The sequence below is a fragment of the Paenibacillus sinensis genome, from assembly GCF_019904155.1.
Taxonomy (GTDB): domain Bacteria; phylum Bacillota; class Bacilli; order Paenibacillales; family Paenibacillaceae; genus Paenibacillus_AQ; species Paenibacillus_AQ sinensis.
Genome location: NZ_JAHCMB010000172.1, coordinates 1 through 55469, shown reverse-complemented (window position 1 = coordinate 55469; position 55469 = coordinate 1). Strand labels below are relative to the sequence as shown.

Sequence of the window (55469 nt, the reverse complement as noted above, 5' to 3'; positions counted from 1 at the left end):
AGCCCTCCAGCGCCGATGGTACTTGGACCGAAGGGTCCTGGGAGAGTAGGAAGCTGCCAAGCACATGAACCACTGCTGATATACTCAGCAGTGGTTTTTTGTATGTGTTTAACGTTGTTGGACTTGCTTTTACTAGGGAAAAGGGAATAGATTTAGAAGGTATGCTCTCAAGCTTGGGAGGAAGCGGCGTATCCGCTAAATTACAAGAGAATGGAGCAAGGTCATGGAACAACCATCGAAAGCGGTTTGGAACGAATCGCATAAAGTATACGCCAGCGATACGGATGTTCATGGACAGGGCAAGCTGTCCTTTATCTTGGATATGCTTCAGCATGCAGCCGACTCGGCCGTGGAAGGCATGGGCGTCAGTCTGGGCGATCTGTTGCAGGCCGAAATGGGCTGGATGCTGATGACGCTGGATGTTCACATCGGACAGCTGCCACAGCAAGGAGACCGGCTGAATGTCCGAACCTGGAGCAAAGGTACGAAGGGGCCACTGTGGCAGCGGGATTACCGGATTTTTGATGAAGAGGACGGCGGGGAGATCATTTCGGCCCGTTCCACCTGGGCGCTGGTTGATATCGCTAAGCGGAAGATTTTGCGTCCAAACGCGCTCCGGGCTGACGTTCATCACTATACCGGCGACTCGGTGGGAGATATGCCGGACAAGGTGGCGATCCCAGGGGTGCTTCGATTAGAGGAATCTTATCGGTACCAGGTGAGATACAGCGGACTGGATAACTATGGTCATTTGAACAATGCGAAGTATGGGGATGTATGCTGCGATGCCATGCCATTGGAGATATTCCGCACCGGGAAGCTTTGGCGGTTCCGGATCACGTATTTGCAGGAAGCGGCTTACGGGGATGAGATAGCCGTTAACGTGGGCAGAGCCGATGACAGCGAGTTCTATCTGCGGGGAATGCAGGGGGACAAGATTTTTTTCGAAGCGCATATGGAATTGAAGCAGTAAGGGAACGGTATTTGAAAGGAGCGAGTCATGAAGGATTTGGTGTTGGCGGAGAAGCCGTCGGTCGCGCGTGAAATTGCGCGGGTGCTGGGCTGCCGCGAGAAGCAGAAGAGCTATATGGAAGGACCTAAGTATATTGTGACCTGGGCGCTGGGCCATCTGGTAGGACTGGCGGAGCCCGAGGATTATGATCATAAATACGCAACCTGGGCGCTGGAGGATCTGCCGATCTTGCCGGACCGGATGAAGCTGAAGGTGCTCCGGGAGACGGGTGGGCAGTTCAAAGCCGTGCAGCACCTGATGAAGCGTCAGGATGTCCGGGAGCTCATTATCGCCACGGATGCGGCGCGGGAAGGCGAGCTGCTGGCGCGATGGATTATACAAATGGCCCAATGGAAAAAGCCGTTCCGGCGCCTGTGGATCTCGTCGCAGACGGACAAGGCGATCAAGGAAGGCTTCGCATCACTGAAGCCGGGCCGGGAGTTCGACCGGCTGTACGAATCGGCCCGCTGCCGGGCCGAGGCCGACTGGATGGTCGGCCTCAATGTGACGCGCGCGCTGACAACGAAGTTCGGCGCGCCCCTGTCGGCGGGACGTGTGCAGACGCCGACGCTGGGCATGATCATGGACCGGGAAGGGGAGATTCTGAATTTCCGGTCCCAGGAGTTCGACACGCTGACGGCGGACTTCGGGAACTTCCAGGCCCAGTGGCGCGCTAAGAGCGGCGACGGGCGTATCTTCGACAAGACGCAGAGCGCGGCGCTGGCGAAGAAGCTGGATGGGCGAAACGGCACGCTGACCAAGGTGCAGAAAAGCGAGAAGAGCGAGCCGCATCCGCTCGCCTACGATTTGACGGAGCTGCAGCGCGACGCGAACCGGAAGTTCGGATTCTCCGCGAAGCAAACGTCCAGTGTGCTGCAGCGGCTGTACGAGCAGCATAAGCTCGTCACCTACCCGCGGACGGACAGCCGCTATTTGACGGCGGATATGACCGGCACGCTCAAGGAGCGGCTGGACAGTGTCGCGATCGGCCCTTATGCGTCTATGGCCCGTCCGCTGCTGCGCCGGCCGCTGAATATAACGAAGCGGATTGTGGACGACAGCAAGGTAAGCGATCATCATGCGATCATTCCGACGGAGCAGACGGTGCTGTTGAATGAACTGAACGCAGAGGAGCGGAAGCTGTACGATCTCATCGTGCGCCGGTTCATCAGCCTGTTCTATCCTCCTGCCCGCTATGATGCGGTGGCGGTGACGGTTACTGTGGACGGCGAGACATTCACGGCGAAGGGATCGACTGTCAAGGATGCCGGCTGGCGCGAGGTCTACGGCGGCGATCTGAGCCTGTCGGAGGAGGATGAAGCAGACGAGGGCGGAGAGGCCGCTGATGGACGGGGGATTACACTTCCCGAGCTTCGGCAGGGCGAGCAGGTGACGATCCGCCGCTGTCTGCTCAAAGGCGGCCGTACCCAGCCGCCGGGCCGCTATAACGAAGCCTCGCTGCTGACGCAGATGGAGAAGCACGGCCTTGGCACGCCTGCGACTCGGGCGGACATCATCGAGAAGCTCGTCTCGTCGGATACGATTGAGCGGCAGGGCAACCAGTTGCACCCGACCGGAAAAGGCAAGCAGCTGATCGAGCTGGTCTCCCCGCAGCTGCGCACGCCGGACCTGACGGCCCACTGGGAATCGGAGCTCGAGCGGATTGCCCGCGGCCAAGGGAAGCCGGAGCCTTTTCTCCAGGGAATCCGCGGGATGGCGAAGGAACTGGTCGCCGAAGTCAAGAACAGCGGTGCGGAGTACAAGCCGCATAATGTCTCGAACAGCCACTGTCCGCAATGCGGAACACGGATGCTGGAGAAGAAGTCGAAGCGCGGCAAGCTGCTGATCTGCCCGGCAGATGATTGCGGCTATACGCGGGCAGGCGAGAAACGGCTGTCCAACCGCCGCTGTCCGCAATGCCACAAGAAGATGGAGCTGAAGGAAGGCAAGGCGGGGATGTACGTGCAGTGTCTGGGCTGCGGCATAACAGAGACGATGGACAAGGACAACAAGCATATGAACAAGCGCGAGCAGCAGAAGCTCGTACAGCAGTACAGCAAGCCGGAGAGTCTCGGAACAAGTCTTGGCGATCTGCTGAAAGCGGCGATGGAGAAGCAGGGAGACAAGTAAAAGACCTGATAGAGCGTGAGATTGCGGGTGTAACCTCCTTGGAGATATCACCCCTAATTCCGTCTGGATGGTTGATATGAATCAAACGATACGAGCTGCATAAAGGCTGGGGGCATGGGAGTGACCAATGTCCTCGGCCTTTTTTTGGCTCAAGGCGTGCTATGCTGCGATGATTCTTTTTGAAAAAAAGAGACCGTCCGGCTACGAAAGCCCGGCGGTCTCTGTGCCAAATTATTATAATTTGGAGTTTGCCTATTTATCCTTCCATTTTGCGACTGTGATGCCGATCGCCTGATTGCCGCTTACTGTGGTGTACGTTCGATTGGTAACATCGCCTCCGCTGGATGTCGTTTCGACACTTGTCCACGCGCCGCGCGTGATTTTGTACTGAATCGAGGTTCCCGGCGCCAGGCTAAGCGTGATGCTATAGGTACCATCGACCGTGTTCTTGGTCAATTTATAAGCCGGGTCCGCCGCGTTCCAACTGTTGAGACTGCCGGCCAGGTAGACGGAATCCGAGTCGGTCGTTGTGGACGGAACTTTTACTTTAATGGTGACCTGATCCGCCGTTGTTGGCGCTCCGGGAATAATGACACCCGACCCGAAATACGTTGAAGTTCCGGGATTGAAGAAGTAGTTACTGCCGCCGTTGTTGTCCCAGGTGCCGCTTCCATTGTTAAATACGGCTTCCAGACGGCTGGCCGAACCGATGTTGACCGTTATTTTGTAATATCCGGATACTTCAGCCGCTGTCATCGCGACTCCCGGTGCAGTGGTCCAGGTTCCGCCCTCCGGACGATAATGGATATATGGCGTGCTGTATCCCGGTTTATAATAGACGGTTACGGAGTTGCCCGTTTCGACATCGGTCGTTACCGACACTTCATTGCTTGCAGGAGACAGGTTGCCCGCAGCGTCCTTGGCTTTGACCGTATATTTGTACAACGTGCTTCCCGTAAGGCCGCTGTCAGTGTAGGACAGTCCGGTGGCCGTTCCCACCAAAACGCCGTCGCGGTAAATGTTATATCCCGTCACGCCAACATTGTCTGTCGCTGCGGTCCAGGCCAGAGTTACCGAAGAACTCGTATGGGCGCTCGCTTGAAGCTCGGCCGGAGCAGTCGGCGCCGTTGAATCATCCGGATTCTGGGTATACCAGCTAGTGCCGTCGAACCAGCTTTCTTGCGTACGCAGTACACCGGCCTGATTGGCCGCCGGAGTCTGATGGCCTGAAGCGTCCTTGAAGATGACTCTTGCGCTGTCTACCGCCGGAATGGTGTATACATACCAGCTTCCGCTTTCAAGCGTCATCGCCGGGGATGTCGCCCAGGTTGGCCCGGTCGTGGTCGGTGTTGTTTCATAATAATACAACAGAGGATCACTCCAGGTGGACGGCTTCTTAAAGTGAATCGTCAGTCCAGCGGGAGGGTCCGCTTTGGTGAACGTATAAGAAGCCGCTGCGGTCTTGCCGTCTTTAACCGCCCAGAGCTTCAGCGTCACGGACTCGCCTACGGCAAGGCCCGAGCCTAACGTAATTATCGTTCCGTTGGTGTAAGTCTGACCATTTGTCGCGCTTGGCTCGCTGCCGTCTGTCGTATACGTCGAGGCGTCGGCATATGCGGTGCTCAGCGTTACCGAGACTTCGTCCGTCGTGAACTTACCGCCAGCGGGAGAAGCGGATACACTGGGATCGTATTGTATGGGACCTGCCGCTTCAATCAGGATAACTCCCTTGGAGCCTGCGGTGAATACGGCCTTGCCGCCGCTGACGGTTGTCGTTGCGCCCGTATAAGCGTCTCTGACCAGAGTTCCGTCGCCAAATACTCCGCTGACGGTTACGGATGTCGAGCCGGAGGCGCCAGTCGCAACCACTACTCTGTCGTCAATGCCTTTAGCGGCATTGGTATACATGCGGCTGAAGGTGTAAGGCGAGCTGGCCAGCATTTTATGGGTGCCCGCTCCAACAGCGGGATGATTATTGCGGAATTGGCCAAGTTTTTGCCAGTGCTGAAGCACATCGGTATTCATGCTGCTCCAGTTCATGTCCGAACGCGTGCCCTGTGTCGAGTCCGAACCGGTTGCCCCGAACAATCTGCCGCTTTCATCTCCGTAGTAAGTCTGAACGCCACCAGGAAGCAGCAGCAGCGCGGTTCCCGCCTGAATCAGCGAGTTCCGGTCGTACAGCTTCGTGTCATGTGACGAAATATAGCTCAACGCATTGAAGGATGAATCGCTGTCGCTGTTAAGCTGGCTGGCATAGCTGGAGAACAAGCCTTCCAGATCGTTCAGATTGGAATTCTGGAACGAGAAATTGATAAGGGAATCAAACCCGTTGCTGTAATACGAATCCTTGGAAATGCCATGACCCCAGACTTCGCCAGTCATCCAGAAATTGTCCGTCCAATTCGCGCCTGGTTTGGTCGGATTATTCGATCTCCAGGTTTGAAGAGCCGCATTCGCGGAATCCTTAAGCTGCTTCCATCTGTATTGCTCCACATGCTTGGCTGTATCGCAGCGGAAACCGTCGATGCCGAACTCCTGTACCCAGGAAGACAGCCATTTCACAATATAATCTGCCGGAGCGATCCCCAGGTCCTGACGGAGTCCGCTTGCCGCCGGAACGACCCATGCGTTGTTGGAGCTGCCTTCCTGCGCCCATTTCGTCTTGAGAAGCGGAGGAAGACCCTGGCTTGTCGTCACTTCGGTCTTGAAGTCTGGCAAACCTGAAAGCGTCTGCGTCAAATCGTCGCCGCCGCCGGCCGTATATCCGGCGATTCCCGCTCTGACCCAGCCCGCTCCCCACCATTTAGCCCAGCTTGTCGCATCGTTATAATCGATGTTGTCATTGAAGCTGTGCCAGGTTTGTCCGCTTCCCGGGACCCAGCTGCTGGTCATCCCGTTCAGCCGTGTGCCGTATCCGTATTGCTCCATATCCTTAATGGTCGAATAGCCGGCATGGTTCATCACGACATCCAGTACGACCCGGATGCCCAGGGAATGGGCTAAATCCACGAATTCACGCATTTCGTCGATGGTGCCCATATTTTTGTCCATCTCCGTGAAATCATTGGCGTAGTAACCGTGATAGGCATAATGGGCAAAATCGCCGCCGCTCCCGCCTCCCGTCCACCCATGCATCTGCTCATAAGGCGCGGTCAGCCAAATGACATTCGTTCCGAGATTCGTGAAATATCCTTCTTGCAGCTTTTTTGTCAGACCCTTGACATCGCCGCCGTGAAAAGTGCCGATGTTGCTGCCCTTAGCATCAACGGAAGGCCTGCCGTATGAATTGTTGTTTGATGAGTTACCATCATAAAAACGGTCTGTCATCACAAAGTAAACGTTTGCATTATCCCATGTAAAATTGGATGTGCTTGAGGCTGCGGCTGTCTGCTTCGGTGAAACGTATTGCAACAGTGAGAAAATCATGACAAGTGCCAAAAAAGATGAAGACCACTTTTTGACCGATTGCATTTTTTGCCTCCTTTTTAGTGTGGTGCTGAATGATTTTTACTTCAGTTTTCAAAGCATTGTGTCGAATTCTTAGAGGTTGTCGAAATTGCTGCCACCCCTCTCTCCCCCACGGCTTTGTAACGGTCTTTATGCTTTGCGCTGTCATCACATTCCCGAGAAGCCCGTGTTGTCTTTGAAACGCTGCAGGCATTCGGGTATTGACTGTTCGAAAAAGCGGGAGCGCATCTGGAAGTTCAAGCTTGCCGCCTCATAGACTTGTCTGATTGAAGACGATAAAGTCCTGCAAATCCATAAGCTCCTTCGTATCAAATGCCAGACTAATGAAAAGAGATGTTCTAATTCAAGCAAGCAAACGTTTGCGCAAAAGACAGCGGATAGCTCTTTGTTGGCAAATTCATTAAGACCGTAACTCCGCATTCAGTCGAATGATGCCGAGCATTGGTAGAATTGCCATGATGAAGTCTTTGCGCTTAAATGTAACCGCTTTATCGAATTGGAATCATCATATGGTCCTCCTTGTATTTTGTAAAATCGCTAATTTCATGGTAATTGGGTATATTCTTCAATTTGACTAGATAAGGAACAGATATACTTCAGATATCGAACTCAATCTCTCCAAAACTCGATATTCGCTAATAAAAGACATTATTTTCGCTTTTCCGCGTTCAATATTTTTTTTAAAAATTATGTGAAACTATGCAAGAAATACGAAGCGGTTGAATTAGAGTTGAAACTATACCGTCCAGACGGTATAGTAAATGGGTGAGGTGAACTTCCATATGAGTACAACAGGACGGCAATCCAAAAGAGAGCTGATTCTAAAAGCCGCAGCAGCTCTGGTTAAGGAAGAAGGGGTGGAACGGTTAACCCTTGAAGCCGTAGCGAAGAAAGCGGGCATCAGCAAGGGAGGACTGCTCTACCATTTTCCCAACAAGGAGAAGCTGATTATCAGCATGGTCGAAGAGCTGTCGGAGCAGTTTGTCCGGGATCTTAATGAGAGAGTGGAGAAGGATGAGCAGGACAGGGGCAAATGGAGCCGAGCCTATGCGGGAACTTCCTTCGAGGACTGTGAAAGCGAGCTGACTGCGGCGCTGTATGCAGCGCTTTTTACCAACCCGGAGATGCTGGCCAAGATGCGGGATGAGTACTCCGTCATTCAACAAAAGATGGAAAATGACGGCCTCGATCCGGTACTGGCCACGATTGTAAGGCTTGCGGCCGACGGCTTGTGGTATGCTGAAATATTCGGACTGGCTCCTCCTGGAGAGGAGCTAAGGAAGCGTGTGCTTGAAGAGTTGAAGAGATGGACGAAGGAGGGAAAATAATGGCCTATTTATTTCTTGCGATTTCCATTGCCAGCGAGCTTGTTGGAACTTCTATGCTCAAGGCCTCGGAAGGGTTCACGAAACTGTATCCGACTCTATTTACGATTGTGGCGTTCGTGTGCTCGTTCTTTTTTATTTCCTTGACGATGAAGACGATACCGTTAAATGTGACGTATGCGATATGGTCGGGCGTCGGGACGGTAGCAACGGTTCTCATTTCCGTTCTGGTGTGGAAAGAGAAAATCAGCATCGGCAGCGTGGTGGGCATTGCGCTGATCGTAATCGGCGTTGTCGTGCTGAATATGTTCGGTCCCGGACACGGGGGAACAGACAAGCTTGCGAATTGAATAGCAATCAAGAAAGTAGCGGCAGCCTGGGCATTCATTTGCTTAAAAGGGGCCGCTTTTTCCCTATATTAGGGGTGAAAATGGGATGTTTTGCAAATAAAAGTTGACGTTAACGTAAACATTAAATATAATTGGTGCAGGAAATGAAAATATAATGATGGATTGCAGAAAATTTTCATGAGTAGAAATCAAGGAGGCTAGCATGAACTGGTTGAAAATTGAACAAGTCGCTCAAGAGACAGGGCTGACTAAACGGACGATCCGCTATTACGAAGAAATCGGGCTGCTGGATTCGCCGCATCGGAGCGAGAAGGGGACGCGGCTGTATACAGCCGACGACATAACCAATCTGCGCCGGATTGTGGATGCCAAAGAGGTGCTCGGTATTTCGCTTCAGGATCTGCAGCAGTTCGTATCGTTCCGTCATTCGCTGGAGCATTATCGCCAGAATTACAAAGGCCGCGACGGGCAGGAGGGAAGGATCGAGAAGCTGACGGAGCTGGAGCAGAAGCTGAGCGATCAACTGGAACTGCTGGACCTCAAGCTGGAGAAGATGGTGAGCTTCCGTGACGAGCTTCGGAGCATGCACGAACGGGCGCAGACCGTACTGGAGGAACTGCAATCCGGAGAGGCCGGGAAGGAGACAGAAGTCCGCAAGTAAAAGGTTGCAGGCGGGGGAAGCCTCCCGCACAAGACAGAGAAGAACATTGATTTTTGGAGGGAAACCGAACATGAGTATGTCGAAGATGGAGTCTCTGCAATCCGAGACTCTGGAAAATGAACGAACGGGGCAGCCGCGGGCCGTCTGGGCCATTGCGTTTGCCTGTGTGATCTCTTTTATGGGCCTTGGGCTGGTTGACCCGATTCTACCGGCGATCAGCCATCAATTGAACGCTACCCCGAGCCAAACATCGCTGCTGTTCTCCAGCTATAATCTCGTAACCGGGCTCGCGATGCTGGTGACCGGCTTTATTTCCAGCCGGATGGGCGTCAAATGGACGATGATGACGGGGACGCTGTTCATCATCGCTTTCTCGCTCCTAGGCGGGATGTCCGGAAGCATTGGTCAGCTTGTCGGCTTCCGTGCCGGTTGGGGACTTGGCAACGCCTTGTTCATCGCAACGGCGCTGTCGGCCATCGTCGGCCTGTCGACCAAAGGCTCGGCCAAGGCGGTCATCCTCTATGAGGCGGCGCTTGGGCTGGGCATTTCAGTCGGTCCGCTGCTTGGCGGCGAGCTCGGCTCGATCTCCTGGCGCGGTCCGTTCATCGGTGTGAGCGCCTTGATGGCGATCGCCTTCATCTCGGTCGGCCTGCTTATGCCAAAGGTGCCCAAGCATCAAAACCGCTCGAAGCTGTCGGACCCCTTTAAAGCGCTGCGCTACCCGGGACTTCTGGTGTTGGCGATTACGGCTTTCCTGTACAACTTTGGCTTTTTCACCCTGATGGCGTACACGCCTTTTGTTATGAATCTGGATGAACACGGACTCGGCTATGTCTTCTTCGGCTGGGGCATCCTGCTGGCGATTACATCGGTATTCGTCGCTCCCCGTCTACAGAGACGTTTCGGCTCCATCCCGTCCATGTCGGTGGCGTTGCTGCTGTTCGCCCTGATGCTGCTCGTGATGGGCATCTGGACCTCGTCGCAGACTACTGTCATTGTGTCGGTTATTGTGGCAGGTGCGTTCCTTGGAACCAACAACACGCTGATCACCACGGCGGTTATGGAAGCCGCTCCGGTGGAACGTTCGACCGCTTCCGCGGCATACAGCTTCGTTCGCTTCATCGGCGGTGCGCTTGCACCTTGGCTGGCGGGCAAGCTGGCGGAATGGTATAACCCGCATGTTCCATTCTATGTCGGAGCCGCATTCGTTGTAGTGGCGGTGCTTGTCGTTCTCCTGGGCCGGGGCTTCCTGAGTCATGTCGACTCGGCGGCAGGACATTAATGATCCAGCGGCTTAACCCTTTATTGCGTTAATCTTAAACCCAAGGATTGATGCTGGTTATGTGTGTTTGTATCCCGGCAGTTGGGCCCACGATCCGGGGCTTCTGCTTCCGGGAGCTTCTGACTTAGACCAGGATCTTCTTAGAACCCTTCCAGCACGACCTTGCCGATTGTGCGTCCCGACTCGACGAGGGCATGGGCCTCGCGCAGCGTGGCTGCGTTGATCGGCGCCAGGCGGCGGGTCAGGGTGGTGCGGAGAATTCCGCGATCTACCAGCTCGGCCGTCTCATTCAGCAGCTCATGCTGCTTGATCATATCCGGCGTCTGGTAACGGGCGCGGGTGAACATGAGCTCCCAGTTGAAGGCGGCGCTTTTGCCCATAAGCAGGTTCAGATTGAGCGGGCCTTCCGTCTCGACGATTGAGCAGATCTGGCCTTGGGGCGCCACAGCCTCGGCCATGTTCTCCCAATGCTGATCTGTGCTGTTGAGGCAGAGAATAAAATCCGCATGAGGGATGCCTAGGGCTTTCAGCTGAGGCAGGAACGATTCATAATGGGTGATGATATGATCCGCACCAAGTCCTTTGGCCCAATCGGCGGATTCTTCGCGCGAAGCGGTTCCGATCACGGTCAGCCCGGCATGCTTCGCCAGTTGGATTGCAATGGAGCCTACACCACCCGCTGCGCCGATCACAAGCAAATGCTTGCCGGAGTTGTCTTCCGGAGACCGCGATATGCCCATACGATCGAACAATGCCTCCCAGGCGGTAAGCGTGGTCAGAGGCAGGGCGGCGGCTTCGGCGAAATTTAGCGTAGAGGGCTTTCTGCCGACGATGCGCTCATCCACGAGATGATATTCGCTGTTCCCGCCGGGACGCTCGATGCTGCCCGCATAGTATACTTCGTCTCCAGGCTGGAACAAGTTGCAGTCCGGACCAGCCGCTTCCACGACGCCCGCAACATCCCAGCCCAGCACCCGCGGCTGCTGCTCCGTCTTGGACTTGGGGCTTCTCACTTTGACATCGACGGGATTGACCGAAACGGCGTGTACGCGGACAAGCAGATCCCGCCCGGAGGGCTGCGGTCTCTCAAGCTCGACGTCGATCAGGCTCTCGGGGTTGGATATATCCAGGTATTGAAACAGGCCTACAGCTTTCATGGTTGGCGCATGACTCATTGTCTCCATCTCCTTCGTTGATCGGATAAGGACCGATTGGTTATTCGTTCTGTACTTATTGTAATCAATGGAGTATAAAATAATAGTACGCACATTAATGTGATGTAGTATTCAAAATGATACTAAGGGACGTGGAGCTCATGCGGGACCGAAAAAGCGGATACGGCGATTGCCCGAATGACCAGGGCTGTCCGGTTGAATATACGCTGGATGTCATCGGAGGCAAATGGAAGGGAGTTCTCCTGTACCATCTTATTTCCGGCACCAAGCGGTTCGGGGAATTCCGGAAAATCTGCCCGGCGATTACGCAGCGAATGCTGACTCTGCAGCTCAGAGAGCTGGAGGAGGACGGCATTATCCACCGGGAAGTGTTCCATCAGGTGCCGCCCAAGGTGGAGTATTCTCTGACCGAATTCGGCCGGACGCTCGTCCCGATTATTTTGTTGATGCGGGATTGGGGCGAACAATATAGGAACCTGCCGGCAACGAAAGGTAAAGACGATGCCTCACTGTCCGAACAACCGCAAATCTCCGGCGCTCCGGAATAGGCGGACCTAACCAAGATCAGGGGGATGTCATTGTCAGTGTCAGTAGAGTCCAAGTCGCCCTTACAGCATTCTTCCGGAGCACCGTCCGGGCAGAATACCGGCAGGTCAAGGCTGTTCTTTCTGTTTCTCGTCTTCTGGTTCTGGTTCTCTTCTTATATTTATGTACCGGTGCTCTCTCCCTATGTGGAGCATCTGGGAGCCTCCTACTTCATGGTCGGCATGGTTATCGGCGTGTACGGGCTGATGCAGATCATATTCCGGATGCCGATCGGCATCGGCTCGGATTATGCGGGCCGCCGCCGTCCTTTTATCTGGCTGGGGTTTGCGGCAAGCGGGATCAGCAGCCTGCTGTTTCTGGCGGGCGCGCAACCGGGCTGGGCGCTTGCGGGCAGAGCCGTCTCGGGCATTGCGGCCAGCGCCTGGGTCGTCTACAGCGTCATGTTCGCCGGTTATTTTCCGAAGGAGGATGCGGGCCGCGCGATGGGCATGCTGCAGTTCACGACGGTAATCGCCCAACTGACGAGCATGATGCTGAGCGGCTATCTCGTGGAACGCTGGGGCTGGAACACGCCCTTTGTGATCGGGGCGGCTTCCGCCACCGCCGCTCTGCTCGTCTCTCTCCGGCTGCCCGAGCAGAAGAGAGAGGGTGGCGGAGGCGCGGCCATCAAGCTGACCGATCTGGCGCCTGTCATGCGGGAGCCGCTCCTGGTGAAGGTGTCGCTGCTGTCGGTTATGGCTCACTGCGTGCTGTTCATTACGATGTTCGGCTATACGCCGAACCAGGCGCTGAACCTCGGCGCAAGCAAGGGAAGCCTCGCTTGGCTGACGCTGTCGTTCATGCTGCCGCATGCCGTCTCCACATTGTATGGCCGAAGACTCTTTCGAGGGAAGCTTGGCGACCGCGGCCTGCTTATGCTCGGTTTCGGCGGATCGGCAGTCTTTACGCTGCTCATTCCGGCTCTTCCCTCCTACACCGCCCTGTGCATTACCCAGATCGGCAACGGGTTCATGCAGGGCTTGATTTTTCCGCTGCTGCTCGGCAAATCGGTGGAGGGCATCCAGCAGGACAAGCGGGCTACGGCCATGGGGTTCTATCAGGCGGTGTATGCGCTCGGCATGTCGGGAGGTCCGTTCGTGGCCGGCTGGGTCAGCGAAATCTACGGACTCAGGGGCGGTTTCTGGCTGGGCGGAGCCGTCGCCGCCTGTGCGTCGCTCCTGGCCTATATCTGGCTTCGCGGGAAGGCAGAAAGCTCTCGGTTGAGCGACGCGGGTTAGGACGGCGGATGAGGCTGCGGCTGACCCGATGCTCTGCATTGGAGCGCGAATCAACCCGATGACTGGCGCAGGGAATTGTGGAAGTTCCACGCCGAGGGTTATTGGTTTTTTGGCTGGAAGGGTAATATAATAATAGGTATAGGACGGTCGGGAAGAGGGGTAGAATGATCAAGCTCGTGACGGTATGGTTTATCGTGATTAATCTGATCGGATACGTCGTCATGTCCGGAGACAAGGACAAGGCAAGGACGAGGCGGGAGCGGGTTCCGGAGAAGACGCTGTTTCTTCTGGCTGCGGCCGGCGGAGCGCTTGGCGTCCTGACGGCGATGTACCGCAGGCGTCACAAGACGAAGCATCCGTCGTTCGTCGTCGGTATTCCGCTGCTGGTCATCCTGAACGTCCTGATGTACAGCTATTTTTTGAAATAATTCTTCCACACGGCAGGACAAACTCGAAAAAGAGGTGGCGCACATGTTATTCTCAAAAATTTTACTTGCCTATGACGGCTCAAAAGCAGCCAACAAAGCGTTGGACCGCGCGATCGAGCTGGCCAAGGTAACACCAGGGTCCTCCCTGCATGTCGTACACGCATTTGAATTCCCTCGGTTCTTTATCGGGGAAGCTCTCGCACCTCTTCCGGCCTCGGTCAACAAGGATTATTACGACCTGGCCGTCAAGACGACCGAAGAAGTGAAGCAACGGCTGACGGATGAAGGGCTGAACGCCAAGGTTGAACTGCTGCAGGGTTCGCCGGCGGAGACGATTCTGAAATACGCCAAGGATAACGAAATCGACATCATCGTGATCGGCAGCCGTGGACTTGGCGGCATTCGCGAATTCGTGCTCGGAAGCGTAAGCCATAACGTCGTTCAGAGTGCGCGGATTCCGGTACTGGTCGTGAAATAAACCCGTAGTGACGGCTGTGAAGCCTCCGCTGCGAAGAGATAGCATAAGAAGAGGGGTGCCGGACCAGGTGCTCCTCTTCTTTTTGAAATATAAGAATGTATAAGCTGCGCGCTGATCCGAGGTACTGCAATCATCCATCCTTGGAAAAGAAAACGCTTCTTCTGGGGGCCAAAGCCTGCAAAAGCCGCGGTATCTTTATAAAATATTGCCAAAAGCGAACAATTTGTCATGGTTATTTGTCAATGTTCGGGTTTGAGTTGACATCCTGTGTAGGGGATTGTTAAACTGAAGACATTCATAGCTCGTATAAATCCGGGGATAGGGCCCGGAAGTTTCTACCCGGGAACCGTAAATTTCCGGACTACGGGGAAAGTGAAGACGCAAGGCGACATCGTGAAGCGGCAGGTGCCGGAACTCATGATGCTGTCCTTTTTCCTGTCTCTCCTTGATTAAGGTGCGATGGAAGACGTCTCGCTTACCGCCGTTAGTCCGAGTTCCCCGCGTAATTTGTCAGGGGATCGGGCTTTTTTTCATGCTTGGGATGGAAAACTATAGCGAAATGGGTCAAGATAGAAACAGGAGCTGATTCACATTCATATGAACGGAAGGCAGGTTGAGACATGTCGGTTCAGGTAGGTGTCATCATGGGCAGCAAATCGGACTGGGAGACAATGCGGCACGCTTGCGAGGTGCTGGAGGAACTGGAGATCCCTTATGAGAAAAAGGTTGTCTCCGCACACCGCACGCCGGATCTCATGTTCCGCTACGCGGAAGAGGCTGCGGGACGCGGACTCCGGGTAATCATAGCGGGAGCCGGAGGAGCGGCGCATCTGCCGGGAATGGTCGCCGCGAAGACGATGCTTCCCGTGATCGGGGTGCCGGTCCAGTCCAAGGCGCTGAACGGCCTGGATTCGCTGCTCTCGATCGTGCAGATGCCGGGCGGCATTCCGGTCGCCACGGTGGCGATCGGCAAGGCGGGGTCGGTCAATGCCGGGCTGCTGGCTGCGCAGATAATCGGCGCCTTCGATCCCGAGACAGCGAAGCGGGCGCAGCGCCGCCGGGACGCCATCCGCGATGAAGTGCTGGAAAGCAGCAGTGAATTATGAGAGACGCTTACGGAATGCTGGAGCCGCAGCGGATGCTGAAGCCGGACAAAGGAGCTTCCGGGGCCAGCAATGCGGAGAAGCAACGCGGCGGGCAGACGCAGGAAGCAGGAACGCAAGGCAGCAGTGCCGTGGCCGAATCGGCGGAGCGCGAGACCCGGAGTGAGGCTGCGGCGACGAAGGTCGGGAAGCCGTCCTTTGACCGTGTGATTGCGCCGGGGGCGACCGTCGGCGTGCTGGGCGGCGGCCAGCTCGGGCGCATGATGGCGCTCGCCGGCAGCGCCATGGGCTACCGCTTCGTGTCGCTGGACCCGACGCAGGACGCGCCCTGCGGGCAGGTCTCGCCGCAGATTGTGGCGGCGTATGACGACATCGAGGCCGCCCGCGAGCTGGCGCAGCGGGCTGACGTGATCACGTACGAGTTCGAGAACGTCGACGCTGGCGTGGCCGCGCTGCTGGAAGAGGAATCGTACGTGCCGCAGGGCAGCGCGCTGCTGTACACGACGCAGCATCGGCTGCGCGAGAAGGCCGCCATAGAAGCCGCAGGCGTCCCTGTGGCCCCCTACCGCAAGGTGGCGAGCCTTGCGGACCTGAAGGCGGCGGCCGCGGAGCTCGGCCTGCCGGCGGTGCTCAAGACCGTCACCGGCGGGTATGACGGTAAGGGCCAGGCCGTCCTGCGGAGCGAGGACGGCCTGGAGGATGCGTTCCGGCGACTTGTGCCGGAACATGCCGGCGCCGCTGCCGACGGCGGCGCAGTTCCCGGAGCGGGCGCCGGAGAGGCCCGCTCCTCCGAAGATGCGCCGCTCGTGCTGGAGAAATTCGTACCGTTCCGGTGCGAAATTTCCGTCATTGCGGCGCGAAGCCCGCGCGGCGAGGTCAAGAGCTTCCCGCCGGCGGAGAACATCCATGTGAACAACATCCTGCACTTGTCCATCGTGCCGGCCCGCATCGCTGAAGACATTCAGCGGAGAGCGCAGGAGCTGGCGGAGAAGCTGGTCGCCGGACTGAACGCCGTCGGCCTGCTGGCTGTGGAAATGTTCGTGACGGAAGACGGGGAGCTGTTCGTCAACGAACTGGCGCCCCGGCCGCATAACTCCGGCCATTACACGATGGACGCCTGCGCCACCTCGCAGTTCGAGCAGCATGTCCGGGCGGTGTGCAATCTGCCGCTCGGCGAGACAGAGCTGCTGACGCCGGTGGTCATGGTGAACGTGCTGGGCCAGCATCTGGAAGGTGCGGCGGCGCGTTTTTGCGGGGATGATGAAGAAGCAAATCGGCTTGGGGTTATCCCGAAGCTTCATATATATGGCAAGACCGAGAGCAAGACGGGCCGCAAAATGGGCCACATCAACCTGCTCTGCAAGGACCCGGCGGCTGCGCTGGCCTGGGTGGAGCACACTAACCTTTGGAGGAACTGAAATCACATGATCGAACGTTACAGCAGACCGGAAATGCGGGCTATCTGGACCGAGGAGAATAAATTCAAGGCATGGCTGGAAGTGGAGCTGTGCGCCTGTGAAGCGTGGGCGGAGCTTGGCGTCATTCCGAAGGAAGATACGGTAGAGCTGCGGAAGAACGCGAAATTCGATATCGAACGCATCTATGAAATCGAGCTGGAGACGCGCCATGACGTTATCGCCTTCACCCGCGCGGTGTCCGAGAGCCTCGGAGCGGAACGCAAATGGGTACACTACGGACTGACCTCAACCGATGTCGTGGACACGGCGCTCGGCTATTTGCTGCGCCAGGCCAATGAAATTCTGGAGAAGGACCTTCTGAACTTCATCGATATTCTGAAGGACAAAGCGATTGCCTACAAGGATACGCCGATGATGGGCCGTACCCACGGCGTACATGCCGAGCCGACGACCTTCGGCCTCAAAATGGCGCTGTGGCACGAGGAAATGAAACGGAACCTGGAGCGGTTCCGCCATGCGGCGAACGGCGTCCAGTTCGGCAAAATCTCCGGCGCGGTCGGCACCTACGCCAACATCGACCCGTTCGTGGAAGAGTTCGTCTGCAAGAAGCTGGGCACAAGCCCGGCGCCGATTTCGACGCAGACGCTGCAGCGTGACCGCCATGCCGAGTACATGGCGACACTGGCGCTGATCGCGACCTCAATGGACAAGTTCGCGACGGAAATTCGCGCGCTGCAGAAGAGCGAGGTTCGTGAGGTCGAGGAAGCTTTTGCCAAGGGTCAAAAAGGCTCCTCGGCCATGCCGCACAAGCGCAACCCGATCGGCTGCGAGAACATCTCCGGCCTGTCCCGCGTCATTCGCGGACATATGATGACAGCTTACGAGAATGTGCCGCTCTGGCATGAGCGCGACATCTCGCATTCCTCGGTGGAACGGATCATTCTCCCGGATGCGACGATGCTGCTCAACTACATGCTGAACCGCTTCGGCAACATCGTGAAGAACCTGACCGTGTTCCCGGAGAACATGAAGCGCAACATGGAGCGCACGTACGGCGTGCCGTTCTCCGGCCGCGTCTTGACGAAGCTCATCGACAAGGGCTTCAGCCGCGAGCAGGCGTACGATACCGTGCAGCCCCGCGCCATGCAGGCCTGGGAGACACAGCGCCAGTTCCGCGACATTATCGAGGAGACACCGGAAATTACGGAAGTGCTGAGTCCGGAGGAAATCGCGGACGCGTTCAATCCGTCCTGGCATCTCAAGAATGTGAATACGATCTTCCGCAGATTGGGCCTAATTTAGATTGATAGAGAAAGATGGGGAGGAACAGCCATGACACAAGCGACCGTCTCGACCGCGGTTGATCTGATCGATGCTCCGCTGCTGTACAAAGGCAAGGTGCGCGAGCTGTATGATTTGGGTGAGCATATGCTGATCGTCGTGACCGACCGGATCTCGGCATTCGATTACGTGCTGGAGCCGGCCGTGCCGGACAAGGGCAATGTGCTGAACCGGCTGAGCGCGTTCTGGTTCGGCCAGACGAAGAACCTGCTGGAGAACCATGTCGTGCATATCGATGTGAATCGTCTGGAAGGCATCGTCAAGGAAGAGAACCGGGAGCTGCTGAAGAACCGGATCATGGTGGTGCGCAAGGCAGAGCGTGTGGATATCGAATGTGTGGTCCGGGGCTATATCACGGGCGGCGGCTGGCGTCAGTACCAGCAGACCGGCGCGGTGAACGGCATCAAGCTGCCGGAGGGACTGCGCAAGAATGCGAAGCTGGCAGAGCCGATTTTCACGCCTGCGGCGAAGAACGATGTCGGTCATGACGAAGACATTCCGTTTGAGCAAATGCGGGAGCTGGTTGGAGCGGAGCTGGCGGACGAGCTGAAGGCGAAGAGCCTGAAGCTGTACGCTTTTGCCGAGAGCTACTGCGCGGAGCGCGGCATTCTGCTGGCGGACTGCAAGTTCGAATTCGGAGTGCTGGACGGCAAAGTGATTTTGATCGACGAGATCTTTACGCCGGATGCTTCCCGGTTCTGGGCCAAGGACAAGTATGCGCTGGATATTGAAATCGACAGCATGGACAAAGAGCCGGTGCGCACGTACCTGGCTTCCTCCTCATGGGATAAGAACAGCACGCCGGACCCGCTTCCGGCCGAGGTGGTTGAGGAGACGAGCAACCGCTATCTGGACATTTACCGCCGTCTGACAGGGCATGGGCTGAACTGAATTTTTTTGGAAAAAAGTAATCGGAACAAGCTCCCAGGTGACACGTCACTGTTCGGGGGAATGTGGTTTACGGGGCTCCCCCAAAAGTAATCGGAATAAGCTCCCAGGTGATTCGTCACTTTTGGGGGAATATGGGTTTACGGGGGCTCCCCCAAAAGTAATCGGAATAAGCTCCCAGGTGATTCGTCACTTTTGGGGGATTAAATTCTTAGGAGGAACGAGAAAGTATGTTAAAAGCGACGGTATATGTCACCATTAAAAAAAGCGTGCTGGACCCCCAGGGTGTAGCAGTACAGGGAGCGCTGCATTCCATGGGCTTCCAGGAAGCAGAGAGCGTGCGCATCGGCAAGTACATGGAGCTTACTCTCGATACCGACAACCGCGAGGAAGCGGGCGCGCGTCTGAAAGAGATGTGCGAGAAGCTGCTGGCCAACACGGTGATCGAGGATTACCGATACGAATTGGAGGCGTAACTTCATGAAATTTGCTGTGCTTGTGTTCCCCGGCTCCAATTGCGATATAGACTGCTACAAAGCGGTTCAGGACTCGCTGGGCGAGCCAGTCGATTACGTGTGGCACACGAATACCGACCTGTCGGCTTATGACTGCATTCTCGTTCCCGGCGGTTTCTCTTACGGCGACTATCTGCGCTGCGGCGCGATTTCGCGCTTCGCTCCGGTGATGAACGAGGTGGCGAAGGCAGCGGAAGAGGGCAAATTCATCCTCGGCATCTGCAACGGCTTCCAGATTCTAACCGAGGCGGGTCTGCTTCCGGGCGCGCTGCTCCGCAACAATTCGATGAAATTCCGATGTCATGATACAACGCTTAAGGTTGTTAATAACCAAACCCCGTTTACGACCGACTTTGCCGAGGGCGAAGAGATCGTCATCCCGATCGCTCATGGCGAAGGCAACTACTACTGCGATGAAGAAACGCTGGCCGAACTGAAAGCAAATAACCAGATTGTCTTCACGTATACCAATAACCCCAACGGCTCTCTGGCCGACATTGCGGGGATCTGTAATAAAAAGGGCAATGTCGTCGGCATGATGCCCCATCCGGAACGCGCTGTCAGCACCCTGCTGGGCTCCGAGGACGGCAAACGGATGTTCACCTCAATTTTGAAGACCTGGAGGGATTCGCATGGCACAGCAAGTGTCCGTTAAGGAACCGACTGCGGAGCAAATTAAGGATCAGAAGATTTACAGCCAGTTCGGCGTGTCGGACAGCGAATACGAGCTGATCTGCGGATTCATGGGACGCCTTCCAAACTATACGGAAATCGGCGTGTTCAGCGTAATGTGGTCCGAGCACTGCGCCTACAAGAACTCGAAGCCGCTGCTCAAGCGGTTCCCGATCAGCGGACCGAAGGTTCTCATGGGACCGGGTGAGGGCGCGGGCATTGTGGATATCGGCGACAACCAGGCCGTCGTGTTCAAAATCGAGAGCCACAACCATCCATCCGCCGTTGAACCGTATCAGGGCGCGGCAACGGGCGTGGGCGGGATTATCCGCGATATTTTCTCGATGGGCGCAAGACCGGTTGCCGTCCTGAATTCCCTGCGCTTCGGCAAGCTGGAGAGCGAACGGACGAAATATCTGTTCGAGCATGTTGTCTCCGGCATCGCAGGCTACGGAAACTGTATCGGCATCCCGACGGTTGGCGGCGAAGTTATGTTCGACGACAGCTATGACGGCAACCCGCTCGTCAACGCTATGTGCGTCGGCCTGATCGATCATGACAAGATTCAGCGCGGCGTCGCCAAAGGCGTGGGCAACCCCGTGTTCTATGTCGGCCCGCCAACGGGGCGTGACGGCATTCACGGCGCAACCTTCGCATCGGTCGAGCTGAGCGAAGAGTCGGAAGAGAAACGCTCGGCTGTTCAGGTCGGCGATCCGTTCATGGAGAAGCTCGTCATGGAAGCCTGCCTCGAACTGATCGACAGCGGCATCGTGCTCGGTATTCAGGACATGGGCGCGGCGGGTCTGACCTGCTCTAGCTCGGAAATGGCGAGCAAGGCGGGCAACGGTCTGGAGCTGTATCTCGATCAGGTTCCGCAGCGCGAGGAAGGCATGACGCCTTACGAAATGATGCTCTCGGAATCCCAGGAACGCATGCTGTTCGTCGTTGAGCCGAAGGACGAAGCCCAGGCTCAGGAAATTTTTGACCGCTGGGGCGTTATCTGCTGCAAGGTCGGCAAGGTTACGGACGACGGCCGCCTGAAGCTGTTCCATCACGGCGAGGTAGTTGGCGACATGCCGGTAACGGCGCTCGTGGACGAGTGTCCGGTGTATAACAAGCCTTCTGCCGTACCTGCCTACTATGAGGAGAATGCTTCCGTCGATACGCTTCGCTACGAAGAAGTGAAGGATCTGGGCGGCGCGCTGAAAAAAGTGCTTGGCTCTCCAACAGTGGCGAGCAAGGCATGGATTTATAACCAATACGACTATATGGTCCGCACCAGCACGGCGGTTCGTCCAGGCTCCGACGCAGCGGTTGTGACGATTCACGGCACACGCAAAGGTCTGGCGATGACGACGGACTGCAACGGACGCTTTGTGTATCTGGACCCGGAAGTCGGCGGTAAAATTGCGACCGCAGAAGCTGCGCGCAACATCGTCTGCTCCGGCGGACAGCCGCTTGCGATCACCGACAACCTGAATTTCGGTAGCCCCGAGAAGCCGGATATTTTCTGGCAGATGGAACGTGCCGTAGACGGCATGGCGGAAGCCTGCCGCGTGCTGGAGACCCCGGTTATCGGCGGCAACGTCAGTCTCTATAATGAAAATGCTACCGGTGCGATCTACCCGACGCCGGTCGTCGGCATGGTCGGATTGGTCGAAGATACGGATCATATCACAACACAGGGCTTCAAGAATGAAGGGGATCAGATTCTGCTGCTTGGCGACACCTTCGCAGAGCTTGGCGGCAGCGAATTCCAATACGCCGTTCACGGCGTAACGGAAGGACGCCCGCCGGCGATTGACCTCGCTACCGAGCGCAAGCTGCTTGACGCTGTTCTTGGCGCGATCAAGAAGGGGCTTGTGGCGTCGGCGCATGACCTGTCCGAGGGCGGACTCGCCGCCGCACTGGCCGAGAGCAGCATCAGCGGACGCATCGGCGCGAATGTTGAGCTGTCCGCAAACGGACTGCGTTCCGATGTGGCGCTGTTCAGCGAGAGCCAATCGCGCATCCTGCTGACGGCTGCAAGCGCCAAGGCCGAAGAGCTTCGCGCCTACATCGAAGCTGCGGGTGTGCCGGTCCGGAATATCGGAACGGTCGGCGGAGAGCGTCTGCGGGTGCATCTGGACGGCGCTTCCGCGCTGGACGAGCCGGTATCGGAGCTGACCACCATTTGGGAGGATGCTATTCCATGTCTTATGAAATAAAGACCGGGAACAAGCAGGGAGAACACCTCCTGTGGACCGGCGACTTTTACAATGAGGGTACGGGCTCGGGAGACATATTCGACACACTCAAGGAAGAATGCGGCGTATTCGGGGTCTTCGGACACCCGGAGGCCGCTTCCATGTCCTATTACGGCCTGCACGCGCTGCAGCACCGCGGTGAGGAAAGCGCGGGAATCTGCGTGGCAAGCGGCCGGGATTTCAATTATCACCGGGGCATGGGTCTGGTTAAGGAAGTCTTTGACAAGGATAAAATACAGTCGCTTGTTGGCGATATGTCCATTGGACATGTCCGCTACTCCACCAGCGGCGACAGCCGGCTGTCGAACGCGCAGCCGCTGATCTTCAAATACCGGGACGGCGATCTCGCGATTGCAACGAACGGGAATATCGTGAACGAGCCTGTGATCCGGCGCCAGCTGGAGAGCAGCGGCTCAATCTTTCAGACGACGAGCGACACCGAGGTGCTGGCGCATCTCATCGCCCGCTCGCCTAAGGAATTCGTCGAAGCGGCCAAGGATGCGCTGCGTCAGCTGGTGGGCGGTTTCGCGTTCCTGCTGATGACGAACGACAAGCTGCTCGTCGCTTCCGATCCGAACGGCCTGCGGCCGCTCGTAATGGGACGGGTGGGCGAGGCGTATATTTTCGCCTCCGAATCCTGCGCGCTTGAGACGATCGGCGCGGAATTAGTCCGCGACATTCAGCCAGGCGAGCTGCTGATTCTGGACAAGAACGGTCTCACGGAGGACCGGTTCGCCGAGCCGGAGCGCAAGGCGCTCTGCGCGATGGAGTACATCTACTTCGCGCGCCCGGACAGCGACATGAACGGCTCCAACCTGCATGCCGCGCGCAAGCGGATGGGCAGCCGTCTGGCGCTGGAAGGCTTCGTCGACGCCGACATCGTGACCGGCGTGCCGGATTCCAGCATCTCCGCCGCCATCGGCTACGCGGAGCAGACGGGCATTCCGTATGAGCTTGGACTGATCAAGAACAAATATACGGGCCGGACCTTTATCCAGCCCAGCCAGGAGCTGCGCGAGCAGGGCGTCAAGATGAAGCTCAGCGCCGTCCGGCGCGTCGTCGAGGGCCAGCGGGTCGTCATGATCGACGACTCCATCGTGCGCGGCACGACCTCGCGGCGGATCGTCAATCTGCTGCGCGAGGCTGGCGCAACCGAGGTGCATGTACGGATTACATCGCCGCCCTTCAAGAACCCGTGCTTCTACGGCATCGATACGCCGGACCGGCGGGAGCTGATCGCTTCCCGCCAGTCCATTGAAGAGATGCGGAAGGAAATCAACGCCGACTCCCTGTCATTCCTGTCACCGGAAGGCCTGATCCGGTCCATCGGCGGCGGCAACGCCGGCGATTACAAAGGCGGACTGTGCCTGTCCTGCTTCGACAATGACTACCCGACGCAGGTTGACTTCGGCGGGGAAGAGAAGGAAGGCTGCGGCTGCTAATTGGGGACCACCCCCTAAATCCCCCTGCCAGGGGGACCCCGGAGGGCCCTGGCCCTCCGGCCACCCGGAATTTTTGGCGGAATGGTGTTTGGTTTGTAACGATGGTGAGCGATGTTCGAGCGTTGAGCGCGTCCGTCCCAGCCTTCCGCTGGCGCGGAAGGCTGGGACACGCTTTGGCGGCGCAGCGTGCTGCGGCTCCTGCGGATCGCCGCAGGTGCTCGACCGGCCCCAGCCTGTTCGCTTCGCGAATTCGTGGCCGGTCTCGGCAGGATGGGTCCGCCGCCGCTTCGCTTGGCGCGGTTACCTGCGGCTCCTTCGGATCGCCGCAGGTGCTCGACCGGCCCGAGCCTGTTCGCTTCGCGAATGCGTTGGCCGGTCTCGGCAGGATGGGTCCGCCGCCGCTTCGCTTGGCGCGGTTATCTGCGGCTCCTTCGGGTCGTCGCAGGGGGCTCGGCCGGCCTAAACCTGTTCGCTGCGCGAATTCGCTGGCCGGCCTCGCTTTGGAGCCGGGGCGCCTGAATAGAGGCGCCCGGCTCTTATGCTGCGCCTCCTACGATTCCGGAGGAGGCGCCACGAAGAGGAAGATTGGAACTGGAGAAGCGATAGCGTTCGCCTTTATAGTTGGATTTCAACCGCCTGGCGGTTCAATAAGGAAATCCAACTATAACAGCGATCGGAAGTCCAAGCTGTCCGCGCAAGTGGCGGCTCTGATCGGAATCTCTCCCCCCACTACTTGAAATGAGGTGTCCAAGTGTCGGAAGCTTATAAAAACGCCGGTGTCGATATTGCGGCGGGCAATGAAGCGGTTGAACGGATGAAGAAGCATGTGAAGCGCACGTTCCGTCCGGAAGTTATGACGGAGCTGGGCGGCTTCGGCGCCCTGTTCGGCCTGAATAAAGATAAATACGAAGAGCCGGTGCTCGTATCGGGAACCGACGGCGTCGGCACGAAGCTGAAGATCGCCTTCGCGGCGGACCGCCACGACACGATCGGCATCGACGCAGTCGCCATGTGCGTGAACGATATCGTCGTGCAGGGTGCGGAGCCGCTCTTTTTCCTCGATTATCTGGCCTGCGACAAGGTAGTGCCGGAGAAGATTGAAGCCATCGTGTCGGGCATCGCGGAGGGCTGCTACCAGGCAGGCTGCGCGCTGATCGGCGGCGAGACGGCTGAGATGCCAGGCATGTACGCGGAAGGCGAGTACGACATCGCGGGTTTCACGGTCGGCGTGGCGGACAAAGCCAAGCTGGTAACCGGCGAGAGCATCAAGCCCGGCGATACGGTCATTGGCCTTGCGTCGAGCGGTGTGCACAGCAACGGGTTCTCGCTGGTGCGCAAGCTTTTGCTGGACGGGGAAGGCGGATACGGTCTGGATGAAGTGCTGCCTGAACTGGGCGCGCCTCTGGCTGATGTGCTGCTGGCTCCGACCAAAATCTATGTGAAACCATTGCTCGCCCTGCTGGAGCGTATTCAGGTGAAGGGGATGGCGCATATTACGGGCGGAGGCTTCATCGAGAACATCCCGCGTACGCTTCCGGAAGGCGTGAACGTGCAGATCGAATACGGCTCCTGGCCGATTCTGCCGGTCTTCGGGCTGCTGCAGAGCAAGGGGGGCGTGAGCAACCGCGACATGTTCACCACTTTCAACATGGGCATCGGACTCGTGCTGGTGGTGGATTCAGCGCAAGCGGACGAAGCCCTCAAACTGCTGAAGGACAGCGGCGAGGAAGCGTATGTCATCGGCGCGGTGACGGAAGGCGAGCGTATAGTTACCTTTAAGGGAGCCGAAGTATGATGGATTTCAGCCGGATCGCCGTGTTCGCCTCGGGAACGGGCAGCAATTTTGCGGCGCTGGCAAAGGCGCAGGCGGAAGGTCGGCTTGGGGGCGGAGTAATCGAGCTGCTCGTATCCGACCGGCCGGAGGCGCCGGTGGCGAAGCGGGCAGAGGAAGCGGGAATTCCCTCGCTGCTGCTTCGGCCCAAAGAATTTGCAAGCCGCCAGGAGTACGAAGCGCGGATTGTAGAGGAACTGCGTCGGCGTGAGATCGGCCTGATTGTGCTGGCCGGTTACATGCGGCTGATTACTCCGGTGCTGCTCGAACCGTATGCGGGCCGGATTCTCAACATCCACCCGTCGCTGCTCCCGGCCTTTGCCGGCAAGGACGCGATCGGGCAGGCGCTGGAATACGGCGTGAAGCTGACGGGCGTGACGGTGCATTTTGTCGATGGCGGCATGGATACCGGTCCGGTTATCGCCCAGCGCGCTGTCGCCGTGGAAGACGGCGATACAGCGGATGCACTGGCGCAGCGCATTCATGAGGTCGAATATGAGCTCTACCCTGAGGTGGTCGCGGCGTTCGCCGCAGGCCGGGTAACGTTGGAAGGCCGAGTGGCGACAATCCGGGCATAGAGCAAAGTCATAGATGCGGATAGACACAAGAGGGAGCGTAAGGCCGTGGCTGCGAGCCCTGACGAATAAACAGAGTTCAAGGGTGACATGCCGCGGAGCTTGAGGTTTTTTCGACAGAGATGAATGCAGCTTCGATATTTCTCGGGAAATACCGTCTTGCCTCCTGTCGGGACCTGTACGCAGAAACTGCCGCCCCGGCTTGAATCATAGCGGGTGAAGGTGTCCGGAGGACGCTGATTCATTCCGTTAACTCATCGGGTGAATGTCGGTTCATCGTTTCCCTTTAATGATTGATACAGTTCATGTTAACAGCCAACAGCAGGTCAATATGGAGGAGGATTATACAAAGTGAGTATCAAAAGAGCGCTGGTCAGCGTATCGGACAAACAGGGCATCGTGGATTTTTGCCGCGAGCTGTCGAGTCTTGGTGTAGAGATCATTTCGACAGGCGGAACGAGCACTCTTCTCGCCAAGGAAGGCGTACCGGTTATCGGCATTTCAGACGTAACGGGCTTTCCGGAAATTATGGACGGCCGCGTGAAGACGCTCCATCCGGCGGTGCATAGCGGACTGCTGGCTGTACGCGACAACGAAGAGCATACGCGTCAGATGAAGGAGCTGGGTCTGGATTACATCGACCTCGTCGTTGTCAATCTGTATCCTTTTGCCGCAACCATCGCCAAACCGGATGTCACTTATGAGGAAGCGATCGAGAACATCGACATCGGCGGACCGACCATGCTGCGTTCGGCAGCGAAGAACCATGCTTTCGTCAGTGTAGTGGTCGATTCGGCCGACTACGGACAGGTGCTGGAAGAAATTCGCGCCGGCGGCGACACGACGCTCGAAACCCGCAAACGGCTTGCGGCCAAAGTCTTCCGCCATACGGCGGCATATGACGCCCTGATTTCCGATTACCTGTCGAACGTGACCGGCGATCCGCTGCCGGAGCGCTTAACCGTTACTTATGAGAAGATCCAGGACCTGCGCTATGGCGAGAATCCGCATCAGAAGGCGGCGTTCTACCGCAAGCCGCTGGCGTCCGGCGCTTCGCTGACAACTGCCGAGCAGCTGCACGGCAAGGAGCTGTCTTACAACAACATCAATGACGCCAACGCAGCGCTGCAGATCATCAAGGAATTTGATGAGCCGACTGTCGTTGCCGTGAAGCATATGAATCCTTGCGGAGTGGGTGTAGGCGATAGCGTTCTGAGTGCTTTCCAAAAAGCCTATGATGCCGATCCGGTCTCCATCTTCGGCGGCATTGTGGCATCGAATCGTTATATCGATTCCGATACGGCAAATATCCTGAAGGACATGTTCCTGGAGATCATCCTGGCTCCCGGATTCACCGACGAAGCGCTTGAGCTTCTGACGAAGAAGAAGAACATCCGACTGCTGAAGATCAGCGAGCTGGGCGCGGCGGCCGACCGCAAGAGCAGCCTGGTCATCACAACCGTTGAGGGCGGCATGGTCGTACAGGACAGCGATGTGCATTCCATCACGGCGGATGATCTGCAGGTCGTCACCGACCGGAAGCCAACCGAAGAAGAGCTGAAGCAGCTGCTGTTCGGCTGGAAGGTCGTTAAGCATGTGAAATCCAACGCGATTGTGCTGGCTGCGGACAACATGACGGTCGGCGTAGGCGCGGGCCAAATGAACCGCGTCGGTTCCGCCAAGATCGCCATTGAGCAGGCCGGGGATAAAGCCAAGGGAGCCGTTCTGGCATCCGACGCATACTTCCCGATGAACGATACGGTGGAGGAAGCAGCCAAAGCGGGCATCACCGCCATCATCCAGCCGGGCGGCTCCATCCGTGACAAAGAGTCCATCGCAGCGGCGAACGAGCATGGTATTGCTATGGTCTTCACCGGCGTTCGTCACTTTAAACACTAGAACCGACCGGAGGTTGTAAAGACCATGGATATTTTGGTTATCGGGGGCGGCGGACGGGAGCATGCCATATGCTGGAGCCTGTCGAAGAGCCCTAGAGCGGACAAGATTTACTGCGCGCCCGGCAATGCCGGGATCGCGCAGATTGCGGAATGCGTGCCGATCGGCGTGTTCGAGTTCGACAAGCAGGCTGCTTTTGCCAAGGAGAAGAAGGTCGGGCTTGTCGTGGTAGGCCCGGATGATCCGCTGGCCGCAGGAATTGTGGACCATCTGGAGGGCGAAGGGCTTCGCGTCTTTGGCCCCCGCAAGAACGCGGCTGAGATTGAAGGCAGCAAGGCTTTTATGAAGGATCTGCTGCACAAATACAATATCCCGACCGCCGCCTACCGCAAGTTCACGGAGTATGAAGAGGCGCTGGCTTATCTTCGGGAGCAGCCGATTCCGGTTGTGATCAAGGCGGACGGTCTTGCCGCAGGCAAGGGCGTGACGGTTGCTTACTCCAGGGAAGAGGCCGAGCAGGCCCTTCAGGATATGATGGTGTCCCGCGTGTTCGGCGAAGCCGGAAGCCAGGTCGTTATCGAGGAATTCCTGGCCGGGCAAGAGATGTCAATTCTGGCCTTCGTGGACGGTGAGACTGTGCTGCCGATGCCGGCAGCGCAGGACCATAAGCCGGTCTTTGACGGCGACAAGGGTCCGAACACAGGCGGAATGGGAACGTACTCCCCGCTTCCGCATATTGACAACGCGATTATCGAGCAGTCGATCGAGACGATCATCAAGCCGACGGCTAGGGCGATGGTGTCCGAGGGACGTCCTTTCCGTGGAGTGCTGTTCGCGGGACTGATGATCTCTCCGGACGGAACGCCGAAGACGGTGGAGTTCAACGCTCGTTTTGGCGATCCGGAGACCCAGGTCGTGCTGCCGAGACTGAAGAGTGATCTGCTGGACATTTTCGAGGCGGCCATCGAAGGACGGCTCGGGGAGACGAACATCCAGTGGAGCGAGGAAGCGGCGGTCTGCGTCGTGCTGGCTTCGGCGGGCTATCCGGGCTCTTATAAGAATGGGCTTCCGATCGAAGGGCTGGAGGAGGCCGGACAAGAGGGACTTATTTTTCATGCGGGGACGGCTTTTGACGAAGGCGGCCGCATAGTGACCAGCGGAGGTCGGGTGCTGGGTGTTGTAGGCCAGGGTGCCGGAATCGCTGAAGCTCGCGCCGCCGCCTATGAGGCTGCGGGCAAGATTGCATTCGAAGGCAAGCAGAACCGCAGCGATATTGCGGCCAAAGCCCTGGTCTAGAGGGATAACAGTCGTATGTCATGTGCCTCACAGATTTCACAAATTATTATGTTAGAAGTCCCGAAAAAAGACTGACAAGCCGGGATTGAGATGCTATAATAGCATTCGTACGGGGGAAAATGTACGGATATATATACAGAATGAAGGGTCTTTCCAAATATGGAGGGGCCCTTTTTAAATATAAGAATGAATTAGCTTCGCACTTATCATAGCCTTCTATTTCTCGGTAAACGCACGGCGTTTATCCTTGAATGCTGAAATGCTATAATGATAAACGAAAGTCCAGAGAGAGAGCATACATATCGGGGTGGGCGGTTTGCCTGTGCTGTAAAGATTTAAGGAGGAATCAGGTTTGAGTAAGATCGGAAGAAATGAGCTGTGTCCTTGCGGAAGCGGCAAAAAATATAAAAAGTGCTGCATGGAAGCCGACAAGGCGGTATGGAGCGCTAGCCAGGACATTGCTGTTGTGCCGGCGGAGCCGGTAGTTGCCGTTGCCGGAACGGGAACGGTGGTTCCGTTTCAGTCAGGGACGGCGGGGACCGCCGAGGCCCCAGCTCCCGCGAAGGAATTGAAGCTCACGCTGCCCAAGCTGAGAAAGATGGTCTCCCGCGAGCTTGAATGGGAGCATCCGTCCCATCAGCAGCTGGGACTCACGCTGATCGAGCAGATGAGACATGAATTTGACAAGGAGCTTATCGCGGAAGGGCTGATGCTCTGGAACGGCTATTCGCGCACGATGAATCCGGTCGTCAAGAAGGAAGGCGCCTTCTGCGCGGCAATTGAATATTTGCTGTCCGAGGAATACGGCTTCCTGATTACACAGGGGGATCTTGCTCAGAAATATGAGGTGACGGCAGCTACGGTTGCCCGGCGTTTCAAGGAACTGGCGGCGTACATGGAGGAATATGAAATCGGTGGAACCAATGAAATGCTTCCGTCCGCGATCGTAATCGCCTCGTTGAAAGGTGATGCTTCGGAGAAGGCTGAAGAGCTGCTGAGCAGAGCGGCACAGGCCGGTTCGCCAAAATCAAGGGTACAGTTCGCCCAGGCGGTTCTTGAGCTTGACCCGGACCGCATGGAGGCTTATGCAATTCTGGCCGAAGAAGCGCAAGACGAATCCGAGGCGAGTGAACTGATCCGAAGCGGTATTGAAGCCGGAAGACGCAAGCTGGGCGAGGAGCTTTTTCAGGAGGCTAAAGGCTTGTTCTGGTTCATTCCCGAGGCCCGTCCGTATGTGCGGCTCTGTCACAGCTATGCGGAGTCCTGCTGGTTCGGCGGGAAGACGGCTGAGGCCGCTGCGATGCTGGAGCATATTCTGGAGATTGACACGGATGACCATACAGGCTCACGCTACTTGCTACCCGCCGTATATCTGTATGACAACCGGCTTGACGAAGCGGAAGAACGGCTCGAACGCTTTGCCGGAGACGACCAGGCTGCGGCCTACGCCTATGACCGGATGGTGCTTGAGTTCAAACGCCACGGCGCAACCGCCCGGCTGAAAATGCTGTATCGGGTAGCCCAGGGTGTGAACAAGCATGTTCCGGATTATTTGCTGGGAGCCCGGATGCTGCCGCACAGCCTGCCCGATTATATCGGTGTAGGGGATGCGAACGAGGCGGTCTGGTACGTTATTCTTCATTCCCGGCTGTGGACAAGCGTACCGGAGCTGTTGAAATGGATGCTGAAGCAGTAAGTAGTAGTCGAAGTAGAATTTGAAGTCGAAATCGAAGTTTTTAAGTGAGCGAAGCTTATACTCTGAACTGTAACCCGGATTGAGGATGCCTGATAACCAACAATCCTGAGTTTAACGAGCAAGTAGATGACCTCTGAATGTGTCAGGGGTCATCTTTTTTGATGTTCACGATAGATGCTCGGAATTGTACTCGCTCAGGCAATCGGTGACATGTGCTCGTCTTTAGTGGTTCTCCCGGTTCTACTGCTGAAGGTCATGATGTAACCTCTAAGATTGACTTTGGAATCCCAGGTGCTACTCTTATAATAACTGTAAAATCCTGGTTCTAGGGATGGGGTGAGCACTTACATTTTGGGATACTTTATTACGTTCATATTTAACTTANTTTGTTAAACCTCTAATCCAATCTGTCTTAGTTTTAGTTTTAATGATGTTAGTGGATTTTATTGGCAATAAGAAAAGGAGGAATTTCTGAATCAAGCTTACAAATGAGAAGTATCAAGCAGCCTCAATTCTCGATATGAACTGTAACCCGGATTGAGGATGCCTGATAACCAACAATCCTGAGTTTAACGGGCAAGTAGATGACCTCTGAATGTGTCAGGGGTCATCTTTTTTGATGTTCACGATAGATGCTCGGAATTGTAACCACTTAGGTATCTTCTGCAAAAAAACCTTAAATCCAGGTCATTTTACAAACTTTGTGTTTAAAAAGCGGCTTATCCCGCTTATGATCAAAGCTTTAGCCGTCAAAAAAACACCATCAGGCGGTCACCTGTATACAATCTGTTTCAATCCGTTTCGGTATCATCCCGAGTGTACATATTTTAGACACCACTTTTGAGAGAAAACCTGACATGCCCTTAAAATCAGATAATTGAAATCCGATATCCTTAGTTATCGGCTTTGTTTTAGAAAACCTAATTTGAGCAACTACACTTTGTTCGGCTGCAGCCGGAAACGGCTGGGGGAATGAGGTGCATTTGTGCTAGAAAAAGAGGAAAAAATCATATGGTTTTCTGAAAAATTAAAATTTTATCATTTATGAATGCCGAAGGCGGGATGATTATGGTAGAGAAGGTAACGCCAACCGAAGAACTGCATAATGAAAGTAAAGAGAGAGGGGAGACAAGACCAGCCGGAATGGGGAAATCCGGCCTTAAGCGTCTGCTTCAGCAACGAACAGGGAAAGACCGGGATAAAGGGATTCGTCGCGCCGATGGACCGGAGTCCTCCGGGGACGGCCCTGAGGAACCGCCAGTATTTCGCAGCAGATGGAAGCAAGTTCTCGGCGGCTTCACGGAAATGGGCATCCGGAGAAAGCTGTTCCTGTCGGTTATTGCGGCGGCCGTGCTGATTCTTCTTGTGATGTCGAGCGTGATTTATAACCGGGCCAAGAGCATTATCGTAGAAGATCTCAATCAGTCGCTGAACTATGAGAAAATGCAGATCGCCTCGAAGGTGACCGAGCTGCTTCAGCCTGCGGGCGACAGTGTGCAATCGATCGGGGCTAACGCTTACGTCCGGGATTATATATCCAGCGTTTCGTCAGCGGATAATGTCAAGGCAGCCAAAGGCTACAGCGAGCTGATCCGTACGCTTAACTTCACGAAGGAGAGCAACAAGAATCTGCTGAATGTGTATACAGGGCTGGACGGTGTCAACAAACTCATTACGCAGGACGAGTTCGAACCGCCGGCCGACTATAATATGAAGGAACGCGGCTGGTATGCTGCAACGGTGAAGACTAACGGATTAACGGTGACCGATCCTTATATCGACGTTACCTCCGGCAAAATGGTAGTTACGGTCAGTGCGCCCATTAACGATGACAGCGGCAAGCTGATCGGTGTGGCGGGCGCCGATATTTCCACGCAGCAGATCACTGAGGCGCTGAAGCATTTCAACTACAAAGGAAGCGGGTACGCCCTGCTGGTCGACAAGACGGGGGCGTTCATCTACCATCCGGACAGCGACTATATTCTGATGAAGAAGATGAGCGATCTCGGAACCGATTGGAAGGCGATCGGCGACCGGATGGTGCAGTGGGGCTCCGGCGTCGTCAAGACCAAGGTGGACGGTCATGCCATGTATGTATCCTATGCTCCTGCTGTGGACAAGCAATGGGCGGTTGCTCTTCTCGTCCCGGCGGGTGATGCGGAGAAGCAGCTGAGCGTCTTCCAGCTTATTTTCGTGCTGTCGATTCTCGGCTCAGTGATTGTGCTCGGTCTTCTGCTCTTCTTCCTGTCCGGCAATATTCTGAAGCCGATTCCGGTTCTGACAGAAGCCTTCCAGAGAGCTTCGTCCGGCGATCTGACGGCCCGCGCCTCCCTTAAGGTCAAGGGGCAGATGGGACTACTGGTGAACGGCTTCAACGAAATGATAGCGACTCAGCAGAAGATGATCGGCGAAATTCTGCACAGCTCCCGCGGCATTTCGGAGGCAGTGCACAACACGGAGGGCAATGTCTCGGCATTGGATGATAATATTGCCGACATCTCCGCTATCACTGAGGAACTGTCAGCCGGCATGCAGCAGACGGCGGCTTCGATGCAGGAGTTGAATGCCAGCACACTGGAAATTGAGAATGCCATTCATGCGATCGCCGACAAAGCCAATCAGGGCGCCGGCTCGGCCAAGGAGATCAACGCCCGGGCCGAGCTGCTCAAGGAATCGGCGCTGGAATCGAGAACGGCGGCGGAGCGGCATTATGGGCGGAGCGAGGAGAAGCTGCGGAAAGCGATCGAGGATTCCGCTTCGATTGAGCAGATCAAGATGCTGACTACGGCCATTCTGGATATCGCCGCACAGACGAATCTGCTCTCGCTGAACGCTTCTATCGAAGCGGCCCGTGCAGGAGAGGCGGGCAGAGGCTTCGCCGTTGTAGCGGAAGAAATCCGGAAGCTGTCCGAAAGCTCCCGTAACGCCGTCAGCGAGATCATGGAGGCAACAGGAGCGGTTGTTGCTGCTGTAGGCAGTCTTGTTGAGGGCGCGGAGGATATGCTGAGCTTCGTGGACAAGCAGGTCATGCGGGATTATGATGCCATGCAGCAGACGGGCTCGCAGTACAGCGATGACGCCAGATATGTCGAGGAACTGGTCACCGATCTCAGCGCGACGACCGAGCAGCTCCTGGCGTCGATCCAGAGCATGCTAAGCGCCATCGGCGAGACGACGGCTGCCACGAGCGAGGGGGCGGAAGGAGCAGGCAGCATCGCGTCCGGCGCGGAACAGATCATCTCCCAATCCGGCAGCATCGTAGCGGAGATGGAGCAAATCCGCAGCGGAGCGGCCTCGCTTCTGGCAACGGTGTCCCGCTTCAAGGCCTGATTGATATTTTAGATTCTGCATGATGGATGGCAGTCCGGTTCCCGGTTGCGGCAGAACGGTTCTGCGGCAGCCGGGATTTTTTACGTAAATCCATGCTTGTATGAGCCAATCCTCAGGAAATTGCAGGAAGAGAGCCTCAAGGCCGTCACGGTGCTTGAAAATTCCTTGCGGGGGGAGTATCTTTACAAGAAGCGGGACAACGAAACGCCAATCAAGACAGTGAAACGGGGAGAAACAATGAAGGAAAAGGACGGCCGGATTGTCGGGCTGGAAGACATCGTGCGTGCGCACCATATGCTGAGGGAAGTCGTTCAGCGGACGCCGCTGCAGCGCGACGCGGTGCTGTCGGCCAAATATGATTGCAATGTCTATCTGAAACGGGAGGACCTGCAGATTGTTCGTTCATTCAAAATCCGCGGGGCTTACAATATGATTCGCAGCTTGTCCGATGAAGAACGGAAACGGGGGATCGTCTGCGCAAGCGCGGGCAACCACGCGCAGGGCGTTGCTTATTCCTGCCGCGCGCTCGGCATTCACGGCAAGGTGTTTATGCCGAGCACGACGCCGAACCAGAAGGTGAAGCAGGTCCGCAGATTTGGCGGCGAATTCGTCGAGGTGGTGCTGAAGGGCGACACCTTCGACGATGCTTATGAAGAAGCGATGCAGGCCTGTATCGAGCACAGCATGACGCTGATCCATCCGTTCGACGAACCCAAGATCATCGCGGGCAACGGGACGATCGCCATGGAGGTCATGGAGAGCCTGACCGAACCGGCCGATTTCGTGTTCGTCACGATCGGCGGCGGCGGCCTTGCGGCGGGTGTCGGGGCTTATGTCAAGACAGTCAGCCCGTCGACGAAGGTGATCGGCGTCGAGCCGTCGGGCGCGGCTTCCATGAGCGAAGCCTTCAGTCTTGGACAAGTTGTCACGCTGCCGGAGATTGACAAATTCGTCGACGGCGCGGCGGTGAAGCGGGTCGGCGGGCTCACGTATGAAATCTGCTCGAAGACGCTGGACGACATCGTGAAGGTGCCGGAAGGCAAAGCCTGCACGGCGATCCTGGAGCTGTACAACGAGAACGCGATTGTGGTGGAGCCTGCCGGATCGCTGCCGGTTGCGGCGCTGGATTTATACCGCGACCAGATTCGCGGCAAGACGGTGGTCTGCATTGTCAGCGGCGGCAACAACGATATCGACCGGATGCAGGAGATTAAGGAGCGCTCGCTCATTTACGAAGGCTTGAAGCACTATTTTATGATCAATTTCCCGCAGCGGGCCGGCGCGCTTCGCGAATTTCTGTCCGAGGCGCTGGGGCCGGACGATGATATTACCCGATTCGAATACACGAAGAAGAACGACAAGGAGAATGGGCCGGCGCTCGTCGGCATCGAACTGCTCTCCAAAGACGCCTATGAGCCGCTTATCGAGCGGATGAAGCTCAAGGGCGTGGACTATGTGGAGCTGAACAAGGACTTGAAGCTGTTCAATATGCTGATTTAGCTTGTCCACACAAGCGGCCGTTTCAGCGCCGCAACCTAAAAACCTTCGGGCCACAATTGTGGAACCGAAGGTTTTTTGAGCTGGGCTGCATCATGCGGTTGTTATGCTCGAGCTGCATCGATTGGTTGTTGCGGTCCGGAGCGGGGCGCAATTGCCCTTGCTGACGGCACAGTGAGGCGCAGCTTGCGGCGCGGCGTCTACCCGGGGGGCTGGGGGCCGGAGACAGAGCTTCATATGCCTTAATCCAGCGGCGATCCCGCGCAATGGGAGATGGAGATACGTTTACTGTAGGGGAATGTTCTCTTTGCGGTAGGCCTCGACTTCGTCTGTCAGCTTGTAATCATCTGCTTTTGCCAGCTTCATGAACGCGGACAGCTTCTCCAGGTAAGGAGAGCTGCCGTTCTCTTTGGCAAGAACCGCGTTATAAGCCTTCTCTGCCTCCAAATCCATCTCAAGATTGTCATAATGGAATAACGGCGTGTTGTTCAGCCCGTAGAAGGTGGCCGTCTCATACTGCTTGTACAGCGTCTTGATCTGCGCGATGCGGTTCGACCGCGGGTAAGCGGCAATGAAGGCTTCCTGAGACAGCGCTCTGGAGACGACATCCGTCCAGGCGATGACCAGCCCGTTGTCTTTACTCATCGGCAGATTCGATTCCACAGCCATGATGGCGATGTATTCCCGGATGTCTCCGGTGACATGACTCTTGAAATTCCGGTAGGAGCTGTAGTCGATCACGGGAAAAAAAGAGCCCTCCGCCGTCTCCAGCTTGTAGCCGCAGTCTTCCGCCCGGAGAAGCATCGCCCGCAGGGCGGGGCGGTCGCTCTTCTCTGCCAGCATATGCAGGCTGTCTCCCGCTTCGTAGAGTACGGTCAGCTCCCGCTGAACCGCATCATTCGCGAACTTGCTCTCCCAGGCCGGCAGCGCGGCCTTCTGGGTGTTCTCCAGCGTCAAGGTCATTATGGTGGCCCGGTAGGAGCCGACCGCGTACAGATTGGCATTCAGATAGTTCATCGCTTCGGGCAGCTTGGCCGAATTCAGCAGCAGCGGGAGAGAAGCACGGTATAGGGCCTGCGCATGACTCTGGCTGCCGGTTGCCGAAGCGGCCGAGACCTTCTGCGGCGAAGCGGCGAGGGCGGAGGCCTGTCCAGAGACGAAACAATGCAGCGACAAGACGAGCGCGGAGGCGGCCGTCAGGATGGCGAATTTGTTCATGATTGGGAACTCCTCCTGTCCATGGCTGGCGAATAGGCTTGAAAGTGTCTGAGAGTTTAAACTGTCTGACAGATTGATGAGTGATGTTTATTTACGGCGGAAAAAACGGATTTGGCCCGCGAGTCCTGCTGCGAACAGCAGAAGCGCAACCCAAGGGGACAACGGAAAGACCGGCAGACGTTCGCCGATAACCGCGTTGACCGCCACGACTGCCATAACGGCAGCGACATATACACCGAGCGACTTCAGATCGAATTTGCCGGCCTTCGGCGCATCGTCCTCCGACAAGGAATTCAGCCATTTCATCAGGAGATCAACCAGAATCGGCGCCCCCAATCCAACGATCAGAATTTCGAACAGTCCGATGGTGCCGAAGTACCCCGGCGAACCGGTCTGCCCCTGTACGATCAAGCCGGCGGCTCCGTATATGCCCAGCAGCCAGCTCAGGGCGAACAAGGGAATCAGCGGGCGCATGCGTCTGGCATCGATGCCGGGCCGGCGGGGAGCGCTGTCCATCAGCTCTCTGAACACCTCTTCGGGATGTTCACCGAAGACCTGCTTGGCGTTCTTGCCCCGCTTCTGGGCTTCCAGCAGCTTGCGGGCCGCTTCCAGCAGCTGCTCTTCCGCTTGCTGCCGGTTTACCCCGCTTTCGCGCAGGGCAATAATCATATCCTCCATATAAGAACGGTTAAACGGTGTCATTTGTTCCCTGAGCCGGTTGTTCTCCCGGACCATTTCTTTCACATTCATGCGAGCTGAGCCAGCCTCTCTATAAGCAATTAAGCATCTATTTGTTACTAAAAGTATAGGTTCCCGGCGCAATCAGCGCAAGGAGATTCCCGGGATCGGCCGGCTCCCCGGCCTCTTCCGCCTGAATAGTCGCCCTATAAAAGGGTCATACTTGGGTGAGGCGGCAGCGTGATCTGCCCCGTTAACTCTACTTGAAAAGGCGGGATAGGGATGGATCAGCGGAAAGGCGAAGCGGAATTGGCGGCACCGATCGGAGACCGCAGCCTGCAGGTTGCTTCCGACAGCGGCGAATCCGAAGCGGAAGAGAAGGAATGCGCCAATCTGTGGCAATGCGCGCCGGGTTCTCCCGAAGCATGGCTTCAGGACTGGGAAGGCAGACAGGACACGCACGATATGTTTAAACACAGCTACGAATAATCCTTGAGCAAGAACAAGCGGCAGCGTATCCGGAAAGGCTCTTTTGTCGGGACAAGACAAAAAGAGCCTTTTCTATTGACAATCCGAGGAAGCAGAGGGTAAGATAAAGTTAATTCATACTAATTTAATCGGATTTCTTAAGAATAAGCTTGATCAGGGAGGGCTCACAGATGGAGCGAGCTATCGTCATCAGACACCAGCAGGAAGAATTGACCGCCAGTATCCATTATCCGACGAAGCCGCAGGGAGCTTCCGGGCGCTGCAAGAGCCGGGTCCCGCTCGCTATAATCTGCCATGGATTCATCGGCAGCCGGATCGGGGTGGACCGATTATTCGTGAAGGCGGCCCGGGAGCTGGCCGATGAGGGCTATATGGTTATCCGCTTCGATTATATCGGCTGCGGGGAGAGCACGGGGAATTACGGGGCAGAGGGGCTGGAATCGATGATCGCCCAGACCAGAGCCGTGCTGGACTACGGCCTGAGCTGCGGCGATGTCGACCCGACACGGGTAACGCTGATCGGCCACAGCCTGGGAGGCGCCGTCGCCCTTCTGACGGGAGTGCGGGACCGCCGCGTGAAGAATCTGGTTATGTGGGCGGCTGTCGGCTACCCGTTCAACGATATCGTGAAGATCGTCGGGCGGGAGACTTACGACGCTTCGGTCAAGAATGGCTCAGCGGACCATGCCGGCTATTCGTTCGCGCCGGTGTTCTTCAATTCGCTGGCGGACTACCAGCCCTTTCAGGAAGCCGAGAAATTCGGCGGCGACGTCCTTGTCGTGCACGGAACATCCGACGAGGTCATCCCGACCGATTACGCCTTCCTGTATCAGAAGCTGTTCTGGAAGCGGCCGGAAAGCCGGTGCGACAAGGAGATTCTTTTTCAGGCGGATCATACCTTCTCTTCAGGTGACGCGCAGGCTCAGGTGATCGGAATTACGCGCGAGTGGATGAACAAGCGGGAGGAAGTCCAGCAGGAATGGCAGAACTGGATGATTTAACGCAATTCTGGCTGTTACGGGCTGATACAGCTTAATGCCAGCAATCACGGGCGGTTCGCCGCAGCTTACCGGGTGTCAAAGGGCGCTCTCGCATTGCTGCGGGAGAAGGGGTACAATAAAGATGCAGACCATACTGTATACGGAGGTTGGCATCGATGAAACTACCGGCCTTGTTTATCGCACACGGTTCGCCGCTGCTTGCCCTGGAGGATAACGAGTATACCCGCTTCCTGGAGACACTGGGACAGGAAATGCCGAAGCCTAAGGGTGTTGTGGTCTTTTCGGCGCATTGGGACAGTCCGCAGCAGCTGTTCACGAATGACGAACGTTATGAGACGCTGCATGATTTCTATGGCTTTCCACAGGAAATGTACGGCTTGACCTATCCGGCTCAGGGAGATCCCGGGCTGGCGTCAAGGATCGGCGAGCTGTTCGCGGAGCATAATCTGCCCTGCCGGGCCGTATCGGGCAGAGGCCTCGATCACGGGGTCTGGGTCATCCTGAGACGGCTGTTCCCCAAGGCCGACATTCCGGTTGTCGCTCTATCCGTCGATTCGCTCCGTTCTCCGAAGGAGCAGTATGAAATCGGACGGATGCTCTCGCCCCTGCGCGAGGAGGGCTTTTTGTTCATCGGCAGCGGAGGCCTCGTCCATAATCTTCGGCTGATGAAGGAAGACGACGGGCCGGAGGAATGGGCGCTTGAGTTCGACGCATGGATCGCGGAACGTCTGACAGGCTGGAAGCTGGAAGAGCTGTTCCGCTACGACAAGCAGGCTCCCCACGCGCAGGAAGCGGTTCCTTCCTACGGGCGGGAGCATTTTATACCGCTCTTCTATGCTATGGGGACGGCGGACAGCGGCCGCACGGGGGAGCGACTGTTCCAGGCGTACCAGTACGGAACGCTGAGCCTGAACTGCTGGAAGCTCGGCTAGCCCCCGTAAGGCTGCAAGCGGAGCGACGTGCAAACTGTTACACTTAAATCAATAGACGACAGGCCCTGCCATCCGGCGGGGCCTTTTTATATCCCCTATTAACAGGCTGGAGAGAAGACAAAAAATGCCGGACGTGGTTAAATGAAGGGAAGACAACGGGTCTACCGACATACCGACTGGAGGAAACGCTGTACATGATGAAGCTATTGCCTTATACATACCGGCTGCTGACAGGAGCCGCCCTGTTCTCCGTGCTGCTGACGGCCTGCGGCGGCGAGCCGGAGCAATCCCCGCAGCCGAGCGCCGCACTATCATCCGTCGCACCGGCTCCGACCGTAACGGCCGCCGTGGCATCGCCCTTGCCATCGCCTTCTCCGGCTGCCGTATCGGGCCTTACGGGCCTTCCCGTCGCGACCGCTCCGCTTCCCCGCCCCCTGGCGGTGATGATCAATAACGCGCCGGCCGCGCGTCCCCAATCCGGCCTTACGAATGCGGATATCCTGTATGAGGTGCTGGCCGAAGGCGGCATTACGCGGCTGATCGCCGTGTACCAGAGTGCACCGGATATCGCGAAGATCGGACCGGTTCGCAGCATCCGGCCGTATCTGATCGATATCGGCGAATCGTACGGCGCCGTAACCGCGCATGCCGGAGGCAGCCCGGATGCCTACGCCATCCTGCAGCGTCAGCATAAGGACGATCTGGACGAGATCGGGCGAGCCGGTGCGTTCTTCTGGCGGGACAAGAGCCGCAAGGCGCCGCATAATTTGTATACGAGCCTCGACAAGCTGCGGGCCGGCATTGCGAAGCTCGGTTACGGCGATGCGAAGAATACTCCGGGCTACACCTTCCTGAAGGAGGGCGAGCAGCCGGAGAAGGGGGAGAACGCCGCCGGATTCACCGTACATTATCTCCTGAAGAGCTATACGGTGTCTTATAAATACGATTCCGCCTCCGGCGTCTATGGCCGCCTGATGAACGGCAAGCCGCATACGGACCTGGGAACCGGCAAACCCGTCACTGCCGCGAACGTCATCGTCATGGAGGCGAACCATAAGGTGCTCGACGATGTCGGACGGCTGTCCGTCAATCTGGAGCAGGGAGGCAGGGCGATGCTGTTTCAGCGGGGACAGGCCCTTTCGGGCCGATGGGCCAGGGGAGCCGGAGATATTATCCGGTTCGTGAAGGACGGGAAGGAAGCGCCGCTTGTGCCGGGCGTGACCCATATTCTCATTGTACCTGCGTCGCCGCCGCTTGACAGCCACATAACGGTAGATGCCGGGTAGTACGGGGTAATAAAGCCAATGCCTCCGGCGCAAGGCCGAATTCTTTTTCAGAATAGGAATCAGGGAAACTGTGAAGAGTATACAAAAGAGTCCATATCATTCCAATCATTCCGAAGATAGCGAATACTTTTGCATTGCTCGACAAAATACTGCCTTATGTTCGTTTTGTTTCCTTGTTTTGCTTTCTATCTTTCAGTTCCCTGTGATAAAATAACATAGGTTGTCATTCCATTTAATACGCCGATAACAAATGGGTGATTTCACGGTTGGATGGGGAATTTCGAGCAAAGGAGCTTACAATAATGAAGCTGAGAAAAAAGGACATTTTCTTCGAGACGCTTGAGAATATGGCGGATACGATTGTACAGGCCGCTGATTATTTCGCGCAGCATCTGTCCGACCTGAGCGATCTTGAGCAGTTCGCCGGGGAAATGAAGAAATACGAGTCTCAGTGTGACACATTCACGCACACAGTCATCACGGAATTGAACAAGACGTTCATCACACCGCTTGAGCGCGACGATATTATGGCGCTGATTACAAGCATGGACGACGTTATCGACGGACTGGATTCCTCGGCAACCCGTTTCTATATGTACAATATGACCGAGACGGACGAATACATTACCCAGTTCGCTGAAATTCTGCGTCAATCCGCTTATGAAATCCAGAAGGCGGTTCACCTGCTGTCCCAGAAGAAGCTGCTGGCCATCCGCGAGCATACGATTCGTCTGAACGATCTGGAGAACCAGGGCGACGAGGTGCTGCGCCACTGCACCAAGGCTCTGTTCGAGCAGGTCAAGGACCCGATCGAGCTGATCAAGCGCAAAGAATTGTACGAGCGGCTTGAGACGACGACTGACAAGTGTGAAGACGTGGCCAACATGCTGGAATCGATTATTATGCGCAACTCATAAGGGGCAGTAAATATGGATACATCTTTATTTGTGCTAGGTATTGTCATTGTACTTGCACTCGGATTCGATTTTATCAACGGTTTCCATGATACAGCGAACGCCATCGCGACCTCTGTATCGACCCGCGCCCTTCCGCCCCGGACGGCCATCATTATGGCGGCGTGTATGAACTTCGTCGGTGCGATGCTCTTTACCGGGGTAGCGAAGAAGATTGGGGGCAGCGTAACCGACCCCACGAAGCTGGACAACGGGATCGAGGTGGTTATCGCCACACTGCTCGCCGCGATCATCTGGAACCTGCTCACCTGGTGGTTCGGCATTCCGTCGTCCTCTTCCCATGCCCTGATCGGAGCGCTTGCCGGTGCGGTGTATGTTGGAGCCGGCTCCGAGCATGTTAAATGGTCCGGATTCTCGGAGATTGTGGAAGGACTTATCTTCTCGCCAATCATTGCCTTCGTTATCGGCTACATCGTCATGACGATACTCAAATGGATCTTCGCAAGGCGAAGTCCGCATACCGTCAATAAGGGCTTCCGCACGATGCAGATTTTGACGGCTGCCTTCCAGTCGTTCACGCACGGAACGAATGATGCGCAGAAAGCGATGGGGATTATCACCTTCGCGCTGGTCACCTCCGGGCACCTCGGCACAATGGAAGTTCCGCTGTGGGTCAAAATATGCGCGGCGACATCCATGGCGCTCGGAACTTCGATCGGCGGATGGAAGATCATCAAGACGATGGGCACGAAGATTTTCAAAATCGAACCGATCAACGGCTTTGCCGCCGATGTGTCGGCTGCCTCGGTTATTTTCTCAGCGACGCTTCTGCATCTGCCGGTCAGTACGACTCATGCCATTACATCGGCGATCCTGGGTGTAGGCTCAGCCAAACGTTTCTCTGCGGTGAAGTGGGGAGTAGCGGGCCGGATTGTCATCACCTGGTTCATCACGATTCCGATCAGCGCTGTGCTGTCGGGAGTCATCTTCAAAATTTTGTTCTAAGTCTATACAGCCAAGCACAAGGAGTCTATACCGGGCGAATCGGTGGGACTCTTTTTTTGCGTTTAGGCATGTGAATATGTCAGTAAAAGTTACAAAGAAACGATAAAAAACATTAATCAGGGGAGAAAGAAAATAAAATATATCACGCTTCGGGAAGAAAATTGCGGCTTTCTTATGAAGGTCGCTGTAGGAAGATGTAGTTTCGTGTAGGCGGTGCTTTAACGTTGTGTTCAAGTGTTACGATAGCTGACAGAGAGGCGGAGAAGCCTCATTACGTTCTGTCTGATTACAAGCAGCAGGGGGGACAGTCGTTGATCGATTTCCATCAGGTAGACAAACATTACGGTCAGTTCCACGTGCTCAAAAGCATCAATCTGCATGTTGAGGAGGGGGAAGTGGTCGTCGTGGTCGGTCCGTCCGGCTCCGGCAAGAGCACAATGCTTCGCTGCATCAATCGCCTCGAGATTATCTCCGGCGGACAGCTTACGGTGAACGGCGCTGCCGTCAATGACAAGAAGACCGATATCAACAAGGTTCGCCGGGATATCGGAATGGTGTTCCAGCATTTCAACCTGTATCCGCACAAGAAGGTCATCGACAACATCACGCTCGCTCCGGTCAAGGTGCTGGGAGTCACCAAGACGGAAGCCGAGCAGACCGCGATGTATTATTTGGAAAAAGTCGGCATTGCCGACAAGGCGTCGGCGTATCCGAATCAGCTCTCCGGCGGACAGCAGCAGCGGGTGGCAATTGCCCGGGGGCTTGCGATGAAGCCGAAGATTATGCTGTTCGATGAACCGACCTCCGCGCTTGATCCGGAGATGGTCGGTGAAGTGCTTGACGTGATGCGGACGCTGGCCAAAGAGGGCATGACGATGGTCGTCGTAACCCATGAGATGGGCTTCGCCCGCGAGGTTGCCGACCGGGTGATCTTTATGGACCAGGGGCAGATCGTGGAGGAGGCCGCACCGGAGCAGTTCTTTGCGGAGCCGCGCGAGGAGCGCACGAAGACTTTTCTAAGCCGGGTACTAAGTCATTAAGACTATATATAAACACTGGGGAGGAACACAAATGAAGAAGAGCTGGAAATGGTTAAGCGTCATGATGGTTGCGGCACTGTTCATACTGGCAGGCTGCGGCAGCAACGGAAACAATGCGGCGGACGGCAACTCGGGCAGTGGAAGCGAAAGCTCCGGCGGCGGCATCGCGGCCATCAAGGAACGCGGCAAGCTGCTGGTCGGCGTGAAGTACGACACGAAGCTGTTCGGTCTGAAGGACCCTTCGAGCGGTCAGGTGGAAGGCTTCGACATTGACATCTCCAAGGCGATCGCGAAGCATATCCTGGGCGACGAGAACGCGATAGAGCTGAAGGAAGTGACGTCCAAGACGCGTATCCCGATGCTGAACAACGGCGAGATCGACATGGTCGTAGCGACAATGACGATCACCGAAGAGCGCAAGAAGGAAGTCGACTTCTCTGACGTGTACTTCCAGGCGGGACAATCGCTTCTGGTGAAGAAGGGAAGCCCGATTACCGGTCTTGAGAGCTTGACGAAGGATTCGAAGGTGCTTGGCTCCAAGGGCTCCACTTCCGTGAAAAATATTAAAGAGAAGGTTCCGGGCATTACCGTGCTGGAATTCGACAACTATCAGGATGCCTTCAACGCGCTGAAAGCCGGCAAGGGCGACGCGCTGACGACGGATGACGCCATCCTGTACGGTATGTCCGCCCAGGACGCGGGCTACGAAGTAGTAGGCAAGCCGTTCACCGACGAGCCTTACGGCATCGCCGTCCAGAAGGGCAACTCCGAAGTGGTGAAGGCGATCAATGACACGCTGGCCGAGCTGAAATCGAATGGCGAGTACGACAAAATTTATGAAAAATGGATCGGCAAAGCGCCGGCACAATAATTCATACATCTAATCTTGGAGCGGCAGGCTCCCTGCCCGGGGTACATGGGGATGTACAAGAGAGGGACCCGGGCAGACACAACATCAAACAGATCGGCGAACAACGCCGGCGGCAGCGAAAGGATGGGACGGTGCTCTTAGGCCGGCCATCCTTTCCTGTTATCACAGGCTAATTAACATGGGCAAGACTGACAGAAAGGCAGGTGACCTCTTTGGATTTCTCCATTCTGACGGATTACTTTGGCACGTATATGCTGGGTCTTCGGGGAACGCTGCTGTCAAGCCTTCTCGGACTGATCGGCAGCTTTGTGCTCGGATTGATTATTGCCGTGTTCCGGATCTCGGGGGTGCGGGCTCTTAGATGGTTCGGAACAGGCTATACCGAGTTTATACGCAATATTCCGCTGCTGCTGGTCGTGTATATTTTCTATTACGGTTCCTCGGCGGTAGGCTCTTCGCTGGACGGCTTTCCGGCCGGAACCCTGGGGCTTGCCGTATATACCTCGGCATTCATCGCCGAAGCGATCCGGGCGGGTATCGCGGCTGTTCCGAAGGGACAGACCGAAGCGGCGCGTTCTTCAGGACTGACGTATATGCAGACGATGATCCATGTTGTGCTTCCGCAGGCGATCAAGCTGGTTATTCCGCCGCTTGGCAACCAATTCATCAATCTGATCAAGAATTCGTCGGTGCTGACGATTGTCTCGGGCTTCGATCTAATGTTCTACGCGGATTCCATCAATACGGACACCTTCCGCACCTTCGACACTTACGTATTTGTGGCGCTGTTCTATCTCGTGATGACGCTGCCGATGAGCTATGGAATGCGGGTGTGGGAGCGCAGACTTCAGCACAGCGCACGCTAAAAGTATCCCACAAAGTTAGTGACTGCTTAGAAGGCATTTGCGGGCACTTTAAGGGGACGCAGAGAACAACGGATTACTAGATTAGCAGTATCTTATCTTTTTTCAGGGAAGGAGGACCACCCATGGATTTTGCAGGAGCCTATTCGCCCGATAATCTGAAATTTTTGCTGGACGGCCTTTATGTTACGCTGATCGTCGCTTTTTCGGCGATTGTGCTGAGCTTTCTGCTCGGCTGCGTGCTGGGGGTTATCCGCTATGCCAAGCTTCCGGTACTGTCGCCGATCAGCTTCGTGTTCGTGGAGCTTATCCGGAACCTGCCGCTGCTGCTCCTCATTTTCTTCATGCGGTTCGCACTGCCGGAGGTCGGTATCAAAATGGGACCGATGGCGGCGGCCATCGTCGCACTTACGATCTTCGAGGGAGCGATGATTGCGGAAATTGTTCGCGGGGGACTTAATTCGGTGGACAAAGGGCAAATCGAGGCGGCACGCTCGTCAGGTCTGACGGGTGTGCAGACGCTCTGGCATATCGTGCTTCCCCAGGGGCTGAGACGGATGGTTCCGCCGCTTGTCAGCCAGTTCATCTCGCTCCTGAAGGATACGTCGCTGGCGGTTGTCATTTCGCTGGCGGAGCTGATGCACAACGCGGGTATTATCATCGGACACGGATACAACTATACGATTCCGATCCTTCTGCTCGTTGCTTTAATTTATTTTACCGTGAACTATCTGCTGTCCCTGCTGTCCAGACGTCTGGAGGCCCGGAGCGCCTGATGGAATTGTCGGTTTGTATAGGATTCGATAGGCTTAGAGGGCGGATTGTGATACTATAATGGCTAATACTTTCATTCGGGAGCATGAGCCTATGGGCCAGCCGTTCTATAGACATCCCTATATTCAGATTCTGATGGTCGCCGTCGTTACCGCGATTGCCGGGGAATTCAAGATCAATCCCTTCGACGGCGACGTCTTCCGGATCGCTCTGGGCAGCAGTGTATTTCTGCTGTTTTTGCTGTTGTTCCGGCATCTCTCCTATCCGCTTACCGGCCTCATCACCGGCATCTTCGTTCTGCTGTTCCGGACGGCCATCGACCTTGTGGCGACGGATTTCAGCCTGCACGAGATAACGGCACGCCATTTCTCGGCTACCGTCTACTACATCGTATTCGCTCTCTTGATGAGACTCATCAAGAAGCGGATGGACCGCTTCCATCCTCTGGTGCTGGGCGCCGTCGCGGCGGTGATCGACCTCTTGTCGAACGAGATGGAGCTGCTCACCCGGCTGCTCGTGCTGGGCACGGACAGCTTCAAGCTGAACGAATGGAATTACCTGATGGCTATCGCCATGCTGCGGACGTATTTCACGACCGGACTTTACAGCAGTATCTCCGTCAGCCAGCTGCGGGCGGTGCAGAAGGAGCAGAACCGGCGGATCGAGCAGATGCTCGGCTTCGGTTCGGGCCTGTACGGCGAGGTCTTCTACCTGCGTAAATCAATCGGCACGCTGGAGCAGGCAACACTGGACAGCTATGCGCTCTATCGCAGCCTGAAGGATGGCGGGGATGAGGGACACAGCGTACAGCTGCTTCAGATGACACAGCAGATTCATGAGGTGAAGAAGGATTCGCAGCGGATTCTGGCCGGGCTTACGAAGCTGGTGGACCGCGAGGTCACAGGAGATATGCCGCTGTCGGGTCTTCTCCGGTTCACGATCAAGAGCAATCAGAAATACGCCGACATGCTGGGCAAGACCATCAGATTCAGCCAGATGCTCACCACGGATTACGCCACTGCAAGCTATATCCCCCTGCTGACGCTGCTGAACAATCTGACTGCCAACGCCGTCGAAGCCATTCCGGCAAAAGGCAGCATCTATTTGAATATCTATGAGCAGAATGAATATACGATATTTACCGTCACAGACAGCGGCGGAGGGGTGAAGGAAAGCGACCTTGGAGTGCTGTTCGAGCCGGGCTTCACGACGAAGTTCGACGATGAAGGCGTCGCCGCAACCGGCATCGGGCTGTCCCATGTCCGGGACATTGTCAGGCTGTTCGGAGGGGATATTATGGTAAGCAATGCTCCGCATGCGGGCGGGGCCATGTTTAAAATAGCGATACTTACGGAAAAGCTGCGAAAGGAGGAGTAGCTGTGCCGCTTTCTTTTTGCATAGTAGACGACGACCGGAGCGCGAGACGGATGCTGCAGCATATAATCGAGGACAGCGGGCTCGGTGAGGTGGCGGGAACGGCGGAGGGTGGACAGGAGGGCGTCCGGCTTATTCTCGAGGAGTCGCCCGACATTGTGCTGATGGACCTTCTGATGCCGGACCAGGACGGAATCGAGACTATTCGTTCTCTCCAGGCGCAGGGATGCACATCGAAGTTCGTCATGATCTCGCAGATCGAGAATCAGGATATGGTGGGCCGCGCTTATGAGAGCGGAATCGAGTTCTTCATCCGCAAGCCGATCAACCGGATCGAGGTGCAGACCGTGCTGCGCAAGGTGAATGAGCGCTACGCGATGAGCCTGTATCTGGACGAAATCAAGTCCAGCCTGAAGAAGCTGGAGGGTCTCCGGTTCGGCGGCGTTCCGGCCGCTCCGCCGAGACGCACAGTGAAGGAGATCGTGCAGCCGATCCTGATGAACATGGGAATGATCGGCGAGAGCGGAAGCCGCGACATCATCGCGATCATGGAGATTCTGTCGGAGCGTGAGGATACGGGGAATCTGCCTCCGCTCAAAGAATTGTACGAAGCGGTGGCGGCGGGCTATAAGGACAGCCCGGGTGAAATCGCGAAGGAGATCAAGGCGATCGAGCAGCGGCTGCGACGGGCGCTGGCGACGGGGCTTACTCATCTCGCCTCCATTGGGCTGACGGATTACAGCCATCCCAAATTCGAGTACTATGCGCCGCTGTATTTCGATTTCGAGGATGTGCGGGTGAAGATGAAGGAGATCGAGCAGGGCCGGGAATCCGGCAAGGCCAAGGTCAATATCCGCAAATTTCTGCAGGTGATGCAGCTGGAGCTTCAGGAGGGCAGGCTATGATACGCACGCTTGCGGTCAACCGCCGGGGCGAGGTCCTGACGGGACGGCAGCTTCGAGATCTCCGGATCGAGGATTATGCCTGGATATGGGCCGATTTCTCGGAGCCGGCTCCCGAGGAGACGGCTCTTCTGGAGACTTATTTTCATTTTCATCCACTGGCGATTGAGGATTGCCTGCATGTGCTGCAGCGTCCGAAGCTGGATCTCTACGAGGATGTCCAGTTCTTCGTGCTGCATGCTTTAAATGAGGTAACGCTGCAGGCGGAGGAAGTTGATCTGTTCGTCGGCAAATCGGTCTTCGTGTCCTTTCATTTGGAGCATCAGCCCGAGCTGGACGAAGCCTGGGAACGTCTCGTGCGCGAGATCCAGCACCGGAAAGGCTGGTCGGGCGGTCCGATTCTGGCTGCCTATACCGTGATGGATAAGCTCGTCGACAACTATTTTCCCAGCTTGTACAAAATCGAGGATGAGCTGGCTGATCTGGACAGCCGGGGAGGCAGCGAATCGGTTGAGGAACTGATGGCCCAGGTGTTCGATGTAAGAGGGCGGCTGCTCAAGCTGCGCCGGACCATCGTGCCGATGCGCGATTTGATGTACCGGGTGCTGAGCTCGGAGCATATCCAGAGCAACAAGGAGGAGCGGATGTACTTCGGCGACATCTACGATCATCTGCTCAAGCTGACCGATATGATCGAAGTTGACCGTGAAATGACGGCGGATCTCCGCGACAGCTACATTTCGCTCAGCTCCAACCGGATGAATGGCATCATGAAGACGCTGACGGTTATCACCACCATCTTCATGCCGCTTACGCTGATTGCGGGCATTTACGGCATGAACTTCCGGGTCATGCCGGAGCTGCAGTCCCCATACGGCTATTTCGCCGTCCTCTTGGTCATGCTGGCGCTTGGCGCCGGCATGGTGCTGTGGTTCCGGCGGCGGGGCTGGTTTAAATAAAGCCCGCCCCGCATTCGTACGGATCGCTCCATATATCTACTGCCGGAGCTGACCGTATCCGGACGCCGCTTATTTGCGGCGCCGTTTGCCTGAGGAAGAACTGGAACGACGCCGTCCCGAGGCGCCCGAACTGCGGCGCGTTGGGGCGGTTCTTTTTTTGCGCCGACGAGGGGAGTACGATTTCGAATCTTCTTCCGCCGCGAGCAGCCCCGACGCACCCTTTCCCTTGCCGAAGCTTCCCATTACGACTTTGAACATCGGGGCCATCTGTTGAAATCCCTGCATCACCTTCTGGACCTTGCTCATGGAGCTCACAATCCCGTCGATACCGCCAAAGCGGTCGATTAGACCCTTGATCTGTTCCATATTGCCCAGGTTGCCCAGATTGCCCAGTCCACCCAGGAGGCCGCCTGATTTGGCTGCCGCACCAACTGCCGCTTCGGCCGCCGGAGCGGCCAGTGCGGTCTCGGCTGCCACCGCTTCGGCTCCCGCTCCAAGCGCGGACAGTCCGCCTGCTCCGGCGCCGGGCACCTGTACATACGGACTGATACCGGGGTAGGGAGAACTGCCGAAGGGATCGGACAAAGCCCGGTTGTGCCGGGGTGAGTGATTATAGTAATGCTGAGGCATGCTATCACGTTCCTTCGCCTTGGTTTTGCTATACTGTATGTCATGGGCGAACATAAGGTATGGACGAATGCCCGGTTCTTTCGGGATAGGAGCGGAAAAGGGCGGCTGCCCAGCAGACCTTTCATAATATGATAAATCCTTGTCACGCTTTATTTTGTGCACCGAAATGTAGTAACATGGGAGGAGTGCCAACCCTGAGAATTGAGGAGAAGCAAGGGGAAGCCAATGATGAATTTGTGCGCGGTGAGTGGACATGTGTCCGTCATTTTCGCTCTTTACTGCGTGAATTCGTTAACGCTTGAAAAAACCTCCACGGTGCAATATAGTAGAGGCAGATTAGTCACATAGGGGATGATGATGGAATGCAGCTGAAGAAGCTAAACGATAAAAGCGTTGACCAATTATTCGAAGCCATTCTAACGTTAAAAGATATGGAAGAATGCTACATATTTTTCGATGATCTGTGCACGGTGAACGAGATTCAGTCGCTGTCCCAACGTCTTGAGGTTGCCCGCATGCTGGGCAAGGGCTGCACGTACAACCAGATCGAAGCGGAGACTGGAGCCAGCACGGCGACTATTTCCCGTGTCAAACGATGCCTGAACTATGGCAATGACGGCTACAAAATGACGCTAGAGCGTCTGGGACGCTAATTTCATGCACCCGGGTGTGCTCATTATCAGTCACGGCTCGCGAGATACGTCCTGGGTGGCGATCGTCGACGAGGCGGTTAACGACTTATCGCTGCGGGAAGAGCTTCCCGTGGCGGTTTCTTTTTTGGAGCTGGTCGAGGGCCGCTCCATTCAGGATGGAGTCGACGCGCTGGAGAGCCAGGGCGTTACGGATATTCTGACCGTTCCGCTGTTCGTATCGTCGGGCAGCACCCATGTCGATGAGATAGCGTATGCGCTTGGAGCTAAGGATGAGCCGGAGAAAGAGACTGATCTTGCAAGGTTCACCGTGAATGCCCGCGTGCATTACGGCGATCCCGTCGACGACGACCCGGATATCGCGGTCATGGTCTGGGACAAGATCCGGGAATTGTCATCCGATCCCGAACGGGAAATGATTCTGCTGGTCGGCCATGGCAGTGTGCATCACGGCTTCCGGCAGCGCTGGGAGCGCGGCATGGCTTCCCTTGCAGAGCGCGTTCGCGGGATTAGCGGGGTCGCGGCTGCCGATTTCGCACTGCTCAATCCCGACAGACTGGCGCTCAAGGTGCGCCGCTATCGGGAGAAAGGGTATGAGGTGCTGGTGGCGCCGATTTTTTTGAGCGAAGGGTATTTCACCAAGAACGTCATCCCCGGGAAGCTGAAGGGACTGACTTACAAATATACCGGACGGACGCTGCTCCCCCACCCGCTTCTGCCGCACTGGATCGCCGCGCATGCGGAGAAGCTGCTGAAGACGGTGCGTGAATCCGCTATAGAATAGAAGGTTTTGAAGCAGAGGCAGTGGCTCATCCGCCTGGTTACGGCCCGGTAAGACTAGGTTGAATACGGGGGAGAATGCCGTGCTGTTTGCCTTCCTGCCCTCATATATTGATTGTGCATACAGGAATTGGGTATAATCAGTTAGGAATTCATGCTGTTCTTCGCGGCACAATCCGAAGAGGTAATGGCTGTTCAATAATGAAACGGGTGGCGTTCCGGAAATGAAAAGAGCAAGATTAATCTATAATCCTACTTCCGGGCGGGAAGAAGTGAGAAAGAGGCTGGCCGATATTCTGGATCGGCTGGATCAGGGCGGAATCGAGGCGTCCTGTCATGCCACGACTGGCGAGGGCGATGCGACGGCGGCAGCGGCCGATGCCGTGGACCGCGGATACGACCTGATCATCGCGGCCGGCGGAGACGGGACGCTGAACGAGGTCGTCAACGGTATGGCGGAGAAGCCGGATATTCCTCCGCTAGGCGTGCTTCCCCTTGGAACGACCAATGATTTTGCACGGGCGATGGGCATACCGAAGAATTGGGAGGATTCCTGCGACCTGATCATCAGACAGCAGTCCCGCCCGATCGATCTCGGGAAGGCCAATGACCGTTATTTCATCAATATCGCCGGCGGCGGCAAGCTGACCGAGCTGACATACGAGGTTCCCAGCAGGCTGAAGACGATGATCGGGCAGCTTGCGTATTATTTGAAGGGAATCGAGAAAATGGCCAGTCTGTCTCCGACAGAGCTTGTAATCCGTGCGAACGGACAGGATGATCTTCACGATGAGTTCATGCTGTTCCTGATCGCCAACACGAACTCGGTAGGCGGGTTTGAGAGGCTCGCGCCCGACGCGCGGATCGACGACGGCATGTTCGACGTCATAGCGCTGAAGAAATGCAATCTGGCGGAATTCATTCGCCTCGTCAGCCTCGCCTTGCGCGGTGAGCATTTGCAGGATAAGAGAGTCGTCTACTTCCGCACAAATGAAATGGAAGTCACTTCCCCGGGGTATGTCCAGCTGAACCTGGATGGCGAGCTGGGCGGGACGCTTCCGGGACAATTCCGCATCCTGCCCGGGCATTTGCAGGTTTTTGCGCAGAATATGTAAGACAAGGTTTGGGAAACAGTGAAGACAGTCAAGACGATAGAAGAGAACCGAAATGTGCGTGGATTACGAGTAATGGCGATGCGCACAAGGGCGTTAACATAGAGGAAAGAAGTGAAGCGGACAACATGAAGAAACACCGCAGCGGCCGGGACTCCGGCCGCCGTGCCGTTTCGGCGGAGATCGCCGGACTGCCGGTGAGCAAGAATGACGAAGTCGTGCTGGACATTATCGGATTGACACATGAAGGCGAAGGGGTAGGCCGCGCGGAAGGCTATACCCTTTTTGTGCAGGGGGCGCTTCCCGGTGAGAAGGTCCGCGCCAAGGTGCTGAAGACGAAGAAGCAGTACGGCTACGCCAAGCTGCTGGAGCTTGTTCAGCCGAGCGCTGACCGCATCGCGCCGCCCTGCCCGATCTATGACCAGTGCGGCGGCTGCCAGCTGCAGCATATGGGCTACGCCGCCCAGCTGCGCTGGAAGCGGCAGCTGGTGATCGATAACCTGGAGCGGATCGGGAAGCTGAAGGTAGCGAAGGGCGAAGCGGGGCAGGGAAGCTCTGACGATTCAGCGCCTGCCGCTTCGGACGGCGGCATCCTCGTGCAGCCGACGCTCGGCATGGACGAGCCTTGGCGCTACCGCAACAAGGCCCAGGTGCCGATCGGCGTCACTGAAGGCGGCCTTGTCGGCGGCTTCTATGCGCGCGGCAGCCATCGCATCATCGACATGGAGACCTGTCTCATCCAGCATGAGCATAACGACACCGTAGTGTCGGTCGTCAAGCGGCTCGGCCGGGAGCTCGGCATCTCCGCATATAATGAAGAGACCGGCCGCGGCTTGCTGCGGCATGTCATAGTTAAAAAAGCGTTCCGCACCGGCGAAATGATGCTCGTCCTCGTTACGAACGGCCAGGACATTCCACACCGGGATGCCTGGATCGGCTGCATCCGGGAGGAGCTTCCGGATGTTGTGAGCATTTGCCAGAACGTGAATACCGAGCGCACTAACGTCATCTTCGGCGACAAGACCCGCGTTCTCTGGGGCCGCGACGTGATCTATGACTATATCGGCGACGTACAGTTCGCCATCTCCGCGCGTTCGTTCTATCAAGTGAACCCGGCGCAAACCGAAGTGCTGTACGGAAAGACGGTCGAATACGCTGGGCTAACCGGCCGTGAAACCGTCATCGACGCCTACTGCGGCATCGGCACGATCTCGCTGTTCCTGGCGCAGCATGCGGACCAGGTATACGGCGTCGAGATCGTCCGCGAGGCCATCGAGGACGCCCGCGCCAATGCTGAACTGAACGGGATGAAGAACGTTGAGTTTGAGGTGGGAGCATCGGAGGACGTGATCCCGCATTGGAAAGAGCAGGGCGTCACCCCCGACGTCATCGTCGTCGACCCGCCCCGCAAGGGCTGCGACCCGCGCCTGCTGGAGACGATTCTCCAGATGCAGCCGGAGCGCGTGGTGTATGTATCGTGCAATCCTTCGACACTGGCACGGGATTTGCGAGTGTTGGAGGACGGCGGGTACTCCACCGTTGAGATGACTCCGGTGGATATGTTTCCGTGGACGGTGCATGTGGAGGCAGTAGTGTCAGTTCATCGGATCAATAAATAAAGGAGAAGCCTAAACCTCTGATGGTTGTTTAATCAACTAACATCAATTAGCTGTATGACTTCCGAAAAAGTCGACTGTAATCACATAAAGATGAAATTGATTGAGTATCATAATAATGATAAAATGTTGTTAGGGGGTGGGTGCATTGCCGCATATAAGACCTGTATCTGATTTGCGAAATAATTTCGCCGAAATATCAAAGATTGTTCACGAAACCCTTGAACCGGTATTTCTTACGAAAAACGGACATGGGGATATGGTTGTCATGAGTATTGAGCAGTATGAGAATATACAGTACAACAACGAGATTTTTGCAAAGTTGAAAGAGGCTGAAATCGAAGCAAATAACTCTGACATCCGTTTTGGTCACGATGAAGTGTTTAAGCAATTAAGACAGCGTTTAAGTAAGGAAGAAAAGGAATAACTACATTTAAACTGGGGGCTTTTCCTCCAGTTTGTTTGATTTCGTTGACATCCAATTTGTCCCATGTTAT

At 56.2% G+C, this 55469-nt stretch carries 50 protein-coding genes and 1 riboswitch; of the genes, 44 read left to right on the top strand and 6 right to left on the bottom strand.

The genetic code is table 11. The features are described from left to right. Positions 1 to 223: 223 nt before the first annotated feature. Both KIH86_RS19900 and KIH86_RS19895 read left to right on the top strand, forming a co-directional pair. Entirely contained in the window at positions 224 to 973 is a 750-nt protein-coding gene (locus KIH86_RS19900; protein WP_223087954.1) for an acyl-[acyl-carrier-protein] thioesterase, read from the top strand. 27 nt (positions 974 to 1000) lie between these two features. Continuing rightward, positions 1001 to 3142: a DNA topoisomerase III gene (locus tag KIH86_RS19895; protein WP_223087956.1), complete on the top strand. Its 2142-nt coding sequence runs from the start codon at positions 1001 to 1003 to the stop codon at positions 3140 to 3142. Positions 3143 to 3394: 252 nt separating this feature from the next. Here the strand turns inward: KIH86_RS19895 and KIH86_RS19890 are convergent, their stop codons facing one another. Both KIH86_RS19890 and KIH86_RS19885 read right to left on the bottom strand, forming a co-directional pair. Next, positions 3395 to 6469 carry a carbohydrate binding domain-containing protein gene (locus KIH86_RS19890; protein WP_223110626.1) on the bottom strand — a complete coding sequence of 1025 codons (3075 nt, stop codon included), beginning with the start codon at positions 6467 to 6469 and terminating at the stop codon, positions 3395 to 3397. 19 nt (positions 6470 to 6488) lie between these two features. Continuing rightward, on the bottom strand, positions 6489 to 6803 hold the full coding sequence (locus tag KIH86_RS19885) for a hypothetical protein (protein ID WP_223110625.1): 315 nt from the start codon (positions 6801 to 6803) through the stop codon (positions 6489 to 6491). Positions 6804 to 7392: 589 nt separating this feature from the next. Here KIH86_RS19885 and KIH86_RS19880 point away from each other — a divergent pair. From KIH86_RS19880 to KIH86_RS19865, 4 genes are all read left to right on the top strand, one after another. Then, entirely contained in the window at positions 7393 to 7938 is a 546-nt protein-coding gene (locus KIH86_RS19880; protein WP_223087960.1) for a TetR/AcrR family transcriptional regulator, read from the top strand. Further along, entirely contained in the window at positions 7938 to 8285 is a 348-nt protein-coding gene (locus KIH86_RS19875; protein ID WP_038693554.1) for a DMT family transporter, read from the top strand. The genes KIH86_RS19880 and KIH86_RS19875 overlap by 1 nt, the downstream gene beginning before the upstream one ends. Positions 8286 to 8487: 202 nt before the next feature. Continuing rightward, complete coding sequence (locus KIH86_RS19870) at positions 8488 to 8946, top strand: MerR family transcriptional regulator (protein WP_223087963.1); 459 nt, start codon at positions 8488 to 8490, stop codon at positions 8944 to 8946. A gap of 76 nt (positions 8947 to 9022) precedes the next feature. After that, positions 9023 to 10228, top strand: coding sequence for an MFS transporter (locus KIH86_RS19865; RefSeq protein ID WP_407672315.1), 1206 nt, complete (start codon positions 9023 to 9025; stop codon positions 10226 to 10228). Positions 10229 to 10368: 140 nt separating this feature from the next. Here KIH86_RS19865 and KIH86_RS19860 read toward each other — a convergent pair whose 3' ends face one another. After that, entirely contained in the window at positions 10369 to 11403 is a 1035-nt protein-coding gene (locus KIH86_RS19860; RefSeq protein WP_223087966.1) for a zinc-binding alcohol dehydrogenase family protein, read from the bottom strand. Positions 11404 to 11543: 140 nt separating this feature from the next. Here KIH86_RS19860 and KIH86_RS19855 point away from each other — a divergent pair, with 140 nt between their 5' ends. The 20 genes from KIH86_RS19855 (at position 11544) to ilvA (ending at position 35881) form a co-directional block, all read left to right on the top strand. After that, on the top strand, positions 11544 to 11951 hold the full coding sequence (locus KIH86_RS19855; RefSeq protein ID WP_223087968.1) for a winged helix-turn-helix transcriptional regulator: 408 nt from the start codon (positions 11544 to 11546) through the stop codon (positions 11949 to 11951). A gap of 36 nt (positions 11952 to 11987) precedes the next feature. After that, on the top strand, positions 11988 to 13226 hold the full coding sequence (locus KIH86_RS19850) for an MFS transporter (RefSeq protein ID WP_235775503.1): 1239 nt from the start codon (positions 11988 to 11990) through the stop codon (positions 13224 to 13226). Between the two features lie 164 nt (positions 13227 to 13390). Then, positions 13391 to 13654 carry a DUF1294 domain-containing protein gene (locus KIH86_RS19845; RefSeq protein WP_223087975.1) on the top strand — a complete coding sequence of 88 codons (264 nt, stop codon included), beginning with the start codon at positions 13391 to 13393 and terminating at the stop codon, positions 13652 to 13654. A 43-nt stretch (positions 13655 to 13697) separates the two neighbouring features. After that, positions 13698 to 14132 carry a universal stress protein gene (locus tag KIH86_RS19840; RefSeq protein ID WP_223087978.1) on the top strand — a complete coding sequence of 145 codons (435 nt, stop codon included), beginning with the start codon at positions 13698 to 13700 and terminating at the stop codon, positions 14130 to 14132. A 282-nt stretch (positions 14133 to 14414) separates the two neighbouring features. Next, positions 14415 to 14516, top strand: a riboswitch (purine riboswitch). Between the two features lie 236 nt (positions 14517 to 14752). Then, on the top strand, positions 14753 to 15238 hold the full coding sequence (purE, locus tag KIH86_RS19835; RefSeq protein ID WP_223087981.1) for a 5-(carboxyamino)imidazole ribonucleotide mutase: 486 nt from the start codon (positions 14753 to 14755) through the stop codon (positions 15236 to 15238). Further along, entirely contained in the window at positions 15235 to 16653 is a 1419-nt protein-coding gene (locus tag KIH86_RS19830) for a 5-(carboxyamino)imidazole ribonucleotide synthase (protein ID WP_235775501.1), read from the top strand. The genes purE and KIH86_RS19830 overlap by 4 nt, the downstream gene beginning before the upstream one ends. Before the next feature lie 6 nt (positions 16654 to 16659). Further along, complete coding sequence (gene purB, locus KIH86_RS19825; RefSeq protein WP_223087983.1) at positions 16660 to 17955, top strand: adenylosuccinate lyase; 1296 nt, start codon at positions 16660 to 16662, stop codon at positions 17953 to 17955. A gap of 30 nt (positions 17956 to 17985) precedes the next feature. Then, a complete protein-coding gene (locus KIH86_RS19820) occupies positions 17986 to 18885 on the top strand; it encodes a phosphoribosylaminoimidazolesuccinocarboxamide synthase (protein ID WP_223087984.1) in 900 nt (299 codons plus the stop codon). Between the two features lie 227 nt (positions 18886 to 19112). Then, positions 19113 to 19358: a phosphoribosylformylglycinamidine synthase subunit PurS gene (purS, locus tag KIH86_RS19815; RefSeq protein ID WP_038693570.1), complete on the top strand. Its 246-nt coding sequence runs from the start codon at positions 19113 to 19115 to the stop codon at positions 19356 to 19358. A 4-nt stretch (positions 19359 to 19362) separates the two neighbouring features. Continuing rightward, entirely contained in the window at positions 19363 to 20052 is a 690-nt protein-coding gene (gene purQ, locus KIH86_RS19810) for a phosphoribosylformylglycinamidine synthase subunit PurQ (protein ID WP_223087987.1), read from the top strand. Beyond that, positions 20030 to 22276 (top strand): phosphoribosylformylglycinamidine synthase subunit PurL, encoded by a 2247-nt coding sequence (gene purL / locus KIH86_RS19805; RefSeq protein ID WP_223087990.1) that lies wholly within the window; start codon positions 20030 to 20032, stop codon positions 22274 to 22276. The genes purQ and purL overlap by 23 nt, the downstream gene beginning before the upstream one ends. Then, the gene (gene purF, locus KIH86_RS19800) at positions 22261 to 23757 is read left to right on the top strand and encodes an amidophosphoribosyltransferase (RefSeq protein WP_223087993.1); all 1497 of its coding nucleotides are present in this window, start codon (positions 22261 to 22263) and stop codon (positions 23755 to 23757) included. The genes purL and purF overlap by 16 nt, the downstream gene beginning before the upstream one ends. Before the next feature lie 104 nt (positions 23758 to 23861). Further along, complete coding sequence (locus KIH86_RS19795; protein WP_223110624.1) at positions 23862 to 24494, top strand: hypothetical protein; 633 nt, start codon at positions 23862 to 23864, stop codon at positions 24492 to 24494. Positions 24495 to 24508: 14 nt separating this feature from the next. Beyond that, positions 24509 to 25552, top strand: coding sequence for a phosphoribosylformylglycinamidine cyclo-ligase (gene purM, locus KIH86_RS19790; protein WP_223087998.1), 1044 nt, complete (start codon positions 24509 to 24511; stop codon positions 25550 to 25552). Beyond that, positions 25552 to 26166, top strand: coding sequence for a phosphoribosylglycinamide formyltransferase (gene purN, locus KIH86_RS19785; protein WP_223088071.1), 615 nt, complete (start codon positions 25552 to 25554; stop codon positions 26164 to 26166). The genes purM and purN overlap by 1 nt, the downstream gene beginning before the upstream one ends. A 348-nt stretch (positions 26167 to 26514) precedes the next feature. Further along, the gene (gene purH, locus KIH86_RS19780) at positions 26515 to 28062 is read left to right on the top strand and encodes a bifunctional phosphoribosylaminoimidazolecarboxamide formyltransferase/IMP cyclohydrolase (protein WP_223088000.1); all 1548 of its coding nucleotides are present in this window, start codon (positions 26515 to 26517) and stop codon (positions 28060 to 28062) included. A gap of 24 nt (positions 28063 to 28086) precedes the next feature. Then, a complete protein-coding gene (purD, locus tag KIH86_RS19775) occupies positions 28087 to 29355 on the top strand; it encodes a phosphoribosylamine--glycine ligase (RefSeq protein ID WP_223088002.1) in 1269 nt (422 codons plus the stop codon). Positions 29356 to 29707: 352 nt separating this feature from the next. After that, entirely contained in the window at positions 29708 to 31051 is a 1344-nt protein-coding gene (locus tag KIH86_RS19770; RefSeq protein ID WP_223088004.1) for an SEC-C metal-binding domain-containing protein, read from the top strand. Positions 31052 to 32095: 1044 nt separating this feature from the next. After that, positions 32096 to 34381, top strand: a complete 2286-nt coding sequence (locus KIH86_RS19765; protein ID WP_223110623.1) for a methyl-accepting chemotaxis protein — start codon at positions 32096 to 32098, stop codon at positions 34379 to 34381. 237 nt (positions 34382 to 34618) lie between these two features. Beyond that, positions 34619 to 35881: a threonine ammonia-lyase IlvA gene (gene ilvA / locus KIH86_RS19760; protein WP_223088008.1), complete on the top strand. Its 1263-nt coding sequence runs from the start codon at positions 34619 to 34621 to the stop codon at positions 35879 to 35881. A gap of 282 nt (positions 35882 to 36163) precedes the next feature. On the opposite strand, the gene KIH86_RS19755 is transcribed toward ilvA, so the two are convergent. Then, on the bottom strand, positions 36164 to 37096 hold the full coding sequence (locus KIH86_RS19755; RefSeq protein WP_223088010.1) for a hypothetical protein: 933 nt from the start codon (positions 37094 to 37096) through the stop codon (positions 36164 to 36166). A gap of 87 nt (positions 37097 to 37183) precedes the next feature. Further along, on the bottom strand, positions 37184 to 37846 hold the full coding sequence (locus tag KIH86_RS19750) for a DUF1129 family protein (RefSeq protein WP_223088012.1): 663 nt from the start codon (positions 37844 to 37846) through the stop codon (positions 37184 to 37186). Between the two features lie 210 nt (positions 37847 to 38056). Between KIH86_RS19750 and KIH86_RS19745 the strand changes: the two genes are divergently transcribed. From KIH86_RS19745 to corA, 13 genes are all read left to right on the top strand, one after another. After that, positions 38057 to 38263: a hypothetical protein gene (locus KIH86_RS19745; protein ID WP_223088017.1), complete on the top strand. Its 207-nt coding sequence runs from the start codon at positions 38057 to 38059 to the stop codon at positions 38261 to 38263. A gap of 170 nt (positions 38264 to 38433) precedes the next feature. Continuing rightward, positions 38434 to 39264 (top strand): alpha/beta hydrolase, encoded by an 831-nt coding sequence (locus tag KIH86_RS19740; protein WP_223088019.1) that lies wholly within the window; start codon positions 38434 to 38436, stop codon positions 39262 to 39264. 155 nt (positions 39265 to 39419) lie between these two features. Continuing rightward, positions 39420 to 40196 carry a DODA-type extradiol aromatic ring-opening family dioxygenase gene (locus KIH86_RS19735; RefSeq protein ID WP_223088021.1) on the top strand — a complete coding sequence of 259 codons (777 nt, stop codon included), beginning with the start codon at positions 39420 to 39422 and terminating at the stop codon, positions 40194 to 40196. A 194-nt stretch (positions 40197 to 40390) separates the two neighbouring features. After that, positions 40391 to 41482: a DUF3048 domain-containing protein gene (locus KIH86_RS19730; protein ID WP_316503374.1), complete on the top strand. Its 1092-nt coding sequence runs from the start codon at positions 40391 to 40393 to the stop codon at positions 41480 to 41482. Positions 41483 to 41784: 302 nt separating this feature from the next. Next, on the top strand, positions 41785 to 42399 hold the full coding sequence (locus KIH86_RS19725) for a DUF47 domain-containing protein (RefSeq protein WP_223088024.1): 615 nt from the start codon (positions 41785 to 41787) through the stop codon (positions 42397 to 42399). Positions 42400 to 42411: 12 nt separating this feature from the next. Further along, positions 42412 to 43401 carry an inorganic phosphate transporter gene (locus KIH86_RS19720; protein WP_223088026.1) on the top strand — a complete coding sequence of 330 codons (990 nt, stop codon included), beginning with the start codon at positions 42412 to 42414 and terminating at the stop codon, positions 43399 to 43401. Between the two features lie 311 nt (positions 43402 to 43712). Further along, the gene (locus KIH86_RS19715; RefSeq protein ID WP_223088078.1) at positions 43713 to 44441 is read left to right on the top strand and encodes an amino acid ABC transporter ATP-binding protein; all 729 of its coding nucleotides are present in this window, start codon (positions 43713 to 43715) and stop codon (positions 44439 to 44441) included. A gap of 31 nt (positions 44442 to 44472) precedes the next feature. Further along, complete coding sequence (locus KIH86_RS19710) at positions 44473 to 45312, top strand: glutamate ABC transporter substrate-binding protein (RefSeq protein ID WP_223088028.1); 840 nt, start codon at positions 44473 to 44475, stop codon at positions 45310 to 45312. A 251-nt stretch (positions 45313 to 45563) separates the two neighbouring features. Further along, positions 45564 to 46178 (top strand): amino acid ABC transporter permease, encoded by a 615-nt coding sequence (locus KIH86_RS19705; RefSeq protein WP_052099124.1) that lies wholly within the window; start codon positions 45564 to 45566, stop codon positions 46176 to 46178. Between the two features lie 122 nt (positions 46179 to 46300). Next, a complete protein-coding gene (locus KIH86_RS19700; RefSeq protein ID WP_223088031.1) occupies positions 46301 to 46951 on the top strand; it encodes an amino acid ABC transporter permease in 651 nt (216 codons plus the stop codon). A 58-nt stretch (positions 46952 to 47009) separates the two neighbouring features. Continuing rightward, positions 47010 to 48326 (top strand): ATP-binding protein, encoded by a 1317-nt coding sequence (locus KIH86_RS19695; protein ID WP_235775500.1) that lies wholly within the window; start codon positions 47010 to 47012, stop codon positions 48324 to 48326. 2 nt (positions 48327 to 48328) lie between these two features. Further along, positions 48329 to 49228: a response regulator gene (locus KIH86_RS19690; protein ID WP_223088034.1), complete on the top strand. Its 900-nt coding sequence runs from the start codon at positions 48329 to 48331 to the stop codon at positions 49226 to 49228. Beyond that, positions 49225 to 50184, top strand: a complete 960-nt coding sequence (gene corA, locus KIH86_RS19685) for a magnesium/cobalt transporter CorA (protein ID WP_223088036.1) — start codon at positions 49225 to 49227, stop codon at positions 50182 to 50184. Before KIH86_RS19690 ends, corA begins: the two co-directional genes overlap by 4 nt. A 69-nt stretch (positions 50185 to 50253) precedes the next feature. On the opposite strand, the gene KIH86_RS19680 is transcribed toward corA, so the two are convergent. Further along, complete coding sequence (locus KIH86_RS19680) at positions 50254 to 50868, bottom strand: tyrosine protein kinase (protein ID WP_235775499.1); 615 nt, start codon at positions 50866 to 50868, stop codon at positions 50254 to 50256. A gap of 308 nt (positions 50869 to 51176) precedes the next feature. Between KIH86_RS19680 and KIH86_RS19675 the strand changes: the two genes are divergently transcribed. The 5 genes from KIH86_RS19675 to KIH86_RS19655 all read left to right on the top strand — a co-directional run bounded on the left by KIH86_RS19675 (position 51177) and on the right by KIH86_RS19655 (position 55399). After that, positions 51177 to 51467: a YerC/YecD family TrpR-related protein gene (locus KIH86_RS19675; RefSeq protein WP_038693609.1), complete on the top strand. Its 291-nt coding sequence runs from the start codon at positions 51177 to 51179 to the stop codon at positions 51465 to 51467. A gap of 4 nt (positions 51468 to 51471) precedes the next feature. After that, positions 51472 to 52248 (top strand): sirohydrochlorin chelatase, encoded by a 777-nt coding sequence (locus KIH86_RS19670; protein WP_223088041.1) that lies wholly within the window; start codon positions 51472 to 51474, stop codon positions 52246 to 52248. A 220-nt stretch (positions 52249 to 52468) separates the two neighbouring features. Then, positions 52469 to 53359, top strand: coding sequence for a diacylglycerol kinase (locus tag KIH86_RS19665; RefSeq protein WP_223088043.1), 891 nt, complete (start codon positions 52469 to 52471; stop codon positions 53357 to 53359). A 125-nt stretch (positions 53360 to 53484) separates the two neighbouring features. Next, positions 53485 to 54975, top strand: coding sequence for a 23S rRNA (uracil(1939)-C(5))-methyltransferase RlmD (gene rlmD, locus KIH86_RS19660; protein WP_223088046.1), 1491 nt, complete (start codon positions 53485 to 53487; stop codon positions 54973 to 54975). 145 nt (positions 54976 to 55120) lie between these two features. Beyond that, on the top strand, positions 55121 to 55399 hold the full coding sequence (locus tag KIH86_RS19655) for a type II toxin-antitoxin system Phd/YefM family antitoxin (RefSeq protein ID WP_223088048.1): 279 nt from the start codon (positions 55121 to 55123) through the stop codon (positions 55397 to 55399). Positions 55400 to 55469 lie beyond the last annotated feature (70 nt).

What these genes read in the sequence shown, in the direction of transcription:
- KIH86_RS19900 (WP_223087954.1), top strand. Translation starts at nt 224, where the DNA reads ATGGAACAACCATCGAAAGCGGTTTGGAACGAATCGCATAAAGTATAC.
- KIH86_RS19895 (WP_223087956.1), top strand. Translation starts at nt 1,001, where the DNA reads ATGAAGGATTTGGTGTTGGCGGAGAAGCCGTCGGTCGCGCGTGAAATT.
- KIH86_RS19890 (WP_223110626.1), bottom strand. Translation starts at nt 6,469, where the DNA reads ATGACAGACCGTTTTTATGATGGTAACTCATCAAACAACAATTCATAC.
- KIH86_RS19885 (WP_223110625.1), bottom strand. Translation starts at nt 6,803, where the DNA reads ATGCCTGCAGCGTTTCAAAGACAACACGGGCTTCTCGGGAATGTGATG.
- KIH86_RS19880 (WP_223087960.1), top strand. Translation starts at nt 7,393, where the DNA reads ATGAGTACAACAGGACGGCAATCCAAAAGAGAGCTGATTCTAAAAGCC.
- KIH86_RS19875 (WP_038693554.1), top strand. Translation starts at nt 7,938, where the DNA reads ATGGCCTATTTATTTCTTGCGATTTCCATTGCCAGCGAGCTTGTTGGA.
- KIH86_RS19870 (WP_223087963.1), top strand. Translation starts at nt 8,488, where the DNA reads ATGAACTGGTTGAAAATTGAACAAGTCGCTCAAGAGACAGGGCTGACT.
- KIH86_RS19865 (WP_407672315.1), top strand. Translation starts at nt 9,023, where the DNA reads ATGTCGAAGATGGAGTCTCTGCAATCCGAGACTCTGGAAAATGAACGA.
- KIH86_RS19860 (WP_223087966.1), bottom strand. Translation starts at nt 11,403, where the DNA reads ATGAGTCATGCGCCAACCATGAAAGCTGTAGGCCTGTTTCAATACCTG.
- KIH86_RS19855 (WP_223087968.1), top strand. Translation starts at nt 11,544, where the DNA reads ATGCGGGACCGAAAAAGCGGATACGGCGATTGCCCGAATGACCAGGGC.
- KIH86_RS19845 (WP_223087975.1), top strand. Translation starts at nt 13,391, where the DNA reads ATGATCAAGCTCGTGACGGTATGGTTTATCGTGATTAATCTGATCGGA.
- KIH86_RS19840 (WP_223087978.1), top strand. Translation starts at nt 13,698, where the DNA reads ATGTTATTCTCAAAAATTTTACTTGCCTATGACGGCTCAAAAGCAGCC.
- purE (WP_223087981.1), top strand. Translation starts at nt 14,753, where the DNA reads ATGTCGGTTCAGGTAGGTGTCATCATGGGCAGCAAATCGGACTGGGAG.
- KIH86_RS19830 (WP_235775501.1), top strand. Translation starts at nt 15,235, where the DNA reads ATGAGAGACGCTTACGGAATGCTGGAGCCGCAGCGGATGCTGAAGCCG.
- purB (WP_223087983.1), top strand. Translation starts at nt 16,660, where the DNA reads ATGATCGAACGTTACAGCAGACCGGAAATGCGGGCTATCTGGACCGAG.
- KIH86_RS19820 (WP_223087984.1), top strand. Translation starts at nt 17,986, where the DNA reads ATGACACAAGCGACCGTCTCGACCGCGGTTGATCTGATCGATGCTCCG.
- purS (WP_038693570.1), top strand. Translation starts at nt 19,113, where the DNA reads ATGTTAAAAGCGACGGTATATGTCACCATTAAAAAAAGCGTGCTGGAC.
- purQ (WP_223087987.1), top strand. Translation starts at nt 19,363, where the DNA reads ATGAAATTTGCTGTGCTTGTGTTCCCCGGCTCCAATTGCGATATAGAC.
- purL (WP_223087990.1), top strand. Translation starts at nt 20,030, where the DNA reads ATGGCACAGCAAGTGTCCGTTAAGGAACCGACTGCGGAGCAAATTAAG.
- purF (WP_223087993.1), top strand. Translation starts at nt 22,261, where the DNA reads ATGTCTTATGAAATAAAGACCGGGAACAAGCAGGGAGAACACCTCCTG.
- purN (WP_223088071.1), top strand. Translation starts at nt 25,552, where the DNA reads ATGGATTTCAGCCGGATCGCCGTGTTCGCCTCGGGAACGGGCAGCAAT.
- purD (WP_223088002.1), top strand. Translation starts at nt 28,087, where the DNA reads ATGGATATTTTGGTTATCGGGGGCGGCGGACGGGAGCATGCCATATGC.
- KIH86_RS19765 (WP_223110623.1), top strand. Translation starts at nt 32,096, where the DNA reads ATGAATGCCGAAGGCGGGATGATTATGGTAGAGAAGGTAACGCCAACC.
- ilvA (WP_223088008.1), top strand. Translation starts at nt 34,619, where the DNA reads ATGAAGGAAAAGGACGGCCGGATTGTCGGGCTGGAAGACATCGTGCGT.
- KIH86_RS19755 (WP_223088010.1), bottom strand. Translation starts at nt 37,096, where the DNA reads ATGAACAAATTCGCCATCCTGACGGCCGCCTCCGCGCTCGTCTTGTCG.
- KIH86_RS19750 (WP_223088012.1), bottom strand. Translation starts at nt 37,846, where the DNA reads ATGAATGTGAAAGAAATGGTCCGGGAGAACAACCGGCTCAGGGAACAA.
- KIH86_RS19745 (WP_223088017.1), top strand. Translation starts at nt 38,057, where the DNA reads ATGGATCAGCGGAAAGGCGAAGCGGAATTGGCGGCACCGATCGGAGAC.
- KIH86_RS19740 (WP_223088019.1), top strand. Translation starts at nt 38,434, where the DNA reads ATGGAGCGAGCTATCGTCATCAGACACCAGCAGGAAGAATTGACCGCC.
- KIH86_RS19735 (WP_223088021.1), top strand. Translation starts at nt 39,420, where the DNA reads ATGAAACTACCGGCCTTGTTTATCGCACACGGTTCGCCGCTGCTTGCC.
- KIH86_RS19730 (WP_316503374.1), top strand. Translation starts at nt 40,391, where the DNA reads ATGATGAAGCTATTGCCTTATACATACCGGCTGCTGACAGGAGCCGCC.
- KIH86_RS19725 (WP_223088024.1), top strand. Translation starts at nt 41,785, where the DNA reads ATGAAGCTGAGAAAAAAGGACATTTTCTTCGAGACGCTTGAGAATATG.
- KIH86_RS19720 (WP_223088026.1), top strand. Translation starts at nt 42,412, where the DNA reads ATGGATACATCTTTATTTGTGCTAGGTATTGTCATTGTACTTGCACTC.
- KIH86_RS19710 (WP_223088028.1), top strand. Translation starts at nt 44,473, where the DNA reads ATGAAGAAGAGCTGGAAATGGTTAAGCGTCATGATGGTTGCGGCACTG.
- KIH86_RS19705 (WP_052099124.1), top strand. Translation starts at nt 45,564, where the DNA reads ATGCTGGGTCTTCGGGGAACGCTGCTGTCAAGCCTTCTCGGACTGATC.
- KIH86_RS19700 (WP_223088031.1), top strand. Translation starts at nt 46,301, where the DNA reads ATGGATTTTGCAGGAGCCTATTCGCCCGATAATCTGAAATTTTTGCTG.
- KIH86_RS19695 (WP_235775500.1), top strand. Translation starts at nt 47,010, where the DNA reads ATGGCTAATACTTTCATTCGGGAGCATGAGCCTATGGGCCAGCCGTTC.
- corA (WP_223088036.1), top strand. Translation starts at nt 49,225, where the DNA reads ATGATACGCACGCTTGCGGTCAACCGCCGGGGCGAGGTCCTGACGGGA.
- KIH86_RS19680 (WP_235775499.1), bottom strand. Translation starts at nt 50,868, where the DNA reads ATGTTCGCCCATGACATACAGTATAGCAAAACCAAGGCGAAGGAACGT.
- KIH86_RS19675 (WP_038693609.1), top strand. Translation starts at nt 51,177, where the DNA reads ATGCAGCTGAAGAAGCTAAACGATAAAAGCGTTGACCAATTATTCGAA.
- KIH86_RS19670 (WP_223088041.1), top strand. Translation starts at nt 51,472, where the DNA reads ATGCACCCGGGTGTGCTCATTATCAGTCACGGCTCGCGAGATACGTCC.
- KIH86_RS19665 (WP_223088043.1), top strand. Translation starts at nt 52,469, where the DNA reads ATGAAAAGAGCAAGATTAATCTATAATCCTACTTCCGGGCGGGAAGAA.
- rlmD (WP_223088046.1), top strand. Translation starts at nt 53,485, where the DNA reads ATGAAGAAACACCGCAGCGGCCGGGACTCCGGCCGCCGTGCCGTTTCG.